At 69.7% G+C, this 57,671-nt stretch carries 39 protein-coding genes and 2 pseudogenes (2 of these 41 cut by a window edge); 28 read left to right on the forward strand and 13 right to left on the reverse strand.

From position 1 onward, the window contains the following. Positions 1-1,711, forward strand: partial view of a polynucleotide kinase-phosphatase gene (locus OG410_RS30890; protein ID WP_329302083.1) — the 3' portion only. 833 nt of this gene lie to the left of the window's left edge; 1,711 of the gene's 2,544 nt are visible here — the last part of the coding sequence; its start codon lies off the left edge, out of view; its stop codon occupies positions 1,709-1,711. A 418-nt stretch (positions 1,712-2,129) separates the two neighbouring features. Here the strand turns inward: OG410_RS30890 and OG410_RS30895 are convergent, their stop codons facing one another. Together OG410_RS30895 and OG410_RS30900 are read right to left on the reverse strand one after the other, a co-directional pair. Beyond that, positions 2,130-3,023, reverse strand: a complete 894-nt coding sequence (locus OG410_RS30895) for a hypothetical protein (RefSeq protein ID WP_329302084.1) — start codon at positions 3,021-3,023, stop codon at positions 2,130-2,132. Beyond that, complete coding sequence (locus OG410_RS30900) at positions 3,020-4,099, reverse strand: SPFH domain-containing protein (RefSeq protein WP_329302085.1); 1,080 nt, start codon at positions 4,097-4,099, stop codon at positions 3,020-3,022. The genes OG410_RS30895 and OG410_RS30900 overlap by 4 nt, the downstream gene beginning before the upstream one ends. Positions 4,100-4,263: 164 nt before the next feature. Between OG410_RS30900 and OG410_RS30905 the strand changes: the two genes are divergently transcribed. Beyond that, the gene (locus OG410_RS30905; protein WP_329302086.1) at positions 4,264-5,487 is read left to right on the forward strand and encodes an arginine deiminase; all 1,224 of its coding nucleotides are present in this window, start codon (positions 4,264-4,266) and stop codon (positions 5,485-5,487) included. Between the two features lie 143 nt (positions 5,488-5,630). Continuing rightward, positions 5,631-6,638, forward strand: a complete 1,008-nt coding sequence (gene argF / locus OG410_RS30910; RefSeq protein WP_329302087.1) for an ornithine carbamoyltransferase — start codon at positions 5,631-5,633, stop codon at positions 6,636-6,638. A gap of 108 nt (positions 6,639-6,746) precedes the next feature. On the opposite strand, the gene OG410_RS30915 is transcribed toward argF, so the two are convergent. Continuing rightward, positions 6,747-7,187 (reverse strand): ATP-binding protein, encoded by a 441-nt coding sequence (locus OG410_RS30915; RefSeq protein WP_329302088.1) that lies wholly within the window; start codon positions 7,185-7,187, stop codon positions 6,747-6,749. Positions 7,188-7,604: 417 nt separating this feature from the next. On the opposite strand from OG410_RS30915, the gene OG410_RS30920 reads away from it, so the two are divergent. Next, entirely contained in the window at positions 7,605-8,432 is an 828-nt protein-coding gene (locus tag OG410_RS30920) for an enoyl-CoA hydratase family protein (protein ID WP_326785004.1), read from the forward strand. Positions 8,433-8,439: 7 nt separating this feature from the next. Continuing rightward, positions 8,440-10,728: a bifunctional salicylyl-CoA 5-hydroxylase/oxidoreductase gene (locus OG410_RS30925; protein WP_329302089.1), complete on the forward strand. Its 2,289-nt coding sequence runs from the start codon at positions 8,440-8,442 to the stop codon at positions 10,726-10,728. On the opposite strand, the gene OG410_RS30930 is transcribed toward OG410_RS30925, so the two are convergent. After that, the gene (locus OG410_RS30930) at positions 10,712-11,566 is read right to left on the reverse strand and encodes a PaaX family transcriptional regulator (protein WP_329302090.1); all 855 of its coding nucleotides are present in this window, start codon (positions 11,564-11,566) and stop codon (positions 10,712-10,714) included. The genes OG410_RS30925 and OG410_RS30930 overlap by 17 nt on opposite strands. Positions 11,567-11,581: 15 nt before the next feature. After that, on the reverse strand, positions 11,582-13,354 hold the full coding sequence (locus OG410_RS30935; protein WP_329302091.1) for an AMP-binding protein: 1,773 nt from the start codon (positions 13,352-13,354) through the stop codon (positions 11,582-11,584). Between the two features lie 139 nt (positions 13,355-13,493). Between OG410_RS30935 and OG410_RS30940 the strand changes: the two genes are divergently transcribed. Both OG410_RS30940 and OG410_RS30945 read left to right on the forward strand, forming a co-directional pair. Next, positions 13,494-14,639: an acyl-CoA dehydrogenase family protein gene (locus OG410_RS30940; RefSeq protein WP_329302092.1), complete on the forward strand. Its 1,146-nt coding sequence runs from the start codon at positions 13,494-13,496 to the stop codon at positions 14,637-14,639. 28 nt (positions 14,640-14,667) lie between these two features. Next, on the forward strand, positions 14,668-15,066 hold the full coding sequence (locus OG410_RS30945; protein ID WP_326784999.1) for a RidA family protein: 399 nt from the start codon (positions 14,668-14,670) through the stop codon (positions 15,064-15,066). Between the two features lie 28 nt (positions 15,067-15,094). Here the strand turns inward: OG410_RS30945 and OG410_RS30950 are convergent, their stop codons facing one another. Continuing rightward, the gene (locus OG410_RS30950; protein WP_329302093.1) at positions 15,095-15,289 is read right to left on the reverse strand and encodes a DUF5999 family protein; all 195 of its coding nucleotides are present in this window, start codon (positions 15,287-15,289) and stop codon (positions 15,095-15,097) included. A 252-nt stretch (positions 15,290-15,541) separates the two neighbouring features. On the opposite strand from OG410_RS30950, the gene OG410_RS30955 reads away from it, so the two are divergent. Further along, the gene (locus tag OG410_RS30955) at positions 15,542-15,967 is read left to right on the forward strand and encodes a DUF6299 family protein (protein WP_329302094.1); all 426 of its coding nucleotides are present in this window, start codon (positions 15,542-15,544) and stop codon (positions 15,965-15,967) included. A gap of 86 nt (positions 15,968-16,053) precedes the next feature. Here the strand turns inward: OG410_RS30955 and OG410_RS42655 are convergent. Beyond that, positions 16,054-16,155, reverse strand: a pseudogene (locus OG410_RS42655) (RHS domain-containing protein); the annotation flags it as partial. Between the two features lie 97 nt (positions 16,156-16,252). Between OG410_RS42655 and OG410_RS30960 the strand changes: the two are divergent. From OG410_RS30960 to OG410_RS30990, 7 genes are all read left to right on the forward strand, one after another. After that, positions 16,253-17,443 carry a DUF6183 family protein gene (locus OG410_RS30960; protein ID WP_329302095.1) on the forward strand — a complete coding sequence of 397 codons (1,191 nt, stop codon included), beginning with the start codon at positions 16,253-16,255 and terminating at the stop codon, positions 17,441-17,443. Positions 17,444-17,611: 168 nt separating this feature from the next. Then, positions 17,612-18,193 carry a dihydrofolate reductase family protein gene (locus tag OG410_RS30965; protein WP_329302096.1) on the forward strand — a complete coding sequence of 194 codons (582 nt, stop codon included), beginning with the start codon at positions 17,612-17,614 and terminating at the stop codon, positions 18,191-18,193. Between the two features lie 151 nt (positions 18,194-18,344). Then, the gene (locus OG410_RS30970) at positions 18,345-18,842 is read left to right on the forward strand and encodes an NUDIX hydrolase (RefSeq protein ID WP_329302097.1); all 498 of its coding nucleotides are present in this window, start codon (positions 18,345-18,347) and stop codon (positions 18,840-18,842) included. 55 nt (positions 18,843-18,897) lie between these two features. Beyond that, positions 18,898-19,305 (forward strand): YunG family protein, encoded by a 408-nt coding sequence (locus OG410_RS30975; protein ID WP_329302098.1) that lies wholly within the window; start codon positions 18,898-18,900, stop codon positions 19,303-19,305. A 115-nt stretch (positions 19,306-19,420) separates the two neighbouring features. After that, positions 19,421-20,020, forward strand: coding sequence for a hypothetical protein (locus OG410_RS30980; RefSeq protein WP_329302099.1), 600 nt, complete (start codon positions 19,421-19,423; stop codon positions 20,018-20,020). A 571-nt stretch (positions 20,021-20,591) separates the two neighbouring features. Beyond that, complete coding sequence (locus OG410_RS30985) at positions 20,592-21,023, forward strand: hypothetical protein (RefSeq protein WP_329302100.1); 432 nt, start codon at positions 20,592-20,594, stop codon at positions 21,021-21,023. A gap of 38 nt (positions 21,024-21,061) precedes the next feature. Next, complete coding sequence (locus tag OG410_RS30990) at positions 21,062-26,737, forward strand: tetratricopeptide repeat protein (protein ID WP_329302101.1); 5,676 nt, start codon at positions 21,062-21,064, stop codon at positions 26,735-26,737. Positions 26,738-27,218: 481 nt separating this feature from the next. On the opposite strand, the pseudogene OG410_RS30995 reads toward OG410_RS30990, so the two are convergent. The 4 genes and pseudogenes from OG410_RS30995 to OG410_RS31010 form a co-directional block, all read right to left on the reverse strand. Then, positions 27,219-27,903 (reverse strand): annotated as a pseudogene (locus OG410_RS30995) (nucleotidyl transferase AbiEii/AbiGii toxin family protein). Between the two features lie 5 nt (positions 27,904-27,908). Then, positions 27,909-28,301: a hypothetical protein gene (locus OG410_RS31000; protein ID WP_329302102.1), complete on the reverse strand. Its 393-nt coding sequence runs from the start codon at positions 28,299-28,301 to the stop codon at positions 27,909-27,911. A gap of 644 nt (positions 28,302-28,945) precedes the next feature. Continuing rightward, on the reverse strand, positions 28,946-30,475 hold the full coding sequence (locus OG410_RS31005; protein ID WP_329302103.1) for a helix-turn-helix domain-containing protein: 1,530 nt from the start codon (positions 30,473-30,475) through the stop codon (positions 28,946-28,948). Between the two features lie 229 nt (positions 30,476-30,704). Then, positions 30,705-30,899, reverse strand: a complete 195-nt coding sequence (locus OG410_RS31010; RefSeq protein WP_266763518.1) for a DUF4236 domain-containing protein — start codon at positions 30,897-30,899, stop codon at positions 30,705-30,707. 523 nt (positions 30,900-31,422) lie between these two features. Here OG410_RS31010 and acnA point away from each other — a divergent pair. From acnA to OG410_RS31025, 3 genes are all read left to right on the forward strand, one after another. Next, positions 31,423-34,137 (forward strand): aconitate hydratase AcnA, encoded by a 2,715-nt coding sequence (gene acnA / locus OG410_RS31015; protein WP_329302104.1) that lies wholly within the window; start codon positions 31,423-31,425, stop codon positions 34,135-34,137. Positions 34,138-34,600: 463 nt separating this feature from the next. Continuing rightward, complete coding sequence (locus OG410_RS31020; RefSeq protein ID WP_329302105.1) at positions 34,601-35,761, forward strand: lytic polysaccharide monooxygenase auxiliary activity family 9 protein; 1,161 nt, start codon at positions 34,601-34,603, stop codon at positions 35,759-35,761. Between the two features lie 471 nt (positions 35,762-36,232). After that, entirely contained in the window at positions 36,233-39,511 is a 3,279-nt protein-coding gene (locus tag OG410_RS31025) for a GH92 family glycosyl hydrolase (RefSeq protein WP_329302106.1), read from the forward strand. An 87-nt stretch (positions 39,512-39,598) separates the two neighbouring features. Here the strand turns inward: OG410_RS31025 and OG410_RS31030 are convergent, their stop codons facing one another. Next, positions 39,599-43,423, reverse strand: a complete 3,825-nt coding sequence (locus OG410_RS31030) for a GH92 family glycosyl hydrolase (RefSeq protein ID WP_329302107.1) — start codon at positions 43,421-43,423, stop codon at positions 39,599-39,601. A gap of 487 nt (positions 43,424-43,910) precedes the next feature. Here OG410_RS31030 and ngcE point away from each other — a divergent pair, with 487 nt between their 5' ends. From ngcE to OG410_RS31075, 9 genes are all read left to right on the forward strand, one after another. Then, a complete protein-coding gene (ngcE, locus tag OG410_RS31035; RefSeq protein ID WP_329302108.1) occupies positions 43,911-45,362 on the forward strand; it encodes an N-acetylglucosamine/diacetylchitobiose ABC transporter substrate-binding protein in 1,452 nt (483 codons plus the stop codon). Positions 45,363-45,444: 82 nt separating this feature from the next. After that, positions 45,445-46,377, forward strand: coding sequence for a carbohydrate ABC transporter permease (locus OG410_RS31040; RefSeq protein WP_329302109.1), 933 nt, complete (start codon positions 45,445-45,447; stop codon positions 46,375-46,377). A 15-nt stretch (positions 46,378-46,392) separates the two neighbouring features. Beyond that, complete coding sequence (locus OG410_RS31045; protein WP_329302110.1) at positions 46,393-47,331, forward strand: carbohydrate ABC transporter permease; 939 nt, start codon at positions 46,393-46,395, stop codon at positions 47,329-47,331. A gap of 242 nt (positions 47,332-47,573) precedes the next feature. After that, on the forward strand, positions 47,574-48,773 hold the full coding sequence (locus OG410_RS31050) for an ROK family transcriptional regulator (RefSeq protein WP_329302111.1): 1,200 nt from the start codon (positions 47,574-47,576) through the stop codon (positions 48,771-48,773). Positions 48,774-48,893: 120 nt separating this feature from the next. After that, on the forward strand, positions 48,894-50,006 hold the full coding sequence (locus OG410_RS31055; protein WP_329302112.1) for a substrate-binding domain-containing protein: 1,113 nt from the start codon (positions 48,894-48,896) through the stop codon (positions 50,004-50,006). A 181-nt stretch (positions 50,007-50,187) separates the two neighbouring features. Then, entirely contained in the window at positions 50,188-50,976 is a 789-nt protein-coding gene (locus OG410_RS31060) for an ATP-binding cassette domain-containing protein (RefSeq protein WP_326784980.1), read from the forward strand. Continuing rightward, a complete protein-coding gene (locus OG410_RS31065) occupies positions 50,973-52,262 on the forward strand; it encodes a sugar ABC transporter permease (protein WP_326784979.1) in 1,290 nt (429 codons plus the stop codon). Before OG410_RS31060 ends, OG410_RS31065 begins: the two co-directional genes overlap by 4 nt. Positions 52,263-52,491: 229 nt before the next feature. Further along, a complete protein-coding gene (gene dxs, locus OG410_RS31070) occupies positions 52,492-54,423 on the forward strand; it encodes a 1-deoxy-D-xylulose-5-phosphate synthase (protein ID WP_329302113.1) in 1,932 nt (643 codons plus the stop codon). A 148-nt stretch (positions 54,424-54,571) separates the two neighbouring features. Continuing rightward, a complete protein-coding gene (locus OG410_RS31075) occupies positions 54,572-56,095 on the forward strand; it encodes an amino acid permease (RefSeq protein ID WP_329302114.1) in 1,524 nt (507 codons plus the stop codon). 149 nt (positions 56,096-56,244) lie between these two features. On the opposite strand, the gene OG410_RS31080 is transcribed toward OG410_RS31075, so the two are convergent. Beyond that, positions 56,245-56,628 carry an NTP pyrophosphohydrolase gene (locus tag OG410_RS31080; protein ID WP_329302115.1) on the reverse strand — a complete coding sequence of 128 codons (384 nt, stop codon included), beginning with the start codon at positions 56,626-56,628 and terminating at the stop codon, positions 56,245-56,247. A 196-nt stretch (positions 56,629-56,824) separates the two neighbouring features. Here OG410_RS31080 and OG410_RS31085 point away from each other — a divergent pair, with 196 nt between their 5' ends. Then, on the forward strand, positions 56,825-57,671 hold the 5' portion of the coding sequence (locus OG410_RS31085; RefSeq protein WP_329302116.1) for a hypothetical protein. Its footprint extends 170 nt past the window's final position; 847 of the gene's 1,017 nt are visible here — the first part of the coding sequence; its start codon is at positions 56,825-56,827; its stop codon lies off the right edge, out of view.

Below are 57,671 nucleotides of genomic sequence, written 5' to 3' on the forward strand. Positions count from 1 at the left end.
ACTCGCCGAGACCATCGAGCAGCTGGACGCGGAGAGCGAGGAATTCCGGGCCACGGTACGGGAGTTCGTCGACGGACTGGTCAGTCACTACGTCCTCGACGGCGGACGCCTCGTCGTCTGCCACGCGGGCCTGCCGGAGAAGTACCACGGCCGCACCTCGGGCCGGGTGCGCTCGCACGCGCTGTACGGCGACACGACCGGGGAGACCGACGAGTTCGGGCTGCCCGTGCGCTATCCGTGGGCGGAGGACTACCGGGGCCGCGCCGCGGTGGTGTACGGGCACACCCCGGTCCCCACGGCCACCTGGCTCAACAACACCATCTGCCTGGACACCGGTGCCGTGTTCGGCGGCAAGCTCAGCGCCCTGCGCTGGCCGGAGCGCGAGCTCGTCGACGTACCCGCCGAGCGGGTCTGGTACGAGCCGGCCAAGCCGCTGGCCACCGAGGCGCCGGGCGGTCACGAGGGCCGTCCGCTGGACCTCGCGGACGTGCACGGCCGCAGGGCCGTCGAGACCCGGCACGCCGGACGGGTGGCCGTCCGGGAGGAGAACGCGGCGGCCGCACTGGAGGTCATGAGCCGTTTCGCGGTGGACCCCCGGCTGCTCCCGTACCTCCCGCCGACCATGGCGCCGACCGCGACCTCGCACCTGGAGGGCTATCTGGAGCACCCCGCCGAGGCGTTCGCCCAGTACCGGGAGGACGGGGTCGAGCGGGTCGTGTGCGAGGAGAAGCACATGGGGTCGCGGGCGGTGGCCCTGGTCTGCCGGGACGCGGACGCGGCCCGCGAGCGGTTCGGCGTCGACGGCCCCACCGGGTCGCTGTACACCCGTACCGGACGGCCCTTCTTCGACGACGCCGCCGTCACCGAGGAGATCCTCGGCCGGGTGCGCGCCGCCGCGACCGAGGCCGGGCTGTGGGAGGAGCTGGGCACCGACTGGGTGCTGCTGGATGCCGAGTTGATGCCGTGGTCGCTGAAGGCGTCCGGGCTGCTGCGCAGTCAGTACGCCGCTGTCGGCGCCGCGTCCGGGGCGGTGTTCCCGGGAGTGCTGACCGCGCTCGAAGGGGCGGCGGCTCGGGGCGTCGACGTCACGGACCTGCTGGCGCGCCAGCGCGGACGGGCCGCGGACGCACAGGCGTTCACGGACGCGTACCGCCGCTACTGCTGGACCACGGACGGCCTCGAAGGCGTCCGCCTCGCACCGTTCCAGATCCTGGCCGTCCAGGGCCGGAGCCTCGCCGGGCTGCCGCACGACGAGCAACTCGCCCTGATCGACAGGCTCGTGGAGAACGACGGGAGCGGGCTGCTGCACACCACCCGGCGGCTCTTCGTCGACACCGGTGACCCGGAGTCGGTGCGGGCCGGTGTCGACTGGTGGCTGGAGATGACCGGCCGCGGCGGCGAGGGCATGGTCGTGAAGCCGGTCGGAGCCGTGGCGCGCACCGGTCAGGGACGCCTGGTACAGCCCGGCATCAAGTGCCGGGGCCGCGAGTACCTGCGGATCATCTACGGCCCGGAGTACACCCGCCCGGAGAACCTGGCCCGGCTGCGCGGCCGCTTCCTCAACCACAAGCGGTCCCTGGCCATCCGCGAGTACGCGCTGGGCCTCGAAGCGCTGGACCGCCTGGCCGAGGGCGAGCCCCTGTGGCGCGTCCACGAGGCGGTCTTCGGGGTCCTCTCCCTGGAATCCGAACCGGTGGACCCCCGCCTGTAGCGGGTCCACCCTCTTGACCCGGGCCGCCCGTAAGGGGCGCGGGGAACGGCGCGCCCGGCCCCCACCGGGGCCGCAGCCGAATCGTGTACCCACCGGGACCGGTAATCGCCGGCCCGGTGGGAGCCCCGTAAGGGGCGCGGGGAACTGCGCGGCCCGCCCCCACCGGGCCAGCAGCCGAACCCGCCCCACCGGGGCCGCAGTCGAATCGTGTACCCACCGGGACCGGTAATCGCCGGCCCGGTGGGAGCCCCGTAAGGGGCGCGGGGAACTGCGCGGCCCGCCCCCACCGGGCCAGCAGCCGAACCCGCCCCACCGGGGCACACACAACACACCCCGCCCGGGGGAGGGGAGCCCGGTCCGGGGCGGCGGGGCCCGGCGGGGCTCGGCGCAGCCGGTCGGCGAGGGAGCGGAGCGACCCTCAGCCGACCAGGCGGAGCCGAACCCCGGCCACCCCCACCTGCACGGTCTGGCCCCAGACCAGCTCCACCGCATCCCCCTCCATCCCGTCCCCGAACACGATGAGCCGGTCCGACTCCACCGTGAGGGACAGCCGCCCGGCCCCGGTGAGCTCGCCGCCCACGAGCGAGGTGCCCGTGGCCGGCGACGGCCAGGCCTCGCGGACGAACCAGAGCAGGCGCTCGTCCGTCGGCCCCGGCAGAGGAAGCCGCTCGCCCCGCTCCTGCCACACCGACCGGAGCCAGCCGGTGGCCCCGGTCCCGGTCCCCACCAGTACCCCGGAGGACGCCTGGGGCTCGACGGCACCCCCGTACTCGTCGAGCCCCAGCCGATAGCGGGCCGTCTGATGGCCCGCGGCTCCCAGATAGATCTCGTTGAGCGCGACCAGCCGCTGCGTGTCGTCCGCGACCGCCTCGACCATGGTCAGCTCGTCGGCGCTGCCCCCCTGTGCCGAGGCGAGCAGCGCGCCCGCGTCCCCCGGCCGGTGCCGCACCAGCACGCCCGGATTGCGCCCGGGGTCGGCGTCGATGCCCACCACCGGCTGCCCCTCCAGGTACTTGGCGACGTTCGCGACCAGCCCGTCCTGGCCGACCACGACCACCACGTCCTCCGGCGCGAACAGGAACCGGTCCAGGTCGGAACGCTCCACGCGTGCCTGACGCCAGGTCAGCGGAACGGCCGCCACGACCGCGGACAGTGCCTCGCGGGCCCGCCGGTGCCGTTCGGCGACCTCCGCGATGTCCCGGCCGCGCGAGGACAGGAAGAACGCCGCCTGCCCGTGCGTGCCGTGACGGGCCGTCAGCTCCTCGTACTCGGTGGTCCGGTGGACGAGGACGACCCGGGGCGCGAGACTCACGCCTGGTCCCCGGCGGCCCCGTTGCCCAGCTTGGCGAGCAGCCCGGTGAGGACGTCGGGCGAGACGGTGAGGTTCTCGATGCGGGGCAGGTTCTCCGCGAGCCGGGTCCCGGTCAGGGCGTGCAGCGTGGCGACATCCGCGTCGCCGTGGACCCGCAGCCAGGCCGCCTGGGCCTCGGCCCGCGCCGCGCCGACCTCGCGCGCCGCCTGCGCCTCCGCCCCCGCGAGCCGCACCTTGCGCGTGGCCTCCGCCTCGGCGAGCCGCAGCGACCGGGTGGCCTCCGCCTCGGCCAGCCGGACCGTGCGGGCCGCCTCCGCTCCGGCGCGCACCGCGTCCGCCGCCGCGTGTTCCTCCGCCTCACGGCGGGCGTTCGTGCCCTGCTGGTCGACCAACTGCTCCTCGCGTCGCGCGAGTTCGATCCGGCTGGCGAGTTCGTTCTCGGCGATGGCCCGCTCCCGCTCGACCGCGACGGCCCGGCGCTCGTACGTGGCCTTGTCCGCGTCCTGCTGGATCTGCTCGCGGGCGGGGGTGCGCAGCGCCCGTTCCACCTCGGGCTCCGGGCGCAGCGCGACGACCCGCACCGCGACCACCTCGATGCCGGTGGCAGGCAGCCGGGGCTCGGCGGCGAGGCCGTCCGCGATCCGCTCCCGCACCGCCGCGACGCCGTCGACCAGGGCGGACGCCAGCGACGTACGGGCGAGCACGTCGAGTGCGTGCTGCTGGGCCGTCTCGGTCAGCAGCGAGCCCAGCTGCTCCAGCGGGGTGCCGCGCCATGCGCCGGAGTCGGGGTCTATGGAGAAGTCGATACGAGAGGCGGCGACCGCGGGGTCACTGATCCGGTAGGTGACGGTCGCCTGCACCGCGACATCCTGGAAGTCGGACGTACGGGCATGGAAGGTCATCGCCAACTCGCGGTCGTCGACGGGGACTTCGGAGAGCGCCGCGGTCAGTGAGCGGTACCAGAAGCTGAGTCCGGGACCGTCGTGGACCAGCTGTCCCGACCGGTGGTGCCGGACATGGGCGGTGGGTGCCCCGCGCAGATGGCGCCAGCCCAGGCGTCGCGTGATGTCGGCCATGTGTACCCCCTCGACGCCGGGCTGTCCCGGCGGCTCCACGTCGTTCATTGTCGTCACCGAGACGATAACGAACGGGCAGGCTTATCGTCAAGGGGACGAAATGAATGCGGTGCGGCTCGGGCGATCCACGGGTGAACACGCGTCCGGATGGTCAGGATGGAGGCATGGGATTCCATGTCGACTCCGAGGCCGGGCGGCTGCGCCGCGTCATCCTGCACCGGCCCGATCTCGAGCTCAAAAGGCTCACCCCCAGCAACAAGGACGCGCTCCTCTTCGACGACGTGCTGTGGGTGCGCCGGGCGCGCGCGGAACACGACGGGTTCGCCGACGTGCTGCGCGACCGTGGGGTCACCGTCCACCTCTTCGGCGACCTGCTCACCGAGACCGTGGCCATCGGGGAGGCCAGGTCGCTCGTCCTGGACCGGGTCTTCGACGAGAAGGAGTACGGTCCGCTCGCCACCGACCATCTCCGGGCCGCCTTCGAGGCCATGCCCGCCCCGGAACTGGCGTCCGTGCTCGTCGGCGGCATGACCAAGCGCGAGTTCCTGGACGCGCACGCGGAACCCACCTCCGTGCGCTTCCATGTCATGGACCTCGACGACTTCCTCCTGCGGCCGCTGCCCAACCACCTCTTCACCCGTGACACCTCCGCCTGGATCTACGACGGGGTCTCCATCAACGCCATGCGCTGGCCGGCCCGGCAGCGCGAGACCGTGCACTTCGAGGCGATCTACCGGCATCACCCGCTCTTCCGCGGCGAGGACTTCAACCTCTGGTCGGAGGGGCAGGCGGACTACCCGTCCACCATCGAGGGCGGCGACGTCCTCGTCATCGGCAGCGGCGCGGTGCTCATCGGCATGAGCGAGCGGACGACGCCCCAGGCCGTCGAGATGCTCGCCCACAAGCTGTTCGCGGCCGGCTCGGCCCGCACCATCGTGGCGCTCGACATGCCCAAGCGGCGCGCGCTCATGCACCTCGACACGGTGATGACGATGGTCGACGGCGACATCTTCACGCAGTACGCCGGGCTCGGCATGCTCCGCTCGTACACCATCGAGCCGGGCGTGGGAGACAGGGAACTGAAGGTCACCGACCACCCCCCGGAGCACATGCACCGTGCCATCGCGGCGGCGCTCGGCCTCAACGAGATCCGGGTCCTGACCGCCACGCAGGACGTGCACGCGGCCGAACGGGAGCAGTGGGACGACGGCTGCAACGTCCTCGCCGTCGAGCCGGGCGTCGTGATCGCCTACGAGCGCAACTCCACCACCAACACCCATCTGCGCAAGCAGGGCATCGAGGTGATCGAGATCCCGGGCAGTGAGCTGGGCAGGGGGAGGGGCGGCCCCCGCTGCATGAGCTGTCCCGTCGTGCGGGACCCCGTGTAGGAGCCCGCGCGGGGCCGTTGGGCGGGGTCGTCGCGCGGAGTCGGCACGGAGTCGAACGATCGACCGTATATAAATGCTGAGGGTCGTATAGAATTTCAGGCGTCCGGTCCCGTCCTCGTCCCCGTCATCCCTGGAGCGCCCCCATGGCGACAGTCCCGACCGCCCTCGCCGGCCGTCACTTCCTCAAGGAGCTGGACTTCACGGAGGAGGAGTTCCTCGGCCTGGTCGAGCTGGCCGCCGGGCTCAAGGCGGCCAAGAGGGCCGGGGTGGAGACCCGGTATCTCCGGGGCAGGAACATCGCGCTGATCTTCGAGAAGACCTCGACGCGTACCCGCTGCGCCTTCGAGGTCGCGGCCGCGGACCAGGGTGCCTCGACGACGTATCTGGACCCGAACGGCTCGCAGATCGGTCACAAGGAGTCCGTGAAGGACACCGCCCGTGTGCTCGGCCGCATGTTCGACGCGATCGAGTACCGCGGCGACAGCCAGTCCGCGTTGGAGGAGCTGGCCGCCCACGCCGGAGTGCCGGTCTACAACGGCCTCACCGACGCATGGCACCCCACCCAGATGCTGGCCGACGTCCTCACCATGACCGAGCACTGCGCCAAGCCGGTCGATGAGATCACCTTCGCCTACATGGGTGACGCCCGTTTCAACATGGGCAACTCGTACGTGATCACCGGCGCGCTGCTCGGCATGGATGTGCGGATAGTGGCTCCCCAGGCCTACTGGCCGGCCGACGAGATCGTCGAGAAGGCCCGCGAACTCGCCGCGAAGAGCGGCGGCAGCGTCACCCTCACCGAGCAGGTGGGCGAAGGCGTGCGGGGTGCCGACTTCGTGGCCACCGACGTCTGGGTCTCCATGGGGGAGCCCAAGGAGGTGTGGGCCGAGCGCATCGGCGCCCTGGTCCCGTACGCCGTGACCATGGACGTACTGCGCGCCACCGGGAACCCGGACGTCAGGTTCCTGCACTGCCTGCCGGCCTTCCACGACCTCGGCACCCGGGTCGGCCGCGAGCTGTACGAGGTGTACGGACTCGACTCGCTGGAGGTCACCGACGAGGTCTTCGAGTCGGCGCATTCCGTCGTCTTCGACCAGGCCGAGAACCGGCTGCACACCATCAAGGCGATCATGGTCGCCACGCTGGCCTGATCATCCCGTGGGCGCCCAGGCCCGTAGACGTAGATCCCTGGGCCCGTAGCCCGCAGGCCCGTACATCCGTACGTGTCTGCGGGTGACGCGCGTGTCCCGTGTGGGCCGCTACAGCGCCGGCTGCCGCTGGGCGGGAATCACGGGCAGCCTGAACCAGACCGCCTTGCCCGAGTCGGTGGGGCGGTGCCCGCAGGCCGAGCTGAGGGCGCGGAGCAGCAGCAGGCCGCGCCCGTGCTCCTGCCAGGGGTCCGGCTCGCCGGGCGGGTGCGGCAGCGTCAGATCGAGGGGCGGCTCCGGGTCCGGGTCGTGCACTTCGACCCGGCAGCCGGTCGGCATCAGTTCCACGACCAGCTCTATCGGTCCGTCGCCCGCGGTGTGCTCGACCGCGTTGGCGACCAGCTCCGCGGTGAGCAGCTCGGCGGTGTCGCTGTCGGCCGCGTGTTCCCGTTCCGCGAGTGCCGTGCGGACCAGGGCGCGGGCGACCGGCACGGCCGCGACGGTGTGCGGCAGCGCGATGCGCCAGGAGGCGGGTACTGGGGTGTCGTGCAAGGCGGGTCCGTTCGTGGAGCAGGCTGTCCTGCTTACAACCTAAGGAATGGTACGGCGCCATCGGGTGAACGCGCTCGGCGGACTGTTCAGGGACATCGGCCGATGCGTTCCGGAGGGGACAAGGCCTCCTTTCGGGACGTTCGGTCCGATACGGACTGTGTACCCGGACAAACGGCCCTCCTCCCGCCTCCGGCCCCGTCGTTACACGGCTATCGACAATCCGTGACGCGGTGACGGACCACGGTCCCCTCGCGCCCCCGTTCACGACCTGCGACCGTTTCGTCACGGACCGCGCCCCGTCCTTCGCGTCTCGTGGTCCATCCGCTCTATCGCGCACTCATGACGACAGTCACGAATGAGTGATAACTTGGTGGGACAGCCGTATCGCGTCGCCCCCGCCCTAGGAGGCCGCCCGCCATGAGTCCCTTCACCGGCTCCGCCGGCCGCACCGCCGACTGGCAGCATCTGAGGTACGAGCTCACCGACGGCGTCGCCACGGTCACCCTGGCCCGCCCCGAGAAACTCAACGCGCTCACCTTCGGTGCCTACGCAGACCTGCGCGACCTGCTCGCCGAGCTGTCCCGCGAGCGGTCCGTGCGCGCACTGGTGCTCGCCGGCGAGGGCCGCGGATTCTGCTCCGGCGGCGACGTCGACGAGATCATCGGCGCGACCCTCTCCATGGACACCGCCCAGCTCCTCGACTTCAACCGGATGACCGGGCAGGTCGTCAGGGCCGTACGGGAATGCCCGTTCCCGGTGATCGCCGCGGTGCACGGCGTGGCGGCGGGCGCCGGAGCCGTGCTGGCGCTGGCCGCGGATTTCCGGGTGGCCGACCCGAGCGCCCGCTTCGCCTTCCTCTTCACCCGGGTCGGTCTGTCCGGCGGCGACATGGGCGCGGCCTATCTGCTGCCCCGTGTGGTCGGGCTCGGACACGCGACCCGGCTGCTGATGCTCGGCGAACCGGTGCGCGCGCCCGAGGCCGAACGCATCGGGCTGATCAGCGAACTCACCGACGAGGGGCACGCCGACGAGGGTGCCCAGGCACTGGCCCGCCGTCTCGCCGACGGTCCGGCCCTGGCGTACGCCCAGACGAAGGCGCTGCTCACCGCCGAGCTGGACATGCCGCTCGCGGCCGCCGTCGAACTGGACGCCGCGACCCAGGCCCTGCTGATGAACGGCGAGGACTACACCGAGTTCCACGCCGCCTTCACCGAGAAGCGGGCCCCGAAGTGGCAGGGGAGGTGAGCCCGGGATGCGCGTGAAGGCCGGCGTGAGGCGGGTCGCGGTGATCGGCGGTGGCCCTGGCGGACTCTACGCCGCGGCCCTCCTCAAACGCCTGGACCCGGCCCGCGAGATCACCGTCTGGGAACGCAACGCGCCCGACGACACCTTCGGCTTCGGCGTCGTCCTGTCCGACGAGACCCTCGGCGGCATCGAGCACGCCGACCCGGTCGTGTACGCGGCGCTCCAGGCCGAGTTCGTCCGCTGGGACGACATCGACATCGTGCACCGCGGAGTGCGGCACACCTCCGGCGGTCACGGCTTCGCGGCGCTCGGACGGCGCCGGCTCCTGGAGATCCTGCACGAACGCTGCCGCTCGCTCGGCGTCGACCTGCGCTTCTCGGCCGAAGCCCCGCCCGTGGACGAACTCATGGCGGCCTACGACCTCGTCGTCGCCGCCGACGGTGTGCACAGCCTCACGCGCGCGGCCCACGCGGAGTGGTTCCGCCCGTCCGTCGAGGAACACCGCTGCCGCTACGTCTGGCTCGCCGCCGACTTCGCCTTCGACGCCTTCCGCTTCGAGATCGCCGAGACCGAACACGGCGTGATGCAGCTCCACGGCTACCCGTACTCGGCCGGCGCCTCCACCGTCATCGTCGAGATGCGCGAAGAGGTGTGGCGTGCCTCGGGGTTCGCGGACCTCGACGAGCAGGAGTCCATCGAGCGGTGCGGCAAGATCTTCGCGGACGCGCTCGGCGGACGCCCGCTGCGTGCCAACAAATCGACGTGGACGACCTTCCGCACGATCGTCAACGACCGCTGGTCGCACGGCAATCTGGTCCTGCTCGGCGACGCGGCGCACACCGCGCACTTCTCCATCGGCTCCGGTACGAAGCTCGCCGTCGAGGACGCGCTCGCGCTGACCGCCTGTCTGGAGGAACAGCCCTCGCCGGCAGAGGCGTTGGCGGCCTACGAGGAGGAGCGGCGACCGGTCGTCGCCTCCACCCAACGGGCCGCCCGCGCCAGCCTCGACTGGTTCGAGAACCTCGGCCGCTATCTCGGCCAGCCCACCCGGCAGTTCGCGTTCAACCTCCTCACCCGCAGCCGCCGCGTCACGCACGACAACCTGCGGCTGCGTGATCCGCGCTTCGTGGCCGCGGTCGAGCGTGAGTTCCGCTGTCCGCCCGGCACCCCGCCGATGTTCACCCCGTTCCGGCTGCGCGGTCTGACCCTGCGCAACCGGGTCGTCGTCTCACCGATGGACATGTACTCGGCCGTGGACGGCGTCCCCGGCGACTTCCATCTCGTCCACCTCGGCGCGCGGGCCCTGGGCGGCGCGGGACTGGTCATGACGGAGATGGTGTGCGTCAGCGCGGAGGGCCGCATCACGCCCGGCTGCGCGGGCATCTACACCGCCCGGCAGGCCGACTCATGGCGGCGGATCGTGGATTTCACGCACCGTCAGGCACCGGGCACGGCGATCGGCCTCCAGCTCGGCCACGCGGGCCGCAAGGGCTCCACGCGGCTGATGTGGGAGGGCATCGACGAACCCCTGCCGGACGGCAACTGGCCCCTCGTGGCCGCCTCCCCGCTCCCGTACAGGCCGGACAGCCAGACCCCGCGCCAGCTGTCGCGCGCCCAGCTCACCGATCTGCGCGAGCAGTTCACCGAGGCCGCCTGCCGCGCGGCGCGCTGCGGCTTCGACCTCCTCGAACTGCACTGCGCCCACGGCTACCTGCTCTCCGGCTTTCTCTCCCCGCTGACCAACCTACGGACCGACGCGTACGGCGGATCGCTGGAGAAGCGGCTGCGCTTCCCGCTCGAAGTGTTCGACGCGGTGCGGGCGGTGTGGCCCGCGGAACGGCCGATGACCGTACGCATCTCCGCCACGGACTGGGCCGAGGGCGGCACCACCGGGGACGACGCGGTGGCGATCGCGCGGGCCTTCGCCGCGCACGGCGCCGACGCGGTGGACGTGTCGACCGGCCAGGTGGTGACGGACGAGCGCCCCGAGTACGGCCGCTCCTACCAGACGCCGTACGCGGACCGGATCCGTCACGAGACGGGGATCCCGGTCATCGCCGTCGGCGCGATCTCGTCCTGGGACGACGTCAACTCCCTGATCCTGGCCGGGCGTACCGACCTGTGCGCGCTCGCCAGGCCACACCTGTACGACCCGAACTGGACGCTGCACGCGGCGGCCGAGCAAGGCTACGAAGGGCCGGGCGCCGACTGGCCGACGCCCTACCGTGCGGGCAGCCGCCGCCCCCAGACCGGCCGTACCGACGCCCCCAAACCCCGGCTCACCCTGGGTACGTGAGAGTGTCGGGGTGCCCCGGCCACGGAGGCACCCCGGCGAACTCCGCGCCCGCGTCCCGCAGTCGCTCGTGGAGTGCCCGGAAGACGGTGGCCGAGCGGGCGCCGGGCCAGTCCTCGGGGAGCAGGGCCGCGGGCAACCCCGGGTCGGTGTAGGGGAGATGGCGCCAGGAGTCGAGCGCGAGCAGGTAGTCGCGGTACGCCTCCTCGGGCGGGGTGTCCGTCCGCTCCTCCCAGGTGTGCAGCACCCGCGCGTGCCGGCCGAGGAACGCCTCGTGCTCCTTGGCGATCGCGGTCAGGTCCCACCAGCGCGCCACTGCGTCGGCCGTCGCGGCGAACCCCAGATGCTCGCCCCGGAACAGCTCCACGTACCCGTCGAGCCGCAGCCGTTCCAGGGTGTGCCGGGTCTCCTCGTACAGCCGCGCCGGGGCGATCCAGACACCGGGGGCGGCCGTGCCGAAGCCGAGACCGGCCAGCCGCGAGCGCAGGACGTGCCGTTTCTGCCGCTCCGACTCGGGCACGGAGAACACGGCGAGCACCCAGCCGCCGTCCTCGGGAGGTGTCGTCGCGTACACCCTGCGGTCACCGTCGTCGAGCAACTGCCGTGCGTCCGGCGACAACGCGTACCCGGCCGCGCCCGCCGCGGTGCGCGCCGGCTCCAGCAGCCCGCGGCGCTTGAGCCGGGAGACCGACGAGCGCACCGAGGGCGCGTCCACGCCGACCGCGGCGAGGAGCCGGATCAACTCGGCCACCGGCACCGGGCCGGGCGTGAAACGGCCGTAGGCGCCGTAGAAAGTGACGATGAGGGACCGGGGGGCGTGGTGCTCTGACACGTTGATCACTCTAGTGCGCGAAGATCACTTGGGATCGCCGTCCGCGGACAAGTCGTCCCCGGCAGCGGACGCCGACGCCCCGGGCACGGAGGCCGGCTCCCCGGGCAGGGAGTCCGAGGGGATGCCGGTGGCGCCGTCGGAACGGCCTTCCTCCCGCAGCCTGAACCGCTGGAGCTTGCCCGTGGCGGTCCGTGGCAGGGCGTCCAGGAAGACGATCTCGCGGGGGCATTTGTACGGAGCCAGCTCGGACTTGAGGAAGGTGCGCAGCGTTTCGGCGTCCCGGAGGGCGCCCTCCTTGAGTACGGCGTAGGCCACCACGATCTGCCCGCGCGCCTCGTCGGACTGACCGACGACGGCCGTCTCCAGGACGTCCGGGTGCCGCAGCAGCGCGTCCTCGACCTCGGGGCCCGCGATGTTGTACCCCGCCGAGATGATCATGTCGTCGGCGCGGGCCACATAGCGGAAGTAGCCGTCGGGGTCGCGGACATAGGTGTCACCGGTGATGTTCCAGCCGCCGCGTACGTACTCCCGCTGCCGGGGGTCCGCGAGATACCGGCAGCCGACCGGGCCGCGTACGGCGAGCAGACCGGGCTCGCCGTCCGGCACGGGCGTCCCACCGGCGTTTACCACGCGCGCGTGCCAGCCCGGCACGGGTACGCCCGTCGTGCCGGGGCGGATGTCGCCGTCGGCGGCGGAGATGAAGATGTGCAGCAGCTCGGTGGCGCCGATGCCGTTGATGATGCCGAGCCCGGTGCGCTCCTGCCAGCCCCGCCAGGTCGCGGCGGGAAGGTTCTCGCCGGCGGACACACAGCGCCGCAGCGACCCGATGTCGTGCCCGTCCGCTTCCGCCTCCGACGGTTCCGCCAGCTCCGCCAGCATCGCCCGGTAGGCGGTCGGCGCGGTGAACAGCACGGAGACCCGGTGCTCGGCGATCGCGGGCAACAGCTGTCGGGGGCCCGCCTGTTCGAGCAGCAGGGAGCAGGCGCCGGCGCGCAGCGGGAAGACCACGAGACCGCCGAGCCCGAACGTGAAGCCCAGGGGAGGACTGCCCGCGAAGACATCGTCCTCGCGCGGCCGCAGCACATGCTTCGAGAACGTGTCCGCGATCGCCAGCACATCACGGTGGAAGTGCATACAGCCCTTGGGCCGGCCGGTGGTGCCCGAGGTGAACGCGATCAGCGCCACGTCGTCGGCGGCCGTGTCCACCGCGTCGAAGGGCTCGCCCGGGGCGCCGGTGATCCGCAGCAGCAGATCGCCGGGCGCGTCACCGCCGTACGTGGTGACCCGCAGTCCGGGAACCTCCGCCTTGACCAGGTCGTCGACCGAGCGGACGTCGCACAGGGCATGGGTCACCCGGGCGATCGAGCACATCGTGCTCAGTTCGTGCGGCCGCTGCTGCGCGAGCACCGTGACGGCGACCGCGCCCGCCTTCAGCACCGCCAGCCAGCACGCCGCCAGCCACGGTGTGGTCGGGCCGCGCAGCAGCACCCGGTTGCCCGGCACCACACCCAGCTCGCCGGTCAGCACATGGGCGATCCGGTCGACACGGGCGCGGAGCTGTCCGTAGGTCCACGGTGCGCCGGACGGCGTACGGAACACCGGGCGTCCGGGATCGGTGTCCGCGAGGAGCTCGACGGCGCAGTTGAGCCGGTCGGGATAGCGCAGCTCGGGCAGGTCGAAGCGGAGTTCCGGCCACTGCCCGGGGGGCGGGAGGTGGTCGCGCGCGAAGGTGTCGACGTGGGCCGAACGTGCCGGCCCCGGAGTGTCTGCGGGATCCAGGGGATCCACAAGGTCCATGGCGTCTCGCCCCCTTGCCTTGACGGGCTGCCTCGGTGGGCGTCGTGGTGGGCTCGCACAAGGAGCGTATCGTGTTGGTGACGACAGTCAACGGTTCGCGATAACGTGGGTGGCGTCCGATGGGGAGAGGGGACGGGCAATGACCGCATTCTCGCTCGATCCGGGGCAGACCGCCTGGTGTGCCGAGCTGCGCGCGCTGGCCGCGGAGCAACTGCGCCCCCTGGCCGACAAGGGGGAACCGGGCCACGTCAACCGGCCGCTCGTCGCCGAACTGGGCCGGCTCGGCCTGCTCTCCCGCCTGTTCACCTCAGGCGCCCTCGACCTCTGCCTCATGCGCGAGTCCCTGGCCCAGCTCTGCACCGAGGCCGAGACCGCACTGGCCCTCCAAGGACTCGGCGCCCATCCCGTCCACGCGTACGGCACCGCGGCCCAGCGCGGACACTGGCTGCCCCGGGTCACCGACGGCTCCGCCGTGGCGGCCTTCGCCCTGAGCGAGCCCGGCGCGGGTTCGGACGCGGCCGCGCTGGCACTCCGGGCGGACGAGGACGGCACCGGCGGCTGGCGGCTCACCGGCGAGAAATGCTGGATCTCCAACGCCCCCGAGGCCGACCTCTACACCGTCTTCGCGCGGACCGCGCCCGACGCCGGAGCCCGCGGTGTCACCGCCTTCCTCGTCCCCGCCGACCGCCCCGGCCTCAGCGGCACCCCGCTCGACATGCTCTCGCCGCACCCCATCGGCGCCCTCGCCTTCGACGCCGTACCCGTCACGGCCGACGACGTCCTCGGCGAGCCCGGCCACGGGTTCCGCGTCGCCATGAACACCCTCAACCTCTTCCGGCCGAGCGTGGGCGCCTTCGCCGTCGGCATGGCGCAGGCCGCGCTGGACGCGGCCCTCGCGCACACGGCGCGGCGCGAGGCGTTCGGCGGCCCGCTGAAGGACCTCCAGACCGTGGCCCACCAGGTCGCCGAGATGGCGCTGCGCACCGAGGCCGCCCGCCTGATGGTGTACGCGGCCGCGGCGGCGTACGACGAGGGGGCCACGGACGTGCCCCGGCGGGCGGCGATGGCGAAACTGCTCGCGACCGAGACGGCCCAGTACGTCGTCGACGCGGCCGTCCAGCTGCACGGCGCCCGTGCCCTGCGCCGAGGGCATCTCCTCGAACACCTCTACCGCGAGGTGCGCGCGCCGCGCATCTACGAGGGCGCCAGCGAGGTCCAACGGGCCATCATCGCCAAGGAGCTGTACCGAACGGCCGAGCGTGCCGAAGGAAAGGTGTCCAGGTGAACGGGCGCCCGGAACGAAAGGTGTCCAGGTGACCGCCGAGCGCGTGAATCCGCCCGAGCTCTCCCCGGCGGCCGGGTTCTCCCACGCCGTGGTCGCCACCGGCTCCCGGGTCGTCTTCCTGGCCGGACAGACCGCGCTGGACGTGGACGGCAAGGTGGTGGGGGAGACCCTGCCCCAGCAGTTCGAGAGGGCGCTGGCCAATCTGCTGACCGCGCTGCGCGCGGCGGGCGGCGCTCCCGCGGACCTCGCCCGGGTCACGGTCTACGCGACGGACGTCGCCGACTACCGTGCCCACGCCGCCGAACTGGGCCGTGTCTGGCGCCGGCTGGCGGGCCGCGACTACCCCGCGATGGCCGTCGTCGGCGCGGTGCGCCTGTGGGACGAACAGGCGCTGGTCGAACTCGACGGGTTCGCCGTACTGGCGTAGGACCGCGGGGCGAGGCGGCGAGCGGGGATCAGGCCGCGACGGCCAGTTGGCCGGCGAACACCCGGTGCGGAGCGATCACGCTGCCGTCGGGGAGCAGTTCGCCGCTGTCGTCGAAGACGATCGCGCCGTTGCACAGCAGCTTCCAGCCCTGCTCGGGACGGGCGGAGACGATGTGCGGGCCGGCGGCGTCCGCGGACGGGCACGAAGACCGGTGTGAACACATGGTGCACCTCCACGTGGGATGCGAAGAGTGTCGGCGGCGCTGTCGTCGCCCTCGCATGTACAGACCATGCTCGCGCGGCGAACCGATCGGAACACCCGGACGAGAAGCGTGACAACACGAGGACAACTCTCGGACGTCCCCAGGACGGACGGTGCCAACTCGCCACCAAAGGGGTGATGATCACCGCCCTCGGCGTCTCGGACCGGTACCTGTTGAGCGCCCTGTCCAGGTCCCCGCTCCAGGAGGTATTCCATGATGTTCCGCCAGGCCGTCGGCGCGGCCGCCGGTGCCGCGCTGCTCCTGCTTCTCGCCCCGTCCGCCATCGCCGTGTCCGCCCCCTCCGACGAGGTGACCGTCGATCCGACCGCCACGGTCGAGGCCGACGGCACCATCACCCTCTCCGGCACCTACCGCTGCACGAGCGCCGCCGGGCCCGTGTTCGTGTCCTCTACGGTGTCCCAGGGCGATCCCCGGGTCAGCCGCCCCATCGGCGGCTCCTCGGCGGTCTGCGACGGCGCGGAGCACCGCTGGAGCAACTCGGAGAAGAGAGCGCCCAGATTCCTCGTCCCGGGACCGGCGCGCGTCGAGGCCACGGTGTTCGACCTCAGCGCCACCGGCCTTCCCCTGCCCTCGGTCCACGCGACCCGGGAGCAGGGCATCACCGTCGCGCAGGGCTGAGCAGGCGCGAGGAGGGGCCGCCGACCGTACGAACCGGCGGCCCCTCGGTGGCTCACACGGGATAAGCCGTGTGGATGTCGCCGTCGCGTGGTTCGGGCCCTCCAGGCGACCCTGCCCTTCTCGTCGACCGGTTCGGTGGGGGTACCGACGAGATCGGTGACGATGGCGTAGAAGCGCCGGTCGACCTCGTCCTCGTCGATCTGGAGCAGTGCGCGGTCGATGCCGGGAGCCCAACGCACTTACGCCTCAGTAAAGTTACGTGATGCCCGCTCATAGACTTCGGGTGTGAACGACGACCAGGCAACGCCCGGTGACGACGCTTCCCGTCGCCCCCTCGGGGACCTGTCCGGCATGGCGGAGCTCAAGCTTCGGGCCGGGTCGCGCCCCGAGGAGCTGTACGAGGCGGCGGAGCGGCTGTGCCGTGAGGCGTCCGATGACGGCTCCGCAGCATCCGCCGCATCCGCCGCGGCCGTGCGGACCATCGGACGCGTCGCCGACGTTCTCGCCGAGACGCGGTCCCGGGACTGCGCGAGGTTCGCCGTGGACCTGGTGGGCCGACTGCTGCCGACCGGCCCCGCGGGCCGGCGGGAAGGAGACCAGCTGCGGCGATCGGTGGCCGCGAAGCTGGCCGAGGCCCAGCAACTGCGCGACCTGGCACTCCTGTTCGAGGAGCTGCCGGACGACGCCGAGGACCCTTCGGCGGACGTGCGCGCCTGCCTCCTCGGGGAGCCGGCCCTGATCGGCGCCGGACGTGGCCGACCCGTCCTCGACGCGTACGCGGAGCGACTGCAAGAGCTGGGGCACCCGTTGGCCGTGCTGCCCAGGACGCGGCTCGACGTCGAACACCGTTTCACCGTCCGCGTCCGGGGCCTCGGCTCCGTCAAGACCCCTGACCAGCTCCGGTCGCGATTCCCGGAGATTTCCCCGACCGACGGCGGTGCGGCGGCGGGACACACGGCCGGGCAGACACCCGACGGCACGCGGGCGCGGGCCGCAGCGGAGCCGTTCACCGCCGGCGGATGGGCCCGTGAACCGGAGGTGCGCTTCTTCACGCTGCCGCGCCCGCTGGACCCGGACGACTTCAACATCTCCTTCGTCAAGGAACTGCCGCTGGACTGCATGGTGGGCGAGGGCGCGCACCGGGGCGGAGCCGTGGCCTGCCGGACGACGCCCGACGATGTGCTCAACACACTGTTCGCGGCAGCGTACGACGGTGGGGTGAACGGCAGGCCGCAAGGTGGCGCGTACGCCCGCCTGTACGCCTGGAAAAGTCTGTACGCGCTGCTGGGTCTGCCCGCCGACGTTCCGTTCCCGGAAGCGGTGGGGCAAGCCCTCGACCACCGTTGGCTGCGCTTCATGGCGTTCACGGACTGGTTCCACCACGACACGGCGGACGAGGCTTTCGCGGTACTGGATCCCACCCGTACACGGGTGACGGTGCTGGCCGCGACGGACACCGACACCGACGGCCAGTAGTGCTTCGTTGGGTTCTGGGCTGTCTGCGGCTGCTCCGAGGGCTGGGCAGGGGGCGTCCACAGATGGTGCAGGTACCGGTCCAGCCCGATCGGCGGCCGACTCTCCGACCGAATCCACTCCGCCGCCGACACGCTAATTTGAGGGCATCCCGAAGCAGAGGAGAGCGCCGTGGGCAAGGTGGTCATGTACAGCTCGGTGTCGGTGGACGGCTTCGTCGCGGACGAGAATGACCAGCCCGGACCGCTGTTCGACTGGTTGTCCAGCGGTGACGTCCCGTTGGACGAGAGCGGCGAGGTGAAGGTGTCGCAGACGTCCTACGACTACACCCGGCCGTACTGGGACCAGATCGGGGCGACACTCGTCGGCCGCCACGTCTTCGACATGACGGACGGCTGGGACGGGAAGCCTCCGGGCGGGATCGACCACGTGGTCGTCGTGACGCACCGGCCGGAGCCCGAGGGCTGGGACCCCGAGGCGCCGTTTCACTTCGTCGACGGCGTAGAGGCGGCCGTGGCCAAGGCGCAGGAGCTTGCGGGTGACCGCATGGTCGAGGTCGCCGCCGGCGACGTCGGTGGCCAGGTGCTTGCCGCGGGCCTGGTCGACGAGGTGCGCATGGACGTCGTACCCGTGGTGTTCGGGTCCGGCAAGCGCTACTTCGGGTCGGTCGACGCGCAGCACCTGTTGGAGGATCCCGAGGTGGTGATTCAGGGCAACCGGGTGCTTCACCTGCGCTATCGGGTGCGCCGTTGACCGATCTGAGCGGGTACGCGAAGAAGTCCACTGCGGACGACGACACAAGATCGGGCCTCCGGCTGCGTTTGCGCATCGCTGTCCCCGGTCGGGCAGCCGACGCCGATCCGCGTGGGACCGTGTTGTCAGTGGGGGCTGAGATCGTGCCTCCGTGATCGAACTGGTTGAGCATGTCGATGAGCATGACCACGTGTTGGGTGTCGTCGAGCGAGACGAGGCGGTGCGCGAGAACTGGCCGCATCGCATTGCGACGACGATCTGCCGTGACCGCCAAGGGCGGATCTTGGTGCTGCGAAGGGCCGAGACGCTGTCCCGGTTCCCGGGCCACTACGACGTGATGGTCGGCGGTGCCGTGGGCGTGGGCGAGTCGTATGAGGAAGCCGCGGCCCGGGAACTGTCCGAAGAGCTGGGCGTTCGTATGCCCGTGCGTTTCATGTTCAAGTTCCTTTGCCAGGAGGGGATCAGCCCCGTGTGGTTTGGGGTGCATGAGGCTGTCGTGACAGAGCCCCTGGCCCCGGATCCGGGTGAGATCGCCTGGCAGGGCTGGCTGACTGAGGCCGAATTGTGCGAGGTCGTCGATCAACGGCTCTTCGTTCCGGGAGGACGGGAAGCTCTGCGCCGATATCTGCAGTCCGGGTCCGGCAGCTGACGAGGCGTCTCCCCGGCGGTCTGCCTATGTCAGTGGCGGCTGTGATGCTGGCGGGATGATCCCTTGGAACCTGCTGGACATCGACAAAGGTCTGCGCGCCAGTTGGGCCGCCGACACCTGTTCTCCGGACGACCTCGCTCGCTGCAGCTGGCAGCCCGGCAACCCGGCGTGGGGCCACTGTGACATCACGGCTCTGATCGTGAACGACATCTTCGGTGGCGACCTCATGGTCGGGGAGGTCCACTGCGGCGGGGAACAGCAAGGCTTTCACTGGTGGAATCGGCTGCCCGGCGGTGTGGAGCTCGACCTGACGCGCGAACAGTTCCAGGATGGCCAGACTGTCACCGCAGCCCGTGTCGTCGAGCGCCCGCCGGGGCCTCTGCCTCGGCGCTGGGAGGAGTACCTCCTCCTGCGTGAGCGCGTCATCAAGCACCTCGGTCACCTCCCCGAGCCTGCCGTCTGACCGAGCGGGGATCGTCCTTCAACTGCAGGTTCCGATCACCGTGGTCCGCGGTGAAGGGAGACGACTCACCCGGCTGGTTCCCAGCAGCGGCCTCACGGAGGCGGACGATCTCCTCGTGCTGGGCGGCAAGCCGGGCCAGGGCCTGGGTGCGGAAGTCAGTGAGCTCGTCGATCGTCTGCTTCGGTCGGTCCAGCCGCTCCCTGAGCTTGGCGTTCTCCGTCTTGAGGCGGGTGATCTGGGCTTCGCGGGGGTCGGGAAGGTCGCCGGCCTGCTGCAGGGCCTGAAGGCGTCGCTCGAACTCGACGCGCGGGTAAGAGTAGGGGCGGGTGCCGTAGAACGCGGTGCGGTCGACTGCAGCCTCGACGGCGAGGGTCTTGATGTCGCACTTTCCGCCGGGCGGGATCTCGCCGCGAAGGAGCCGGTCCATGCGGCCCGGATACGGTTCTCGTTCTCGGTCCGCTGGGCTGCGGAGGCGTGCGACGCAGCTCCTCAGATCGACCTGTCCATCGGGGACGGGCGCGAGCCCGAGGCGGTGCCCCGACGGGGCGTTGACCCAGTTGCGGAACCACTTGCAGCGGACGGAGAAGGTGAACCGTCCGAAGCGTACGGCGCTGTCCTGATGGTCGGCGTGCAGATCTTCGGCGAGTTCGGCGGCGCGATGGACAGGCTCGATGACGACGTCTTCCGCGCCACGCCCCTGCCGCCCCGGCCATGACCAGCCCGCGGCCCGCAGCCCGCCGCGGGCCGGAAGTCCCAGAGAAGTCCAGATATGCCACCGACCCCGTCTGACCGGCTAAACAACGGGTCGGACGGGGTGCGGCAGCACCGTCACATCAGATGTCCCGGAAGAGACCAGCGGACGCGATGACCTGCCGCAATGGGCGGTCGAGGGTCGCTGACCTGTGGGAATGGCCTTTCGGCTGTTTCGCGCTCGTACCCGTTGATGCAGCCGGAAGTCCCAGAAAAGTCCCAGGGGGATCCCAGGGCTGATGGCCTCTCCCGGTTTCGTGGAAGCACCGAGTGATGGCCAAGATTCCGCGGTCGCGTACCCGAGATGTGATGTGCACGCAACAGTGCGGTCGGCCCGCCGCTTCGGCGTTCACCCGAGCCGAGCAGCGTACTACCTAGCAGGTCCTGCGCGACCGGATTCCACCGTGGAGACACCCGGCAGAGGCGTTTCGGGCACTGCGGGTAATCGAATGAACCCAACCTGCCACCGTGCCTGCTGGGCTCTCGCTACCGTCGTCTGGCGAACGCATCGACACGAACATCAAGGGGGGCATGGGATGTTGGCGGCAACTCTGGCAAGCCTGGTTTCGGCCGGGGCCTTTGCGGTCATACAGGCGGCGGGCACCGACGCGTGGGGCGGCATCAGCAGCAGGCTGGCGAGGCTCGTCGGTCGTGGCTCCGCCGAGCAGGCGAGCGCGGAGCTGGAGCGGCTGGATGAGAGCGCGCGCGTGTTGGCCGAGACGCCCGAATCGGAACGGGAGCAGGCCAGAGCGGTAGCTGTGGCCAGTGTGCGGAACCGTGTGACGGAGGCGCTTGAGGGTCTGAGCGACGACGAGCGCGAGCGCGCCGCCGATGAACTCCGCGCGATTGCCGAGGAGGTACAGGCTCGGACCTCCGTCGCAGGGAGCACGTTGATCACCAACAACATCAGCGGTGACAAGAACATCATCCACACCGGCACGGGCACCCAGAACGTCACCGTCCAATGAGCAGCCAGACCACGGACACTGCCCCACCGGGTGGCTCCGTGAGAGTCGACATCCACGGCAGCAGGAACGCGATCCACGCGGGTCCGGGCACCCAGAATGTTCAGTTCGTCTATCAGTGGAAGCCCGCGTACCGCATTGAGGATCTCCCCACCGCGCAGCTGCCGCTCGGTGGCCGTGCGCTGGGGCAGCCCTCCCGGTTGCTGCGCGCCGCGCACCAAGTGGTGCCCTTCACCGGCCGTCACGCGGACCTCGTCCAGCTGGCCAACTGGCGTGACACGGATCGGAAGGGTGCGGTCCGGCTTGTGAGTGGCCCCGGCGGTCAGGGCAAGACCCGACTCGCGACACACTTCGCCGACCTGACCCGTACGGAGGGCTGGACGGTCTGGCAGGCGGTCACCAACGCGTCCGGCTCCACCGGCGAGGTCAACGGCGCCGCCACGATCGGCACCGGTCTGCTGCTCGTGGTCGACTACGCCGAGCGCTGGCCCAAGTCGCACCTGGAAGAACTCCTCACCGAGGTACTCACCCGGCCCGACGACGTGCCCGTGCGAGTCCTGCTGCTCTCCCGTCCGGTCGGCGTCTGGTGGGAGAGCCTGGAGACCTGGATCACTGACAGGCTGGACGACCGGACCGAATCGCCGACCGCCGTCGACGCGCGGGGGCTGCCACCCCTCGCCGAGGTCCCGGACGAGCGGGAGGCGTTGTTCGGGCAGGCCCGTGACTGCTTCGCCCGGCACCTCGGACTGGCCGATGAGGAGGCCGCGCTGGTCGAGGCGCCGGTGAACATCGCGGCCGACGACGACTATGCCCAGATCCTCACCATTCATATGACCGCGCTGGCCTCGGTCGCGGCCCGGCAGCGCGGTGACCGGGCGCCGGCCAACCCCGCGGAGGCGAGCGCGTTCCTGCTCAAGCGCGAACGAGCCCAGTGGGTCGAGCTGCGCAGGAGCCCCGAAGCACTGGTGTCCTCTACCCCCGAGGTGATGGGCCGCGCAGTGTTGGTCGCGACGCTGACGCACCATCAGGTACGTGATCCGCACGGGTGGGACGCCCTGCACCGGGCCAGGCTGGCGGACCGGGACGGCGACGCGAACACCATCCTGGACGACCACCTCAAGTGCTATCCGTCGCTTGTCGGCCAGGTACTGGAACCGCTGTACCCCGACCGCCTCGCCGAGGACTTCCTCGGGCTCACCACGCCGGCGAGCCACGACAGTTCCCACCCCGTACCCGGTGCCGTGGTCGACGACTGGGCCCACCTCGCGGTCCGGCGTCTCATCCTCGGCCGCAGCGGAACGGACACTCCCGCGCCGTGGACACGGCACACCCTGACCGTCCTCACGGAGACCGCGCGCCGATGGCCCCACGTGGCCACCGGCCAGTTGTACCCCCTGCTCAGGGAGCATCCCGAGCTGGCTCTGCACGCGACGAGCGCCACACTGGTGACCCTCTCGGAGCTGGAAACGCTCGACCTCGCGGTACTTGAGTGCATCGAGCCACGGCTTCCCGACCGGGACACCAACCTCGACCTCGGTATCGCCGCCATCGTCGAACGCCTGGCCTGCCATCGACTGGCCACGACCGACGACCCGCTCGTCCACGCCCGCGACTACCACCACCAGGCGCGGCGCTTCTACAACGCCGGCCTGCTGGGCAAGGCCGTCGCGGCCGGCCGGAAGTCCCTGGAAGCCTGGCGTGACCTCGCCGCCGGCGATCCGGTGTACGAACCCGAGTACGCTCGCGCCCTCGACAACCTCGGCAACCACCTCTCGGCGGCGGGGGAGCGAGACCATGCACGTGAGTCCTCCGAGCAGGCAGTCTCCCTCTACCGCCGCCTGGCCGAGGAGAGTGCGCCGGACCATGAGTCCAACCTCGCCACCGCCCTGTCGAACCTCGCGTCCCATCTGTCGGACATGGGCGAGCGCGAGGAGGCCGCCGCCCGTGTCGCGGAGGCACTCGCGATCCGCCGCCGCCTCGCGGAAGACAACCCCGAGGTCCCTGACCCCGGTCTGGCACTCTGCCTCGTCAACCACGGCAACTTCCTGTCCGACCTCGGCCGACGGGACGAAGCCCTCGCCGCCACGGACGAGGCGGTACGCATCCACCGCCGGCTGGCGGAGGCGAATCCCGCCGCCTACGACCCCGATCTGGCCGCTTCGCTCAACAACCTCGGCAACCGCCTGTCCGACGCGGGACGCCTGCATGACGCTCTGGCGAGAGCGGAGGAGGCCGTCACGGTCAAGCGCAGGCTGGTCAAGGCGAACGCGGACATGTACCGGCCCGACCTCGCGCGGTCCCTGTCCAACCTCGGCAACCACCTGTCGGACATCGGCCGGCTTGCAGACGCCCTGGAGGCGGAGCGGGAGGCGACGAGCATCCGTGAGCTGCTGGCGAGGGACAACCCGACCGCCTTCGGCGCCGAACTCGCGGACTCCCAGTCCAACCTCGGGCTCCGGCTGTCCGACATGGGCCAACGACGTGCGGCGGTGGCCGTGACCAAGAGCGCGGTCACCGCCTACCGCGAGCTGCGCACGAACTACCGGGCCACCTTCGAGCCCGACCTCGCGCGGGCACTGGCCAACTACGGATGCCAGCTGTTGGACGTGGGGCGGCCGGAGGAGGCACTGGCGGCCGGAGAGGAGTCGGTTGCCCTCTATCGTCAGCTGGCGGCGGCCAACGAGGCCGCCTACGAGCTCGAACTTGCGAACGCACTCACCAACCTCAGTATCCACCTCTCCGAGCTGAGCCGGCTTGAGGACGCCCTGTCCGCAACCGAGGAGGCGGTGCGTATCCTCCGGCGGCTGGCAGCAGCCGATGAGACCGCCCACGGGTCGGGCCTCGCCCGTGCCCTGAACAACCTCGGCCTCCGCCTCCTGGCCCTCGGGCGCCGCGACGACGCCCTGTCCGCCGCCGAGGAGACCGTCCGGATCCACCGTCGGCTGGCGGACTCAGACCCCGCCGCTCATGAGCAGGACCTCGCCGCCTCACTGACCAACCTCGGCAACAACCTCTCGGCGCTGGGCCGGCACGAGGACGCCCTGGCCGCAGGGCGGCAGGCGGTGGGGATCCGACGTCGGCTGGCAGCGCAAAACCCCGATGCACACACCGTCGCCCTGGCTCTCACACTGAACAACCTCGGTGCCCTGCTGTCAGAGACGGGGCGGTGGGAGGAGGCCCTCACCGCCACCGAGGAGGCCGTGGACATCAGGCGCTGTCTGGCAGAGGAGGACGCTGCCGCTCACGGACCTGACCTCGCCACCTCACTCACCAACCTCGGCAACCGGCTGTCCAGGCTGGGCCGGTGGGAGGAGGCCCTCACCGCCGCCAGGGACGCCGTGGACATTCGGCGCCGTCTGGCTAAGCCCGGTTCCGCCGTCGGCCCGGCCGACCTGGCCCTCATGCTGAACAACCTCGGTGTCATGCTGGCAGAGATGGGACGGTGGGAGGAGGCCCTCACCGCCACCGAGGAGGCCGTGGATATCAGGCGCCTGCTCGCCGCGAAGCACCCCGCAGTCTATGAGCCGGAGTTCGCCACGTCGCTGCTCAACCTCGGTGGCCAGTTGTCCGGGGTGGGGCGCAACGGCGACGCGCTTGCCGTGACGGAAGAGGCGGCCGGCATCTGCCGCCGCTGGGCTGCCGAACTCCCGGATGCCCACGGTCCCCTGCTCGCAAGGGTGCTCACCAACCTTGGCAAGTTCCACGTGGACGCAGACCACCGCGAGGAGGCCGTCGCCGTCTCCCAGGAGGCGGTGACCGTGCAGCGCCGGCTCGCACGAGGCAATCCCACGGCCCACGAGCCCGAACTCGTTCTGGTCCTGATGAATCTCGGTGCCTCTCTGTCGGGTGTGGGGCGCGTCGGCGACGCGCTTGCCGTGACGGAGGAGGCGGCCGGTATCTGCCGCCGCCTGGCCTCGGAGTTATCGGATGCCCATGCGCCCGCTCTCGCGCGCGTGCTGGCCAACCTCGGCAAGCTCCACTCGGACCTGGGCCAGCGGGAGGAGGCGATCACCGTCTCCCAGGAGGCAGTGGACCTGCGGCGCCGACTCGCGCGGGGCAATCCCGAAGCCCACGAGCCCAGCCTCATCATGGCCCTGACGAACCTCGGTGTCGCGCTTGCGGGGATGGGCCGCCGCGACGAGGCGCTTGCCGTGGCGGACGAGACCGTCACCATCTCCCGCCGCCTCGCGTCCCGCAGTCCCGCCGCCTTCAGCCACCTGCACGCGTTCTGCCTGAACAACCTGGGTGCCCATCGCTCAGCGTCGGGACGATGGGATGAAGCGCTCTCTGCGACCGAGGAGGCCGTCGCCCTCTACCGGAAGGCGTCCCAGGACGACCCCGTCACCCACGAGCCCGCCCTCGCAGGCGCGCTCACCAATCTCGGCCTGTACCTGACGCTGATGGGCCGGCTGGAGGAGGCGGTCACCGTCGCTGAGGACGCGGTGGACACCCGCCGTCGGCTGGCGGTCGCCCTTCCCGCCGCCCACGAGCCCGATCTCGCCGCCTCGTTGTCCACGCTCGGCCTGCTGCTGGCCGACGCTGGACGGCCTGTGGACGCGCTGGCGGTCGAGGAAGACGCACTGGAGATCCGCCGCCGCCTCGCCGACGCGAGTCCCGCCGCCTTCGAGCACCTTCTCGCCTCCTCGCTGGCGAACCTCGGCCGCCATCTGGCCGCCGTCGGCAGATGGGAAGACGCGCGGGCCCGTACCGAGGACGCCCTGTCCATCCAGCGACGGCTGGCGAAGGCCAACCCTGCGGCCTTCGAGTTCGACCTCGGGCAATCCCTGTCCACACTCGGCGTCCAGCTCGCCAACGCCGGACGCTGGAACGACGCGCTCGTGGTTGCCGAGGAGGCGACGGTCATCATGCGCCGCCTGGCGGACGGCGGGCCGGTCACGTTCCGTGCGGTGCTCGGCCATGCGCTCACCAGCCTGGGCAACCGTCATGCGGAACACGGGCACTGGGACAGCGCCCTGGCCGCCACCCGGGAGGCCGTGGAGATCCAGGGTCGGCTCGCAGCGGACAACCCGGCCACGCATGACCCCGACCACGCTCGGGTGCTGTCGAACCTTGGCAGTCGGCTCGCAGCCACGGGCGACCGCACACAGGCCCTGGTGGCAGCAGAGAGCGCCGTCACGGTTCTCCGGCGGGTTGCGGCGGGATGCCCGGCTGCGTACGAGGCGAGTCTTGGTGTTGCGTTGTCGAATCTGGGCATGTGGCTTGTGGCGGCGGGACGGCTGGATGAGGCCCTTGCTGTCACGGAGGAGGCTGTCGGCGTTCTCCGGCGGGTCGCGGCGGGGTGCCCGGCTGCGTACGAGGCGAGTCTTGGTGTTGCGTTGTCGAATCTGGGCATGTGGCTTGTGGCGGCGGGACGGCTGGATGAGGCCCTTGCTGTCACGGAGGAGGCTGTCGGCGTTCTCCGGCGGGTCGCGACGGAGTGCCCGGCCGCGTACGAGGCAAACCTCGCCACGGCACTGGCTGCCATGAGCTGGACCCGGCACCAGGCCCAGCAGCATCTCCCGCAAGCCCAGCACGCCGCCACCGAGGCAGTCCAGCTGTTCCGCACGCTGGCGGAGGAGCGCCCCGAGCGCTTCGCTGGCGTGGTGGGGCCGGTGTCGAGGCTTCGGAACGCCCTGGCCCGTGAGGACAAGCCGGACGGCGACACTGCGGACTTCTGGGAATGGGTCGTGGTCAATGCCGAGGACCTGGAGGCGTAGACCAGGCCTTGAAGGGGAGTCCAGCCACCGCCACCCTCACCACGCTGCCCAGACAACTGCGTCCGACCCTGATCTGGGACCGAGACACGTTACCGGCCCCGTACCGCTCCAGAATGCATGCGCAGCTGTTGACCTGGGCTTTCTCTGAACCGTTCCGGGTTCGATGCAGCGCCGACAGGCACACTGAGCGAAGGACGCTCCCGGAAGCGGTTGCGGCCCCGTTCGGACAGGCCATCTGCCTGTTCAGGGACCAGCACGTATGGCTTTCGGCTGCCCTGGCGGTTGGTGCCGAAGTGTCCGCGCAGGGCATTACGGACTTCGGAGTGGCGGCATTACGGTGTTCCTCCGAACCTCTGGCTGATCTTCCCAGGGTCTGCCCGGCGTACTCGGCATGGGACAAGCTCGTACTTCCAGGGTTCCACCTACTCACTTCTCGGCTCTTGCTCTGATCGCTTGCAGATGAAATCTCATCCGGATGTGATCAGTCGATGTGCGGATCATCGGCCTCTTCGAGGAGGCGGGCCGCGAGGTCGTCGGCCCACTCCACGGCCCAGGAGCGCAGAGCGGTGATGGTGGCGTCATCGAGCCCATAGGCGGCGAAGGTTTCGTCGTCGGTCCACTCGGCGCCCGTGAGGTTCGACTGCAGATCCTCGCGCTCGAAGCGGCCGCGGGCGTGGCGGCGGCCGAACTCCTCGAGCTCGGCGTTGGTCCAGCGGCGGGAGGCTGCGAACACGTCGATCAGGTCGCGGGGCGCTCCGCGGTCGGCGAGGGCGCGGACCTTGGTCCCGATCACGTCCTCCTCCGCGAGGACGGGCCCGTACGGGCTCTGGGCGACCGGCCGCCAGAAGATCTCCTTGAGGATGTCAACTTCGCACTCCTGCCCGGTGGCTGGGCCGGTCACGGTGAAGCGGGCGGACAGCGGGGCGGTCTCCAGCGCGTGCATCTTCCAGCCGCGGGCTTCCAGGCCGGCGCGGAGTGTGGTGGCGATGTCGGCCATGGGCGCCGGGCTCTCGGCGGCGACATCAAGGTCCTGGCTGGGGCGGTTCACGAGGCGGTGCGCCCGCACGGCATACCCGCCGGTGAGGACCAGGGGATATGAGGACCAGGGGATATGGGGAGCCGAGCGCGATCACATCCGCCAGGAGCCGTGTGTGAAGCTCCGGCATGTCCGTCACGCGGCTGCCCGGGTGGGGGAAGCGAGTTGAGGGAAGGCGTCTTCCCAGACGGTGCGTACGGTGCGGCCGACGAGGGTGCGCAGTACCGGCCACAGCTGGGGGAGCAGGTCGTGGTTGAGGTAGCGGGGCAGGTCTTCGTGCAGGCCCTCGTGCAGGACGGTGCGGTACAGGCCCATGCGCTGGCGCGGTTTGCCCAGGTCGTATGAGGTCATCCCGGACCAGGCCATGTGTAGCGGCAGATCCACGACACCGTGGGTCGGCCCGTGCAGCTCGTCCAGCGACTCCGGCAGCCGGCGGCGGAACTTCTCCCGGTACAGCGCGAGGTCCTCGGCGACCGCGCCCGAGAGGTCGCTCGGCGTGGGTGCAGCGTGCTGCGAGCTGGAGGGCATGACTTCATTATGGCGGCTGGAGACGTTGCGAGGGGCATGATGCGCGAGCCGGCGTTCGGGGCTGGCGGGGGAGGATCCCAGGGTGAGCTGGTTGCCACAGTCTGCTCAGCCCTGAGCAGGACGGACTCTCGGCCTTGACGCTCTGCGCGTTCACACGAAGGAGGATGAGCAGAGAAACCGGCTCTGAGAGGTCGTTTTCATCGGCAGAGTCTGTTTGATCCCAACATGCCGCTGTAACGAAACTCGGCTCTTGAGGCGCTGGTGTTCCTTGCGGTCGGTGCGGCGGAGTGGACGACCGTATCGCCTGTCTCATCCCGGCAAGCCTGTCTCATTCCAAAGAATAGCTATATCAGCGGTTCCCCTCGTCGTGCCGCATGCGGAACCGACACGTAAGAGGCGCGAGTGCAGTTCCGAGGTGCATGTGGTGGCGCAAATTAGATGAAAACGACCTCTGAACAGGGATTTCCTGAGGTCCGTTGCGGCTGACATCTTTCCGATGCCGTATCACGTGGAGTGTGTGGCGACCGAAATCCTTTGGGTTCGGACAAAAATCCCAGAAAAGTCCCAGAAGTGCCGCCACATCCCCTCCCGCCTCGGGGCAGTCCAGGTCAGGAGGGGTGTAGCGGCGTTGTTTCTGAAGACCTTCAGATGTCCCGGAAGATCTCGATCTGCGCGCCGATCGAGTTCAGACGCTCGGCGAGGTCCTCGTAACCGCGGTTGATGACGTACACGTTCCGCAGCACCGAGGTGCCGTCGGCCGCCATCATCGCGAGCAGGACGACCACGGCGGGCCGCAGCGCGGGCGGGCACATCATCTCGGCGGCGCGCCAGCGGGTCGGGCCCTCGACGAGCACCCGGTGCGGGTCGAGCAACTGGAGCCGGCCGCCGAGGCGGTTGAGGTCGGTCAGATAGATCGCCCGGTTGTCGTAGACCCAGTCGTGGATCAGCGTCTGTCCCTGCGCGGTGGCCGCGATGGCCGCGAAGAACGGGACGTTGTCGATGTTCAGGCCCGGGAACGGCATCGGGTGGATCTTGTCGATGGGCGCCTCCAGCTTGGAGGGCCGCACGGTCAGGTCGATCAGCCGCGTACGGCCGTTGTCCGCGAAGTACTCGGGCGTGCGGTCGTGGTCGAGGCCCATCTCCTCCAGGACCGCGAGCTCGATCTCCAGGAACTCGATCGGCACCCGGCACACCGTCAGCTCGGACTCGGTGACCACGGCGGCGGCGAGCAGGCTCATCGCCTCGACCGGGTCCTCGGAGGGCGAGTAGTCCACGTCGACGTCGATGTTCGGCACACCGTGCACGGTGAGCGTCGTGGTGCCGATGCCCTCCACCCGTACGCCCAGCGCCTCCAGGAAGAAGCACAGGTCCTGGACCATGTAGTTGGAGGAGGCGTTGCGGATGACCGTGACACCGTCGTGCCGGGCGGCGGCGAGCAGCGCGTTCTCGGTGACCGTGTCCCCGCGCTCGGTCAGCACGATCGGCCGACCGGGCGTCACGGACCGGTCGACGCGGGCGTGGTAGAGCCCCTCGGTCGCGGCGATGTCCAGACCGAACCGGCGCAGCGCGATCATGTGCGGCTCGATGGTGCGGGTGCCGAGGTCGCAACCGCCCGCGTACGGCAGCTTGAAGGCCTCCAGACGGTGCAGCAGCGGGCCGAGGAACATGATGATGGACCGCGTGCGAATGGCGGCCTCGGCGTCGATCGACTCCATGTCGAGCTTGCTCGGCGGCACGATCTCCAGATCGACCCCGCCGTTGATCCACCGGGTGCGGACGCCGATCGAGTTGAGGACCTCCAGCAGGCGGTAGACCTCTTCGATCCGGGCCACCCGGCGCAGCACCGTGCGCCCCTTGTTCAGGAGCGTCGCGCACAGCAGGGCGACACAGGCGTTCTTGCTGGTCTTGACGTCGATGGAGCCGGACAGACGGCGGCCGCCGACGACCCGCAGATGCATCGGACCCGCATATCCGAGCGAGACGATCTCACTGTCCAGGGCCTCGCCGATCCGGGCGATCATCTCAAGGCTGATGTTCTGGTTGCCGCGCTCGATGCGATTGACGGCGCTCTGACTCGTGCCGAGTGCCTCGGCGAGCTGCGACTGTGTCCAGCCCCGGTGTTGCCGGGCGTCACGGATGAGCTTGCCGATACGTACGAGGTAGTCGTCTGCCATGGCGCGACCGTATATCGGATGTGAGATAAACGAAAGTGGAGCGCCGCCTTCCGTGTGGTGGGGGTCACCAGGTGGTGTTCGAGGGGCAGTTCGGGTGTCCCGCACCGGCGTGGCGACGGTGCCCGCGGGGTGCCGGCCGGCCCCGCGAGCCCATGTCGCCGCCGTCGGATGCCGTGCAGGAGCGCTTCCGTGATGGTTCGTCGGACTTGGAGTTTTTGTCGCTCTTGAGTCACTTTGCCTTGCGTGTGGTCTTGCGCCATCCGAACGGCCCCGGCAGGTCCATCGACGTCGTCCGGCGTCCGGTGCTGCTGTGTGTGCGCTTCGGTCCGTTCTTTCCGCCCGAGGTGATGGACCACGACTTGCGGTTGATGTTGAGCCGCAGTCCGGGAAGGATGCGGAAGCTCTTGCGGAAGGTGAGCGGCATGGTGCCCCCTGTGTCGGTCACGCCGGGACGCTCCCGGCGCACACCGGGTACCCCGAAACGGCCCCGATGTGCCTGCCCTCGGCTTCGGTGCGTCAGCTTCCCTCGCGAGGGGCCGCGTTGCTGCCTTCTCCGGGTCCTCGGATTCCGTCGCGTCTCCGGCCGCCCCCTTGACTGCCGTGCAGTGCTTGCGTGTGGCGTCCAGGGGTGCGGCCGGGCCGGGAGGGCCGCAGGCCCGGGATGTCACGCCCGGCCGATGCCGGGTGATGCCGGAGGATGCGGGCATTCTTCCCGTGGCGGGACATGCGGAACGGCCCGGACATGCGGGCGTGCGGACATGACCTGTCCGCCCCCATGCACTAGAGTTATCTCGACATCGAGATATCTGCCGAGGCGTACCGCAGCAGCACGCCGTCAGCGATCCAACGGTAAGGGCTACCTAACTTAGCCTTACCTTAGCGGATCGGCCATGACGTCGTGGCGGCAGGATGCGGTGGGAACGCGCACATCAATGAAGGAGACTGTCGTGTCGGCGAACAGCTTCGACGCCCGCAGCACGCTGCAGGTGGGCGACGAGTCGTACGAGATCTTCCGGCTGGACAAGGTGGAAGGCTCGGCTCGCCTTCCGTACAGCTTGAAGGTGCTGCTGGAGAACCTGCTCCGCACGGAGGACGGCGCGAACATCACCGCCGACCACATCCGGTCCATCGGCAACTGGGACTCGCAGGCCCAGCCCAGCCAGGAGATCCAGTTCACGCCCGCCCGCGTGATCATGCAGGACTTCACCGGCGTGCCCTGCGTCGTCGACCTCGCCACCATGCGTGAGGCCGTCAAGGAGCTCGGCGGCGACCCGGCCAAGGTCAACCCGCTCTCCCCGGCCGAGCTGGTCATCGACCACTCCGTCATCGCCGACAAGTTCGGCACGAAGGAAGCCTTCGGCCAGAACGTCGAGCTGGAGTACGGCCGCAACAAGGAGCGCTACCAGTTCCTGCGCTGGGGCCAGACCGCCTTCGACGACTTCAAGGTCGTCCCGCCGGGCACCGGCATCGTCCACCAGGTGAACATCGAGCACCTCGCGCGCACCGTCATGGTCCGCAACGGGCAGGCCTACCCCGACACTCTGGTCGGTACGGACTCGCACACCACCATGGTCAACGGCCTGGGCGTGCTCGGCTGGGGCGTCGGCGGCATCGAGGCCGAGGCCGCGATGCTCGGTCAGCCGGTCTCCATGCTCATCCCGCGTGTCGTCGGCTTCAAGCTGACCGGTGAGCTCACCCCGGGCACGACCGCCACCGACCTCGTGCTGACCATCACCGAGATGCTGCGCAAGCACGGTGTCGTCGGCAAGTTCGTCGAGTTCTACGGCGAGGGTGTGGCCGCCACGTCGCTGGCCAACCGCGCCACCATCGGCAACATGTCGCCGGAGTTCGGCTCCACCGCCGCGATCTTCCCGATCGACGGCGAGACCATCAAGTACCTCAAGCTCACCGGCCGCTCCGAGCAGCAGCTCGCGCTCGTCGAGGCGTACGCCAAGGAGCAGGGCCTCTGGCTCGACCCGGCCGCCGAGCCCGACTTCTCCGAGAAGCTGGAGCTCGACCTCTCCACGGTCGTCCCCTCGATCGCCGGCCCGAAGCGCCCGCAGGACCGCATCGTCCTCGCGAACGCCGCCGAGCAGTTCAAGAGCGACGTGCGCAACTACGTCGCCGACGACGACGAGGCGGGCAAGGAGTCCTTCCCGGCCTCCGACTCCCCGGCCGCCAGCAACGGCGTGCCCTCCAACCCGGTCACGGTCACGGCCCCCGACGGCTCGACCTACGAGATCGACCACGGTGCGGTGACGGTCGCGGCCATCACCTCCTGCACCAACACCTCGAACCCGTACGTCATGGTCGCCGCCGCGCTCGTCGCGAAGAAGGCCGTGGAGAAGGGCCTGACCCGCAAGCCGTGGGTCAAGACCACCCTCGCCCCGGGCTCCAAGGTCGTCACCGACTACTTCGACAAGGCGGGGCTCACCCCCTACCTCGACAAGGTCGGCTTCAACCTCGTCGGCTACGGCTGCACCACCTGCATCGGCAACTCCGGCCCGCTGCCGGACGAGGTCTCCAAGGCCGTCAACGACCACGACCTCGCGGTCACCTCGGTCCTCTCCGGCAACCGGAACTTCGAGGGCCGTATCAACCCCGACGTCAAGATGAACTACCTGGCCTCCCCGCCGCTGGTGGTCGCCTACGCCATCGCGGGCTCCATGAAGGTGGACATCACCCGCGACGCGCTCGGCACCGACACCGAGGGCAAGCCGGTCTACCTGGCCGACCTCTGGCCCTCCGAGGCCGAGGTCAACGACGTCGTGGCGAACGCCATCGGCGAGGACATGTTCAACAAGTCCTACCAGGACGTCTTCGCGGGCGACGCCCAGTGGCAGGCGCTGCCGATCCCCGAGGGCAACACCTTCGAGTGGGACCCGCAGTCGACGTACGTCCGGAAGCCCCCTTACTTCGAGGGCATGACGATGGAGACCACCCCGGTCTCCGACATCGCCGGCGCGCGCGTCCTCGCCAAGCTCGGCGACTCGGTCACCACCGACCACATCTCCCCGGCCGGTGCGATCAAGGCCGACACCCCCGGAGGCAAGTACCTCACGGAGCACGGTGTCGAGCGTCGTGACTTCAACAGCTACGGCTCGCGCCGCGGCAACCACGAGGTCATGATCCGCGGCACGTTCGCCAACATCCGCCTGCGCAACCAGATCGCGCCGGGCACCGAGGGCGGCTACACCCGCGACTTCACGCAGGACGGCGCCCCCGTCTCCTTCATCTACGACGCCTCGCGCAACTACATCGACCAGGGCATCCCGCTGGTCATCCTGGCGGGCAAGGAGTACGGCTCCGGCTCGTCCCGCGACTGGGCCGCCAAGGGCACCGCGCTCCTCGGCGTCAAGGCCGTCATCGCCGAGTCGTACGAGCGCATCCACCGCTCGAACCTCATCGGCATGGGTGTCCTGCCGCTCCAGTTCCCGGAGGGCGCGACGGCCGAGTCCCTCGGTCTGACCGGCGAGGAGACCTTCTCCTTCACCGGTGTCGAGGAGCTCAACAACGGCACCACCCCGCGCACGGTGAAGGTCACCACCGACACCGGCGTCGAGTTCGACGCGGTCGTCCGCATCGACACCCCCGGCGAGGCGGACTACTACCGCAACGGCGGCATCATGCAGTACGTGCTGCGCAACCTGATCCGCAACTGAGCGGTCCGGTAAGGCAGTTGTAAGGCTGCCTGCAGACAGTCGAGGGCCGTATCCCCGGTTGACGGGGGTGCGGCCCTTCGCCGTCGCCCCGAAAGTCCCTTCCGGGACAGGGGTGGTGCCCGGACGGAACAAGGGATTGCGTTCGGGCGTCGCGCCGCGACCGCCCCAAGTGCGGTGCGTCTGGGGGGCCTTGCCGGCCACGTCCGTGACCGTTCCGTCTCGGTCGCCGTGTTCCGGTGGCCTGCGACGGGCCGGTGCCGTCCGCGTCCCCTGAGCCCGACCGTGGAAACGGGACACCGGCCCCGGCGGGTGTGCGCGATGCGCCAGGCGTTTACAGGGGTTCCTGTGCGCGCTACTTTCCGAGTGAGGTGGGAGCGCTCCCATGGGACGGACCGGAACCCGCCCCTCGGGCCGCTCCCACCTCGCCCCGATCCCGCACGGTCTCACGAAGGGATGGATTGTCATGCACTTAACAAGTTCGCGCCTGGCGAGGCTGCGTTCACCCGGCCCGCGTTCTGCCGACCCCCGTTCGCCCGGCCCCCGTTCGGCCGGAACGCGACGGCCGCTCTCCCGGTCGCTGCTCCCCGCCCGTCGCCCGTCCCCCTTCCTGGTCCTCCTCGCCCTGCTGGCCGTGCTTCCGGCCCTCGCCCTGATCGTCATGACCGGCGGCCGGGCGGAGGCGCACGGCACCCCCATGAAGCCCGGCAGCCGCACCTTCCTGTGCTGGCAGGACGGGCTGACCGACACCGGTGAGATCAAGCCCGTGAACCCGGCCTGCAAGGCGGCGCAACAGGTCAGCGGGACCACGCCGTTCTACAACTGGTTCTCGGTGCTGCGCTCGGACGGGGCGGGACGCACCCGCGGCTTCGTCCCCGACGGCTCGCTGTGCAGCGGCGGCAACCCCAACTTCTCGGGCTTCGATCTGCCGCGCTCCGACTGGCCGTTGACCCACCTGACCGCGGGCGCGACCGTCGACTTCGCGTACAACGCCTGGGCCGCGCACCCCGGCTGGTTCTACGTCTACATCACCAAGGACGGCTTCGACCCGACCGCGACCCTCACCTGGGACGCCATGGAGGACCAGCCGTTCCTCACCGTCGACCACCCGCCGCTCAACGGCACCCCGGGCACGGTCGAGGCCAACTACTCCTGGAGCGGCAAGCTGCCGGCGGGCAAGACCGGCCGCCACATCGTCTACATGGTCTGGCAGCGCTCGGACAGCGCGGAGACGTTCTACTCCTGCTCCGACGTCGTCTTCGACGGCGGCAACGGCGAGGTCACCGGCATCCACGATCCGGGCAACCCGACCGAACCCCCGCCCGGCACCTGCTCGGCGACCCGGCGCACCACGGGCAGCTGGCCCGGCGGCTACCAGTCCGAGGTGACGGTCACCAACACCGGCACGGTCCCGATGCTCGGCTGGATGGTCGACTGGACGCTGCCGGGCGGGCAGTCGGTCGCCAGTCTGTGGAACGGCAACGCGACCTACGGCGGTCAGGACGTGATGGTGCACAACGCCGACTGGAACGGTTCGCTCAGTCCGGGCGGCAGCACCACGTTCGGCTATGTCGTCCAGGGCTCGGGTGGTGATCCGGCAACGGCGCTTCCCTGTCAGGTCGGCTGAACGGGCGACGCTCGGGGCGGACCGGGTGGGTGGGTTCGGGCCCACCCGGTCCGCGAGCCCGGACGCGGCGGGGGAGGCCCTGCCCGGGATGGTGCGGCTTGTGGCGACCGGAGTGCACGACAACGTTGTCGAACGGTCTGCTCACGACTCTATCGCCTCAACGGACAACGATGTCAAGCACGTTGACGGCCCACCTCGGCGCGTTCGCGTCCCTCGGAGGCGGGCGCCGGACGCGTCCACGGCCGGGGACGGGCGGCAGGCGGAGTACCGCTCACCGGCCCGTGCAGGTCACCGGTGGCCCCGGAAGGCGCGACCCGTCCGGCGCGCTGTCCGTGACGCCATCGGAGGACGTGCCGGGCGCGTCCCCGGCGGGGCAGGCGGTCTTCCGTGGTACCCGTGGCGCACGTTACTGTCCCTGCGGCTTGTGCGACCTGTGGTGCGCGACCCGTCCGAAGGAGGAGGGGCCGCGTCATGCGTTTCCGCCCGTCATCGTTACTGCTGGCCGTCGCCCTGACGGTCGCCGGCGCCACCCCGGCGCTCGCCGCGCCTCCGTCGGGGCCGCCGGAACTCGTCCAGGACCCCACCGTCTACGTCGACCCGCTCATCGGCACCAGGAACGGCGGCAACGTCTTCCCCGGCGCCGTCACGCCCTTCGGCATGCTCTCCTGGAGCCCGGAGAACACCCGCGGGGACGCCACCCGCACCGCCGCGCCCGGCGGCTACCAGTACGACGCCACGCGTGTCCGGGGCTTCAGCCTCACCCACATGTCCGGAACGGGATGCGCGGGCGGCAGCGGGGACATCCCGTTCTTCCCGTACGCCGGTGAGGTCACCTCGTCCCCGGCGGCCGACACGAAGGACGCCGTCTACGCCGCGGGGTTCGCGCACTCCGACGAACTGGCCGAGCCCGGCCATTACAAGGTGGGGCTCGCCTCCGGAGTGACCGCCGACCTCGCGGCGACCGCGCGCACCGGCTCGGGCCGGTTCACCTTCCCCGCCGACAAGCCCGCCTCGATGCTGATCCGCACCGCCAACTCCGAGGTCGGGTCGACGGATTCGACGGTGCGGATCGACCCGGCGACCAGGACCGTCACCGGCTCCGTCACCTCCGGCAACTTCTGCGGCTACCTCGACCCCGAGGGCCAACGCTCCTACTACACCCTGTACTTCACCGCTCGCTTCGACCGCGCCTTCAAGGCCACCGGCACCTGGCAGGACGACCGGCTGAGCCCGGGGGCCACCGAGGCGAGCGGTGGCACCGGAGGCTTCGCACAGGGCGGCCGGCCCCTCGCGGGCAAGGGGGCGGGCGGCTATGTGGAGTTCGAGCCCGGCACCGACCCGGTGAACGTCAAGGTCGGTATCTCCTACGTCAGTCAGGAGGGCGCCACCGCCAACCTGGAGGACGAGAACCCGCCGTCCCGCTCCTTCGCCTCCGTCCAGCGTGCCGCCCACCGCGCCTGGCGCGACCGGCTCGGCGCGATCGCGGTCGGTGGCGGCACCGACACCGACCGCACCACCTTCTACACCGCGCTCTACCACTCCCTCCTCCACCCGAACGTCATCAGTGACGCCGACCGCAGATACCGCGGCTCCGACGGCAAGGTGCACACCGTGGGCCGGGGCCACGAGGCGCAGTACGGCACCTTCTCCGGCTGGGACGTCTACCGCTCCCAGGTCCAGCTGCTGACCCTGCTCGACCCGGACACCGGCTCCGACATCGCGCAGTCGCTCCTCGAACTCGCCCGGCAGAACGGGGGAGTCTGGGACCGCTGGCTGCACGGCGCGAGCGGCACACACGTCATGAACGGCGATCCGTCGGCGCCCGCCCTCGCGGGCATCCGCGCCTTCGGCGGCACGGACTTCGACCTGCGCGGCGCGCTCGCCTCTCTGGTGAAGGCGGCGACCGTTCCGACCGAAGGGGACCTCTCACCGGCGGGCAAGCCCGTGCTCTCCGCCGGCCAGCGCCCCTCGCTCGACAAGTACCTCGAACGCCACTACATGCCGTCCGTGTCCAACGCCTGGGGCGGCGCCGCCGAGACCCTGGAGATGTCCGGCGCGGACTTCGCGATCTCCCAACTGGCCAGGGCGGCGGGGGAGAAGAAGACCGCGGCCGACTTCGCCGAGCGCTCCCAGTGGTGGCAGAACAACTTCAACATCGCGGCCGACCCCGGCGGCGGCTACATCGCCAACCGCAAGGCCGACGGGAGTTGGGTCACCGGCTTCACCCCGGCGACCGGCAACGGTTTCGTGGAGGGGACCGCGGCCCAGTACACCTGGATGGTCCAGCACGACCCGGCGGGCCTCTTCGCCGCCATGGGCGGGCGCGCCGAGGTCCTCGACCGTCTCGACACGTTCTTCCACAACGCGGACGGGAGCTGGGCGTTCAGCGGCAGCGGCGGTGCGAAGTCCGAGCTGGACAACGAGCCGTCGGTCAACGTGCCCTACCTGTACGACTACGCGGGCGCGCCCTACAAGACGCAGGAGACCGTCCGCGCGGCGATGGCCCGGCTGTGGTCGACACAGCCCGGCGGCATTCCCGGCAACGACGACCTCGGTGAAATGTCGTCCTGGTACGTCTTCTCCGCGCTCGGCATGTACCCCCAGGTGCCCTCCCGCGCCGAACTCACCCTGGCCTCACCGCTGTTCCCGAGGATCGAGATCGAGCGTCCGGGCGGCGCCGACATCGAGATCCGGGCCCGGGGCGCGGCCGCCGACGCCCCGTACGTCCGGTCGCTGCGCGTCGACGGCCGCGGCAGCGACCGCCCCTGGCTGCCGGCCTCGTTCGTCCGTGAGGGCGGCACGCTCGACTACACGCTGTCCGCGACACCCGACAAGAGCTGGGGAAGCGCGGAGGCGGCCGCGCCGCCCTCCTTCCGCACGGGTGAGCAGCCGTACCAGATCGGTGTGGGGCCGACCGCGGCGACGCTCGCGCCCGGCGGCAGCACCGCGCTCGACATCCGCGCCCTGGCTCTCGGCGGCGGCGCCGGGCCCGAGGTCCGCTTCCACGTGGACGTGCCCCCGGGAGTGACGGCGACCCCGGCCGAGGGCACGGTGAGCGACGGTGCCCAGCGGATCGCCCTCACCGCCGCCGACGACGCCGAGCAGGGGTTCTACGACGTCAAGGTGACCGTGACCTCCGCCGACACGTCGTACGCGCAGCCGGTGGCGCTCACCGTCGCGGCCCCGGGATCCCTCCTCGCCGCCTACGACAACACCGGTGTCTCGGACGACACCGGCGATCACGCCGAGGCCGACTACGACGGCGGCGGCTGGAGCTACTCCCGGCAGGCCCTCGCCGACGCGGGGCTGAGCCCGGGCGGTCAGGGCACGGTGGACGGTCTCGCCTTCACCTGGCCGAAGTCCCCGTCCGGCCGTCCCGACAACGCCTCGGCCACCTCGCAGACCATCGAACTGAGCGCCCCGGCAAACCGGTTGTCCTTCGTCGGCAGCGCCGTGAACGGCAACCAGCGGACCACGGCGACCGTCACCTACACCGACGGCGGCACCGACTCCGTGGACCTGTCCTTCACCGACTGGACCGTCGGCGGCGGGGGCGGAACCGTCCAGTACGGCAACGAGACCGTCGCGAGGACGGCCTACCGCAACGTCGCCGGAGCCGGCAAGGACCCGGTGTCCACCTACGTCTTCGCCACCAAGCCGTTCACGGCACCGGAGGGGAAGACGATCAAGAGCGTCAGACTCCCGGACAACGCGGACCTGCACGTCTTCACCCTCGCGGTGAGCCGGTGAGTCAGTGAGTCGGTGAGCTGACCCGTACAGGAACGCGGGGCGGGCCCGGAGTCTTCTCCGGGCCCGCCCCTTTCCGTCGGGTGTGGCTCAGGCCAGCAGTTCCACCTCCGCGAGGGTCGACTCGCCGTCGAGGACGAGACGGTAGTGGGCGTACGAGCCCGGGGCCGCGACCGTGAACGCCCGGGTCTGTCTGTCCCAGGGGAAGGACTCACCGGAGCGCTTGTCGAGGTCCGTCCATGCCGTCCCGTCCGAGGAACCCTGGAGCGTCCACCCGCTCGGCGCCTTGGTGTGGTCCGCGGAGGTCAGCGTGTACTGGACTCCCTCGGTGCCGGAGCCGGCCGGCAGGTCCACCGAGGTGACGGCGGCGTCCGTCGCCGAGGTGTTGTCGAACAGGGCGCCGTCCCCCTTGAGCGTGTCCGCGCGCGGCGACGGCACCTTGTCGTCCTCGGTGACCGACACCGGTGCCGCGTTCTTGCCGGTGCCCCACGAGGACGGCTCGGAGCCCATGTCGAACTCCAGCACTCCGCCCCGGCTGATCAGCGAGTGGGGGAGCGAAGTCGAGTTCCACCGCTTGCCGTTGAACCGGACGCCCTGCACGTACACGTTCTTCGTGCTGTTGCGCGGAGCCTTGATGACCAGGTCGTGGCCGTTCTCCAGGTGGACCGTCGCCTTGGTGAACAGCGGGGAGCCGATGGCGTACTCGCCGCTGCCCATCACCAGCGGGTAGAAGCCGAGCGAGGAGAAGAGGAACCAGGCCGACTGCTCGCCGTTGTCCTCGTCGCCGTGGTAGCCCTGTCCGATCTCGCTTCCGGTGTAGAGACGCGAGAGGACCTCGCGGATGTTCTTCTGCGCCTTCCAGGGCTGCCCGGCCGCGTCGTACATGTAGTTCACGTGGTGGGCCACCTGGTTGGAGTGCCCGTACTGGCCCATGCGCACGTCCCGGGCCTCGGTCATCTCATGGATGACACCGCCGTAGGAGCCCACGATGTCCGACGAGGCCGTCTCGGGCGTGGAGAAGTACGTGTCGAGCTTGTCCCCGAGCGCGCCGCGGCCGCCGTACAGGTTGGCGAGACCGCGTGAGTCCTGCGGCGCGGTGAACGCGTATCCCCAGCCGTCGGTCTCCGTGTAGTCGTAGCCCCACACGCGCGGATCGTACTTCGCGGAGTCGACCCGCCAGTCGCCCTTGGCGCTCCGGCCCTGGAAGAAGCCGGCCTTGGAGTCGAAGAGGTTCACGTAGTCCCGGGAGCGGTTGAGGAAGTAGTCGGACTCCTCCTTGTAGCGCTTCTCGCCGGTCTTCCTGTAGAGCGCCTTGCCCATCTCGGCGATGCCGTAGTCGTTGACATAGCCCTCCATGGCCCACGACAGGCCCTCGCCCGTGGAGGTGCTCGTGTAGCCGAGGAAGGGTGAGGTGGCCATGCCCTTGCGGCCCACTCCGGACGTCGGCGGGACGACCGTCGCGTTCTTCAGGGCCGCCTCGTACGCAGCCTTGGCGTCGAAGCCGACGCCCTTGACGTACGCGTCCGCGAACGCCACGTCCGACGAGGTGCCGGTCATCAGGTCCGCGTAGCCGGGCGAGGACCAGCGCGAGGTCCAGCCGCCGTCCTTGTACTGCTGCACGAACCCGTCGACCATCTCACCGGCCTGACCGGGCGTCAGGAGCGAGTACGCGGGCCAGGTCGTCCGGTAGGTGTCCCAGAAGCCGTTGTTGACGTACACCTTGCCGTCGACGATCTTCGCCCCGGTGTGGGTCGGGGTGTCCGGGCCCGGCATCGGGGAGAACGGCGAGGCGTACTGGTACTTCGTACCCACCTTCTCGAAGCCGGAGTTCGGGTACAGGTAGAGCCGGTACATGCTGGAGTACAGCGTGGTCAGCTGGTCCGGTGTGGCACCCTGCACCTCGATCCTGCCCAGGAGCCGGTCCCACTGCTTGCGGGCCCCCTTCTTGACCGCGTCGAACGACGTGCCGTCCGGGATCTCCTGGCTCAGGTTGTCCTTGGCCTGGTCGAGGCTGATGAGCGAGGTGGCCAGCCGCAGGGTGACGGTGCGGTCGGAGCCGGGCTTGAACTTCAGATAGCCCTTGACGCCGCTGGAGGAGCCCTCGGTCACGGGCGCGTCGAAGACCCCGTACACGAAGAGCCGGGTGGCGCCGGTCGACAGCCCGGACTTCACGTCCGAGTAGCCGGTGACCACGCCGGCCGACGTGTCCAGTGTCAGGCCCGCCTGCTCGGTGACGTTGTCGAAGATCACGCTCGCGTCGTCGCCCGGATAGGTGAAGCGCAGGGCGGCGGCGTGATCGGTCGGGGCGAGCTCCGCCTTGAGACCGTTCTCGAAGGTGACGCCGTAGTAGTACGGCCGCGCGGTCTCGTTCTCGTGCTTGAAGGCCAGTTCACGGGCGGTGCGGCCGGTGTCCGGGGTGCCGGAGGAGGCCGACGGCATCACCTGGAAGGTCTGCCGGTCGCCCATCCAGGGGCTCGGCTCGTGGCTCGCGCTGAACGCCTGGATGGTGGGCAGGTTGTCCGCGTTGTTTGCACGGGCGTAGTCGTACAGCCAGCTCAAGGAGCCCGCGTTGGTCACCGGCGTCCAGAAGTTGAAGCCGTGCGGTACGGCGGTCGCCGGGAAGTTGTTCCCGCGTGAGAATCCGCCGCTGGAGTTGGTGCCGCGGGTCGTGAGCGCGTAGTCGGCCAGATGGGCCGCGGGCTTCCGCGGAGCGGCCGTCCTCAGTGCGACGTCGTCCAGCCAGCCGCGGAACTTCGCGGGACCCTTGGGGGAGTCGTACGCGAGGACGATCCGGTCGACGGTCTTCCCGTTCGCGACGGAACCGATCCGCGAGGTCACGTTGTTCCACTGGTTGACGTAGAGCACCTTGGCGGCGCCCTGGCCCTGCGGCGTCAGCGTGAATTCGTGCTGGTCCACGGCGTCGAGAGCGCTCAGCGAGGTGCCGTCGGTGAAGACCAGGTCCACGGCCGCGTTCGTGGCGTCGTAGTCCCGGTCGCCGTCCGCCATGGAGGGGAAGATCCGGTACGACAGCTCGGTGTCACGCCCGACGGCGACGTTCACGTCGAACACCTTGTTGTACGAGTACGCCCGGCCGTCGCCCTTGTGGGTGCCGGCGTAGCGCAGGGCCCGCTTGCCCGTGAAGCCCGCGCCCGCCTTCGCGGTCGGCGAGCCGCTCGGCCCCCGGTCCACGAGCGAGAGCATGTCCTTGGGCGTCGGGTCGTCGCTCCGGCCCGTCGAGAACTGGACGTCGGCGATCTGGAGGATGTCGCCGCCGTTGTTCTTCGTGACGTCGAGCCGGAAGTGCCGGTACTCGGCGGGGCTCTCGATGTCGTACGACTTCGTCTGGAACCGCTCGCCGAAGGATTCGCCGGAGCGGGTGTCGAGGGTCTTCCAGTCCTTGCCGTCGGCGGAGCCCTGGAGGGTCCAGTCCCGCGGGTCGCGTTCGTCGTGGTCGTTTGCGGATGTGAGCGCGTACGTGACCGTCTTGACCGGCGCGTCCAGGTCGAACTCCGCCCAGCCGGTGGGCTCGAAGGTCAGCCACTTGCTGCTCGGCTCACCGTCGGCGAGGTTCTCCTTGACCTCGCCCGCGCCGGTGTTCTCGCCGCTGGCCCGCACGTCGGTGACGTGGTCGGTCACATTGCCGGGGATGCCGGTGCTGTAGCCGCCGTCGACCCCCGAGGACCGCTTCGTCCCGTCGGGAGCGGTGTCCACCGTGTTGAGCCAGTCCGGGGCCGGATCACCCGATTCGAACGAGGAGCTGAACTCCCTGTCGGGCTTGGCCGCTTGGGCGGGCAGGGCGACCGCGACGCCCTGGGAGGCCGCTAACAGGGCCAGGGCCGTCACCCCCAGCGCCGCCGGGGAACGCCATCCGGTCCGCCGCGTGGAACTCTGTCTGTACCGAGCGCTGTGCTGCATGCGCGAGCACCCTCCCTGCACCTGGACAACGTTGTCAAATTCGATGCGCAAGGACCATTTGGGCGTCAAGTTGACAGTGATGTCAAGGGTGTTGGGTGCGGCATCCGGGGTGAATGTGTTGTGACGAACCGTGCATTGCGTTCAATGCGGGAGGCCGGTGTCCTGTGGATCTTCGCCGGGGTGGTCCTGGGGTGCCCCATATTTCCGGGAGGTCTCAACTCGGAAAAGACCGACGGCCAAACCTGCATTCGATCTTGCTCCGCTGGCGGGAAGTGGACTATACCTGTCGCGTCCGGCCAGTCGATCGACTGGCTCTGGACAGGCAGGACCCAGGGGGGAATTTCGCGGGACGGTGGAGCGTGGTCCATACACGCAATGCCGGTTCGTCCCGGTGAATCCCCCATGCACGACCCCAGCTTGACCTAACCGCGGTGCCGGGGAGGATCCGGTTCACCGCCTGAGTCCTGGAGAAGGCGAGGACTTGAGCATGGGATCCACTTCCGCCGAGAACAACAGCCCCGAGGGTGTCGGCCGCCGTGACCTCATCAAGAGGTCGGCCGCACTCGGTCTGATCACCGTCCCGACGATGAGCTTCCTGTCCGCGTGTGCGAGCGGCGGGGGCGACGAGGACAAGTCGGGCGACAAGGGCGCCGGCAAGACCAGCAAGGACAACCCCTTCGGCGTGAAGAAGGGCGGCGGCAAGCTCGACGTCGTCGTCTTCAAGGGCGGCTACGGGGACGAGTACGCCAAGGCGTGGGAAGCGGCCTTCGACAAGAAGTGGGGCAGCAAGAGCGCCCACACCGGTACCCAGGAGATCACCGGCAAGCTCCAGCCGCGCTTCAACGGCGGCAACCCGCCGGACATCGTCGACGACTCGGGCGCCCAGCAGATCAAGCTGGACGTGCTCTACAAGAGCGGCCAACTCCTCGACCTGGCGGCGGTCCTCGACGCCCCGTCCATCGACGACCCGACCAAGAAGGTCCGCGACACCCTGATCCCCGGCACGCTCGACCCGGGCCTGCAGGGCGGCAAGGTCGTGTCCCTCAACTACATCTACACGGTGTGGGGGTTGTGGTACTCCGGCAAGCTCTTCAAGGAGAAGGGCTGGGAGGTGCCCAAGACCTGGGACGACTTCCTCGCCATCTGCAAGGACGCCAAGTCGCAGGGCATCGGCGGCCTCGCCCACCAGGGCAAGTACCCGTACTACATCAACGTCGCCATCATGGACCTGATCGCCAAGAAGGGCGGTCTGGACGCCATGAAGGCGATCGACAACCTCGACCCCAAGGCGTTCGTCGGGTCCGACGCCGCCCAGGCGGCCGTCGAGGCGATCTACGAGATCGTGGAGAAGGGCTACTTGCTGCCCGGCACCAACGGCCTCACCCACACCGAGTCGCAGACCCGGTGGAACCAGTACAAGGCCGCCTTCATCACCTGTGGCTCCTGGCTGGAGAACGAGCAGCTCAAGCAGACCCCGGCCGACTTCGACATGAAGTTCATGCCGATGCCCCTGCTGCCCGACAGCAAGCTGCCGTTCGAGGCGATCCGGGCCGGCTCGGGCGAGCCGTTCATCATCCCGGCGAAGGCCGCGAACCTGCCCGAGGCCAAGGAGTTCATGCGCTCCATGCTCTCCAAGGAGTGGTCGACGCTCTTCGCGCAGAAGGCCAACTCGCTCACCATCCTCAAGGACGGTGTGTCCGACGGCGTGGAGCTGCGTCCCGGTACGCAGTCCACCGTCGACGCGTCGAAGGCGGCGGGCGACAATACCTTCAACTACCTGTACCCCAACTGGTACAGCGAGATGGGTACCGCCATCGAGACGGCGTCCAACGAGCTGATGTCCAAGCGCATTCAGCCGAAGGAATGGCTGAAGCGGGCCCAGGCGGCGGTCGACAAGGCGGCCAAGGACCCGGAGTCCAAGAAGAACCACCGCGACTGATCACGTAAAACCCGGAACATCGGGGTCACGCACACCCGGAACACCCGGGTCACGCACATCCGGAACACCAGGGCAGGATGCCATGCGAAAAGGGCAGTACCGGTTCGTCGCGGGGTTTCTCCTCGCACCTTTGGCGCTGTATCTGATCTTCGTGATCTGGCCTTACATACAGACCATCGGCTACTCCTTCACCGACTGGAGCGGCCAGTCGCAGACGTTCGGTTTCGTCGGCCTGGACAATTACAAGGCGTTGTTCCAGGACGACGTATTCCTCCAGGCGATCTGGCACAACATCCTGTTCCTGGTGTTCATCCCGGTGATCACCATCCTGCTCGCCCTCTTCTTCGCCTTCATGGTGAACGCGGGCGGGCGGGGCGGCGCCGGTGGCGTACAGGGCGTCGCCGGCTCCGGCTTCTACAAGATCGTGTACTTCTTCCCGCAGGTGCTGTCGCTCGCGATCGTCGCGGTGCTCTTCGGGGCCCTCTACCGCAGCGACAGCGGCGGCCTGCTCAACGGCCTGCTGATCAAGCTCGGCCTCGTCGACGCGAACAGCCCCGTCGAGTGGATGAACGAGCCCAACCTGGTGCTCTGGTGCCTGATGGCGGTCGTCGTCTGGCACGGCGTCGGCTTCTACCTGGTGCTGTTCTCCGCCGCCATGCAGTCCATCCCGCGGGACATCTACGAGGCCGCGCTGCTGGACGGCGCGAGCCGCACCCACACCTTCTTCCGGGTCACCCTGCCCCTGCTGTGGGACACGGTGCAGACCGCCTGGGTCTATCTCGGCATCATCGCGATGGACATGTTCGTGCTCGTCTCGACCACGACCCAGGGCACCGGCTACGGCGGCGGGCCCGACCACCACAGCGAGGTCATGGCGAACGTCATGATGCGCAACTTCCTCTACTTCGGAAAGAGCGGCTACGCCTGTGCCATGGGCGTCGTCATGCTCCTTCTCACCCTGATCCTGTCCGTGGTCACGCTGCGCGCCACCCGCCGCGAGCGCATCGAGTTCTGAGCGGGAGACACGACTATGAGCGCACCCATCACGGAGCCGACGAAGGTCGACGGCGCCGGAGTACCCCCGCAGCGAACCGCCAGGAAGGCCCCGCCACGGCCGGGTGACAAGCGGACCGAGGGCATGGCCCTCAACGTCTTCTCGCACGGGTTCCTGGCCCTGTGGGCGATCCTGATCATCCTGCCGCTGCTCTGGCTGGTCCTCAGCTCCTTCAAGACCGACGCGCAGATCGGCGGTTCGGCCCTCGGCTGGCCCTCGAACTGGCAGCTCGACGTCTTCGGCCGGGCCTGGAACAAGGGCATCGGCGACTATTTCGCCAACACTCTGATCGTCCTGGTGTTCTCGGTCCCGCTGACCATGCTGCTCGGCGCGATGGCGGCCTACGTACTGGCCCGCTACGAGTTCCCGGGCAACCGGCTCGTGTACTACTTCTTCGTCGGCGGGGCCATGTTCCCCGTCTTCCTGGCCCTGGTGCCGCTGTTCTTCATGGTCAAGCGTCTCGACATGCTGAACACCTACCAAGGCCTGGTCCTGGTGTACGTGGCCTACTCGCTGCCGTTCACGGTGTTCTTCATGCACGCCTTCTTCAGGACGCTGCCCACGGCGGTCTTCGAGGCGGCGGTGCTCGACGGCGCCTCGCACACCCGGGCGTTCTTCCAGGTCATGCTGCCCATGGCCAAGCCCGGACTGCTCAGCGTCGGCATCTTCAACGTCCTCGGCCAGTGGAACCAGTACATCCTGCCCTCGGTGCTGATGCAGCCGCAGACCAGTTCGGACCCGGAGCGCTACGTCCTGACCCAGGGCCTCATCCAGCTCCAGCAGCAGCAGGGGTACGCCACCGATCTGCCCGTGCTGTTCGCCGGCGTGACGATCGCCATGGTCCCCATGCTGATCGTCTACCTGTCCTTCCAGCGTCAGGTCCAGGCAGGTCTCACTTCGGCGACTCTCAAGTAACGAATCGTCCCTTCCGTCACATGCGCCACCTCCGTCCCGGGGGTGGCGCATGTGTGTCCGGGTGAGGTCAGGAGTCGAACATGACTGGGCGACCCTGATTTTCGTCAAGGACTTGACTGCGGTAACCCGTTCAGCGGAGCTTGGAGTTCACAACTTGTAAGTGACCGGGGTCCCGTTGACGTGACCCAGATCACATGGGCGGCATCGGGGCCGCCCGGCTGAGGGCAGGAGTGGATGAGTCGATGGAGACTCCGGGGTCGCAGTCGTCGCTGCACCGAGCCAATCTGGAGCGCGTCGTGCGAGCGGTGCGCCTGGCCGGCTCGCTCACGCAGGCGGAGATCGCGAGGGCGACGGGCCTGTCGGCCGCGACCGTTTCCAATATCGTTCGTGAACTCAAGGACGGCGGGACGGTCGAGGTCACACCCACTTCGGCGGGCGGTCGCAGAGCGCGCAGCGTGTCCTTGAGCGGGGACGCCGGGATCGTGATCGGTGTCGACTTCGGGCACACCCATTTGCGCGTCGCTGTCGGAAATCTGGCCCATCAGGTGCTGGCCGAGGAGTCCGAGCCGCTGGATGTGGACGCCTCCGCCGCGCAGGGCTTCGACCGGGCCGAGGAACTGGTCAGCCGCCTGATTGCAGCAACGGGCGTCGACCGATCCAAAATCGCGGGCGTGGGCCTCGGTGTGCCGGGCCCCATCGACGTGGAATCGGGCACTCTGGGGTCCACCTCGATCCTGCCCGGCTGGACCGGCGCGAGGCCCGCCGAGGAGCTGCGGGGGCGGCTCGGCGTGCCCGTCTACGTGGACAACGACGCCAATCTGGGCGCGCTCGGCGAGATGGTCTGGGGCAGTGGTCGTGGGGTCCGGGATCTCGCGTACATCAAGGTCGCCAGCGGCGTCGGCGCGGGGCTGGTCATAGAGGGCAAGATCTACCGCGGCCCGGGTGGCACAGCGGGAGAAATCGGGCATATTACACTTGATGAATCCGGCCCCGTCTGCCGTTGCGGCAACCGCGGCTGTCTGGAGACCTTCGCGGCGGCGCGCTATGTGCTGCCGCTCCTCCAGTCCAGCCATGGTACCGATCTGACCATGGAGGGCGTGGTCAGGCTGGCGCGGGACGGAGATCCGGGCTGCCGTCGGGTGATCGCCGACGTCGGTCGTCACATCGGCAGTGGAGTCGCGAATCTCTGCAATTTGCTGAACCCGAGTCGGGTGGTCCTGGGCGGCGATCTCGCCGAGGCCGGCGAGCTCGTTCTCGGGCCCATCAGGGAGTCTGTCGGCCGCTACGCGATCCCCAGCGCCGCACGTCAACTCTCGGTGTTGCCAGGGGCGCTTGGGGGCCGTGCGGAGGTGCTCGGCGCGCTCGCTCTCGCGCTCAGCGAGATGGGCGATTCGACCCTTTTGGACGGTTCTCTGTCCGCCGGTACTCCTGCCTTCACTTAGAGAACGCATGGCACCGTTGCCATCTCGTTAAGTATTTACTTCTTGACGTCGCACGTGTGGCCGAGTTGACTCCAGTCCACCTCGGCCGCAACGACGCGGCCTCGTCAGGGAGGTTTAGGAATGAACACGCAGATGCGTCGTGCCGCCGTTGCCGTTGCCGCTGGTGCAATGGCCGTTTCTCTCGCCGCTTGTGGCAGCGCCAAGGAGTCGAATGGCGACAGCGACAGCTCCGCCAGCTCCGCGAAGAAGGGCGACGCGATCAAGGTCGGTCTGCTCCTTCCGGAGAACCAGACGGCTCGCTACGAGAAGTTCGACAAGCCGCTGATCGAGAAGAAGGTCCAGGAGCTCACGAACGGCAAGGGCGAGGTCGTCTACGCCAACGCCAAGCAGGACGCGAGCACCCAGAACCAGCAGGTCGACACGATGATCACCAACAAGGTGGACGTGCTGATCGTTGACGCTGTGGACGCCGCCGCGATCAAGAGCTCGGTCCAGAAGGCCAAGGACGCCGGCATCCCGGTCGTGGCCTACGACCGCCTCGCGCAGGGCCCGATCTCGGCCTACACCTCGTTCGACAACAAGACCGTCGGCAAGACGCAGGGTGAGGCGCTCCTCGGCGCCCTTGGCTCGAAGGCCAAGGACGGCAAGATCGTCATGATGAACGGTTCGGTCACCGACCCGAACGCCGCTCAGTTCAAGGCCGGCGCCCACGAGGTGCTCGACGGCAAGGTGAACGTCGGCAAGGAGTACGACACCAAGGAGTGGAAGCCGGAGAACGCCAACGCCAACATGGAGGCGGCGATCTCGGCTCTCGGCAAGAAGAACATCATCGGTGTCTACTCCGCGAACGACGGCATGGCTGGCGGTATCATCACCGCGCTGAAGGCCGCCGGCATCAAGGTTCCGGTCACGGGCCAGGACGCCGAGCTCGCGGGTGTGCAGCGCATCCTCGCGGGTGAGCAGTTCATGAGCGTCTACAAGCCGTACGCCCCGGAGGCCGACGCGGCCGCCGAGCTGGCCGTCGCGCTCGCCCAGGGCAAGTCGCTCGACACCGTCGCCAAGGACAAGGTCGACAGCCCGACCGACAAGCAGATCCCGTCCCTGCTGGTCCCGGTCACCTCGCTGACCGCGGAGAACATCAAGGACACCGTCGTCAAGGACGGCCTGTACACGGTCAACGACATCTGCACCCCGGCGTACGCCGCGGCCTGCAAGAAGGCCGGCCTGCAGTAAACAACCGCGAGTAGCCAAACGCGTACGGGAATTCGATACTGAGTTCCCGTACGTGGCTCGTGTGATCCGAAGCTCCTCCGGTGCCCCGCATCCAACAGCCCCGCAAGCTAAGCGGGGCGCCGGACGGAAACTCCACCGCATACTTCTGCACAACCTCCCGCCGGGTCAGGCGGCGAAGGAGATGGTTAACGTGTCCGCTACGCCTGTTCTGGCGTTGCGCGGGGTCTCCAAGCGATTCGGTGCCGTCCAGGCGCTCACCGATGTAGAGCTTGAGGTCCACGCCGGTGAAGTGGTCGCCCTGGTGGGCGACAACGGCGCCGGAAAGTCCACGCTGGTGAAGACGATCGCCGGCGTGCACCCCATCGATGAGGGCTCCATCGAATGGGACGGCAAGGCCGTTCAGATCAACCGTCCGCACGACGCCCAGAACCTGGGCATCGCGACGGTCTACCAGGACCTCGCGCTCTGCGACAACATCGACGTCGTGGGAAACCTCTACCTGGGACGCGAGCTCAAGAAGCGCGGTGTCCTGGACGAGGTCGAGATGGAGCGCCGCTCCCGCGAGCTGCTGAACACGCTGTCGATCCGCATCCCCAGCGTCCGCATCCCGATCGCCTCGCTCTCCGGCGGTCAGCGCCAGACCGTGGCGATCGCCCGTTCGATGCTCGGTGAGCCCAAGCTCGTCATCCTCGACGAGCCCACCGCGGCCCTCGGTGTCGAGCAGACCGCCCAGGTTCTCGACCTGGTCGAGCGTCTGCGCGAGCGGGGCCACGCCGTGATCCTCATCAGCCACAACATGGCTGACGTGAAGGCCGTGGCCGACAAGGTCGCCGTCCTGCGTCTGGGACGCAACAACGGCATCTTCGAGGTCAAGTCGACCTCCCAGGAAGAGATCATTTCCGCTATTACGGGTGCCACGGAGAACGCCGTGACCCGTCGTGCGGCGCGCAGCGGGGAGGCTCAGAAGTGAGCATCGACAAGACTTCTGAGACCGGGGACCACATCGTGGAGAACCCCGAGGCGGCCGCCCACGCGGTCACCGCCGTAGACCCGCGCCTGCTCGTCCGCGAGCAGGGCTTCGCCGGTTACGTCGGCGAGTTCAAGCGCAAGATGAAGTCGGGCGACCTGGGTTCCATCCCGGTCGTCATCGGCCTGATCGTCATCTGGGCGATCTTCGCGAGCCTGAACTCGAACTTCCTCACCGCGGGCAACATCTCCGACATCTCCGTCGCCATGGTCGGCACGGGCATGATCGCGGTCGGCATCGTCTTCGTGCTGCTGCTCGGTGAGATCGACCTGTCGGTCGGTTCGCTCTCCGGTCTGGCCGGCGCCACGTTCGCCGTGCTCAGCGTCACGCACGGCATGAACGAGTGGCTGGCGTTCGTCCTGGCCATCCTCACCGGCACGGTCGCCGGCGCGATCCAGGGCTTCGTCTTCGCGCGCATCGGTGTGCCGGCCTTCGCCGTCACCCTGGCGGGTCTGCTGTTCTGGAACGGCTTGATGCTCCAGATCCTCGGCAGCAACGGCACCATCAACCTGGACAGTGAGGGCGTCGTCGCCAAGCTGACCAGCTACTACTTCACCGATGTGGCCGCCGCCTACGTGCTCGCGGTCGTCGTGACCGCCGGGTTCTTCGTCAGCTCGTTCCTCGGCAACAAGCGCCGCGAGGCGGCCGGTGTGCCGTCCCGCCCGCTGGGCGAGACCATCGCGCGCACGGTGCTGCTGGGTATCCTCAGCTTCGGCGTGGCGATCATGTACAACCAGTACAAGGGTCTGCCGCTCGCCGTGGTGATCTTCCTCGCGGTCCTGCTGGTCACGGACTTCGTGCTGCGCCGTACCACCTTCGGCCGGAAGATCTTCGCGCTCGGCGGCAGCGTCGAGGCCTCCCGTCGTGCCGGTATCAACGTCGAGCTGATCCGCATCTCGGTCTTCTCGATCTCCGGCACCTTCGCCGCCATCGGCGGTCTGTTCATCGCCTCGAAGATCGCCTCCGCCAACCAGGGCGCGGGCGCCGGTGACCTCCTGATGAACGCCATCGCGGCGGCCGTCATCGGTGGCACCAGCCTCTTCGGTGGTCGTGGCCGCACCTGGAACGCCCTGCTGGGTGTTCTGGTGATCGTCTCGATCCAGTACGGTCTGGCCCTGCAGGGCATCGCCTCGCCGGTCCAGTACATGATCACCGGTGGCGTTCTGCTCGCCACGGTCGTCATCGACGCCGTCACCCGCAAGACCCAGAAGACCGCGGGTCGCGCGTAGGGTTCCCACCCACCCAGGCCTGTGCCCGGCACCAATGGCGGTGCCGGGCACAGTCACGTCCGGCGCCCGTCGAGGCGCCGGGCGCAGCCACGTCCGGACGGGAACGCGCGTTCCCGTCCGGTTGGGCCGTTCGTGTGGCGTAGATCGCCAGACCCGGCCCGCGCCCGAAAAGGCGGAACATTAGACTCGACGAACCCGGCAACAGCTCGATCACTGCAAGGAGGCACGGGTGGCGCTGCTGACCCGCATCACGGGACCGCGCGATCTGGACCGGCTGACCCTGGAGCAGCTCGACCAGCTGGCCGAGGAGATCCGGACCTTCCTCGTCGACGCGGTCTCCAAGACCGGCGGCCACCTCGGCCCCAATCTCGGTGTCGTGGAGCTGACCATCGCCCTGCACCGCGTCTTCGAGTCACCGAAGGACAGAGTGTTGTGGGACACGGGACACCAGTCCTACGTCCACAAGCTGCTCACCGGCCGCCAGGACTTCTCCCGGCTGAAGATGAAGGGCGGTCTGTCCGGCTACCCCGCGCAGGCCGAGTCCGAGCACGACGTCATCGAGAACTCGCACGCCTCCACGGTCCTCGGCTGGGCCGACGGACTCGCGAAGGCGAACGAGGTTCTCGGCAGGAACGACCACGTGGTCGCCGTCATCGGTGACGGCGCGCTCACCGGCGGTATGGCCTGGGAGGCGCTGAACAACATCGCCGACGCCAAGGACCGCCCGCTGATCATCGTCGTCAACGACAACGAGCGCTCGTACGCGCCGACCATCGGCGGCCTCGCGAACCATCTGGCGACCCTGCGCACCACGGACGGCTACGAGCGCTTCCTGGCCCGCGGCAAGGACCTCCTGGAGCGCACGCCGGTCGTCGGCAAGCCGCTCTACGAGACCCTGCACGGCGCGAAGAAGGGCCTGAAGGACTTCATCGCCCCGCAGGGCATGTTCGAGGACCTCGGCCTGAAGTACGTCGGCCCGATCGACGGCCACGACATCGAAGCCCTGGAGTCGGCGCTCGCCCGCGCCAAGCGCTTCGGCGGCCCGGTCATCGTGCACTGCCTCACCGAGAAGGGCCGCGGCTACCAGCCAGCCCTCCAGGACGAGGCCGACCGCTTCCACGCCGTCGGCAAGATCCACCCGGACACGGGCCTGCCGATCGCCTCCTCAGGCGCCGACTGGACCTCCGTCTTCGGCGAGGAGATGGTGGCGCTCGGCAAGGAGCGCGAGGACATCGTCGCGATCACCGCCGCGATGCTCCAGCCGGTCGGCCTGGACCGGTTCGCCAAGGCGTTCCCCAAGCGGGTCTACGACGTCGGTATCGCCGAGCAGCACGCCGCCGTGTCCGCGGCCGGCCTCGCCACCGGCGGACTGCACCCCGTCTTCGCCGTCTACGCGACCTTCCTGAACCGCGCCTTCGACCAGGTCCTGATGGACGTGGCCCTGCACAAGTGCGGTGTCACCTTCGTCCTGGACCGCGCCGGTGTCACCGGCACCGACGGCGCCTCGCACAACGGCATGTGGGACATGTCCATCCTCCAGGTCGTCCCGGGCCTCAGGCTCGCGGCGCCGCGCGACGCCGACCAGGTGCGTGCCCAGCTGCGGGAGGCCGTCGAGGTGAAGGACGCGCCCACCGTGGTGCGCTTCTCCAAGGGCGCGGTCGGCCCGGCCGTCCCCGCCGTGGGCCGGATCGGCGGCATGGACGTCCTGCGGGAGCCCGGCACCGACGCCCCCGACGTGCTGCTGGTCTCCGTCGGCGCGCTCGCCCCGATGTGCCTGGAGATCGCCACTCTGCTGGACCGCCAGGGCATCTCCACCACCGTCGTGGACCCGCGCTGGGTCAAGCCGGTGGACGAGGCCATGGCGCCGCTCGCCGAGCAGCACCGCGTGGTCGTCACCGTCGAGGACAACTCCCGGGTCGGCGGTGTCGGCTCGGCGATCGCGCAGGCCCTGCGCGACGCGGGCGTCGACATCCCGCTGCGCGACTTCGGCATCCCGCCGCGCTTCCTCGACCACGCCTCCCGCGCCGAGGTCATGGCCGAGATCGGGCTGACCGCGCCGGACATCGCCCGGCAGGTCACCGGCCTCGTCGCCAAGCTCGACGGGCGCTTCGAGAGCAGCGCCGCGCAGGCCGTGGACGCGGTACAGCCCGCGCGCGACTGACGCCTCCGGGACACGGCCGATGGGCCGGTTTCAGCACCCTGTACGGGTGGTGAAACCGGCCCATCTGCGTGATCCGCGCCGCGTCGGGGCATACGTGCTACCTGCCCTCTCGATCATGTCGAGGACGACAAGCGTGGGAGGTACGTCCGTGAGCAACACCCTCTTCAGGACGAAAAGGGTCGAACAATCGATTCTGGACACCGAGGAACCGGAGCACGCGCTCAAGAAGTCGCTGTCCGCTCTGGACCTCACCGTCTTCGGTGTCGGTGTCATCATCGGCACCGGCATCTTCGTCCTCACCGGCAAGGTGGCCAAGGAGAACGCGGGGCCTGGCGTCTCGCTGGCCTTCGTCGCCGCGGGTGTCGCGTGCGCGCTGGCCGCCCTCTGCTACGCGGAGTTCGCGTCCACGGTCCCGGTCGCCGGGTCCGCGTACACGTTCGCCTACGCGTCCCTCGGTGAGCTGCCCGCCTGGATCATCGGCTGGGACCTGGTCCTGGAGTTCGCGCTCGGCACGGCGGTGGTGGCCGTCGGCTGGTCGGGCTACGTGCGCTCGCTGATGGACAACGCGGGCTGGCACATGCCCGAGTCGCTCAGCGGGCGCGAGGGGGCCACCGGGTTCGGTTTCGACATCCTCGCCTCAGCACTGGTGCTGGTGCTCACCGCCATTCTCGTCATCGGCGTGAAGCTCTCCGCCCGGATCACCACGCTGGTCGTCGCGATCAAGGTCACCGTCGTCCTGGTCGTGATCATCGCGGGCGCCTTCTTCATCGAGGGCAAGAACTACTCGCCCTTCATCCCCAAGGCACAGGCCGTGGAGGCGGGCAGCGGCATCAAGTCACCGCTGATCCAGCTGATGTTCGGCTGGGCGCCGACCAACTTCGGCGTGATGGGCATCTTCACCGCGGCCTCCGTCGTGTTCTTCGCCTTCATCGGCTTCGACGTGGTCGCCACGGCCGCCGAGGAGACGAAGAACCCGCAGCGGGACATGCCGCGCGGCATCCTCGGCTCGCTCATCATCTGCACCACGCTCTACGTCCTCGTGTCGATCGTGGTCACGGGCATGCAGCACTACAGCGAGCTGTCCATCGACGCCCCGCTCGCCGACGCGTTCAAGGCCACCGGGCACCCCTGGTACGCGGGCTTCATCAGCTTCGGCGCCGCCGTCGGGCTGACCACGGTCTGCATGATCCTGCTGCTCGGCCAGACCCGTGTCTTCTTCGCGATGAGCCGTGACGGACTGCTGCCGCGCTTCTTCTCCCGCGTGCACCCGAAGTTCCGCACCCCGCACCGGCCGACCATCCTGCTCGGTGTGATCATCGCGATCCTCGCGGGCTTCACCAGCCTCAGCGAGCTGGCCGAACTGGTCAACATCGGCACGCTCTTCGCCTTCATCGTGGTCGCCGTCGGCGTCGTCGTGCTCCGCCACACCCGCCCCGACCTGCCCCGCTCCTTCCGCACCCCGTGGGTGCCGTGGGTGCCGATCCTGTCGGTGCTCGCGACGCTGTGGCTGATGCTGAACCTGCCCGCGGAGACCTGGCTGCGGTTCGCGATCTGGATGGTGGTCGGCATCGTCGTCTACTTCCTCTACGGGCGCAGGCACAGCCTCATGGAGCGCCGCCCGAAGACGGGTACGGACGGCACCCGGACCCCGCCCGGCGGCACGGCCGGGTAAGCACCCGGCGATGTCCGTACGGGCCCCGTGCCTCCCGCGTCCCGGCGGGCGGGCACGGGGCCCCGTACGTTCCCGAGCCCACCCGAACGCGCGAGGCCTGGTACGTGGCGGTCCGGGCTCGCGGCGGTGTGGGGCCCGGCGCGAGCCGGTCAGTCCTCGGGCCCCCGGCGCACGGTCCGGGGCCCCGTGACCTTCGCGCCCAGTTCGCCCACCCGCCGCCGCAGTTCGCGGTCGGCCGTGACGACCAGGCGGGGGCGGCCGGGTGCCGCGGCCACGAGCTCCACGATCCGGTCGTCACCGTTGCCCGGGGCCTCGTCCACCCGGACGCCGGGGATCGGGGCCACCCCCCGGGCGACGCCCTCCACGACGAGGACGATGTCCAGCGGACCGGGATGACCGGGCACCCCGGCCTCCGCGAGACCGGCCAGCCGGTCCCGGAGCCGCACGGCCGCCGCGCGCCGGTCGCGCCACCAGCCGTCGGGCACGGATCCGACCACATTGGCACCGTCCACGATGAGCAGAGTCGTCGTCATGGCTTCACCCTGCCAGAGGCGGCCACCGGCCCGGCCGCGCGTCATGACGGACACGGCCTCGGCCACGAACGGCTTCCGCGCCGGACCGCCGCGCGGCGCCACATGCCGGCGGGCGGCTGACGGGTGCGGGGCGTCGGACCCGGTGAGAGGCATCCCCCGGATCACCGGGCGGGCCGCCCCCGATTAAGGTGATCCGGTGAACGTCGACTGGCTCATACGCGGTCGCGACGGCAGGCTCAGTGTGTACCTGCTGTCGGAGGCCACCGTCCGCTGCCGGGCGGAGCACGGACCCGGCGGCCCCTGGGGTTCCGCCCGCACCGTGGGGGGCGAACAGCGCCTGCACTCCGTACTGGCCCTGGGGCAGGGACCCGACCGCTACACCCATCTGGTCTCCTGGCGCCCCACGGTCAAGGGTGAGTCGGGTCTCGTGCACTCGACCCACTTCCGGCCGGACCTCGCCGCCCTCGACTGGAACCCGATCGGTCACCCCGACCGCACCGGGGACCGGACGGGCAACCCCGCCGTAGCGGTCGACGCTCAGGGGCGCGCCCATGCCTTCGTGCGCAACAAGGGCGGCGGGGTCAGCATGATCGCCCAGAAGGAGAAGGGCGGCTGGGGGCCCTGGCGCGACCTCAAGGGGCATGACGTACGGGGCGACCTGGCGGCCGTGACCGGGATGTCCGGCCGGGTCGAGCTGTACGCGGCCGTGGCGGGCGGCCTTCTGCACTGGAGCCAGGAGGAGCCGGGCGCGGTACCCGCCCTGGACGAGGCGCTGGAGGCACCGGTCCGCCCGGACACCCTTCAGGCGCTCGCCACCTCCGCCGGCTCCACCACGCTCTTCTTCACCGACGACTCGGGCGATGTGTGTGTCTGGCGTCCCGGCACCAGGCCGGTGCCCCTGCTGGCCTCGGCCGGCCCGGGTCCCGTCCGTGTCATCCGCTGCGAACTCGACGGCCACGACTGCACGTTGCTCGCCCAGCGCGCGGCGAGCGGCCGGGTGGCCTTCGCCGCCTATCCGACCGAGGACGAGTCGGCGGGCGCGT

The organism is Streptomyces sp. NBC_00659 (genome assembly GCF_036226925.1).
In the GTDB taxonomy this organism is placed as follows: domain Bacteria; phylum Actinomycetota; class Actinomycetes; order Streptomycetales; family Streptomycetaceae; genus Streptomyces.

Coding starts and splice junctions, on each gene's coding strand:
- OG410_RS30900 (WP_329302085.1), bottom strand. CDS start 4,099: ATGGCCGACATCACGCGACGCCTGGGCTGGCGCCATCTGCGCGGGGCA.
- OG410_RS30905 (WP_329302086.1), top strand. CDS start 4,264: ATGGGATTCCATGTCGACTCCGAGGCCGGGCGGCTGCGCCGCGTCATC.
- argF (WP_329302087.1), top strand. CDS start 5,631: ATGGCGACAGTCCCGACCGCCCTCGCCGGCCGTCACTTCCTCAAGGAG.
- OG410_RS30920 (WP_326785004.1), top strand. CDS start 7,605: ATGAGTCCCTTCACCGGCTCCGCCGGCCGCACCGCCGACTGGCAGCAT.
- OG410_RS30925 (WP_329302089.1), top strand. CDS start 8,440: ATGCGCGTGAAGGCCGGCGTGAGGCGGGTCGCGGTGATCGGCGGTGGC.
- OG410_RS30935 (WP_329302091.1), bottom strand. CDS start 13,354: ATGGACCTTGTGGATCCCCTGGATCCCGCAGACACTCCGGGGCCGGCA.
- OG410_RS30940 (WP_329302092.1), top strand. CDS start 13,494: ATGACCGCATTCTCGCTCGATCCGGGGCAGACCGCCTGGTGTGCCGAG.
- OG410_RS30950 (WP_329302093.1), bottom strand. CDS start 15,289: ATGTGTTCACACCGGTCTTCGTGCCCGTCCGCGGACGCCGCCGGCCCG.
- OG410_RS30955 (WP_329302094.1), top strand. CDS start 15,542: ATGATGTTCCGCCAGGCCGTCGGCGCGGCCGCCGGTGCCGCGCTGCTC.
- OG410_RS30975 (WP_329302098.1), top strand. CDS start 18,898: ATGATCCCTTGGAACCTGCTGGACATCGACAAAGGTCTGCGCGCCAGT.
- OG410_RS30985 (WP_329302100.1), top strand. CDS start 20,592: ATGTTGGCGGCAACTCTGGCAAGCCTGGTTTCGGCCGGGGCCTTTGCG.
- OG410_RS31000 (WP_329302102.1), bottom strand. CDS start 28,301: ATGCCCTCCAGCTCGCAGCACGCTGCACCCACGCCGAGCGACCTCTCG.
- OG410_RS31005 (WP_329302103.1), bottom strand. CDS start 30,475: ATGGCAGACGACTACCTCGTACGTATCGGCAAGCTCATCCGTGACGCC.
- OG410_RS31010 (WP_266763518.1), bottom strand. CDS start 30,899: ATGCCGCTCACCTTCCGCAAGAGCTTCCGCATCCTTCCCGGACTGCGG.
- OG410_RS31020 (WP_329302105.1), top strand. CDS start 34,601: ATGCACTTAACAAGTTCGCGCCTGGCGAGGCTGCGTTCACCCGGCCCG.
- OG410_RS31025 (WP_329302106.1), top strand. CDS start 36,233: ATGCGTTTCCGCCCGTCATCGTTACTGCTGGCCGTCGCCCTGACGGTC.
- OG410_RS31030 (WP_329302107.1), bottom strand. CDS start 43,423: ATGCAGCACAGCGCTCGGTACAGACAGAGTTCCACGCGGCGGACCGGA.
- ngcE (WP_329302108.1), top strand. CDS start 43,911: ATGGGATCCACTTCCGCCGAGAACAACAGCCCCGAGGGTGTCGGCCGC.
- OG410_RS31040 (WP_329302109.1), top strand. CDS start 45,445: ATGCGAAAAGGGCAGTACCGGTTCGTCGCGGGGTTTCTCCTCGCACCT.
- OG410_RS31045 (WP_329302110.1), top strand. CDS start 46,393: ATGAGCGCACCCATCACGGAGCCGACGAAGGTCGACGGCGCCGGAGTA.
- OG410_RS31050 (WP_329302111.1), top strand. CDS start 47,574: ATGGAGACTCCGGGGTCGCAGTCGTCGCTGCACCGAGCCAATCTGGAG.
- OG410_RS31055 (WP_329302112.1), top strand. CDS start 48,894: ATGAACACGCAGATGCGTCGTGCCGCCGTTGCCGTTGCCGCTGGTGCA.
- OG410_RS31060 (WP_326784980.1), top strand. CDS start 50,188: ATGGTTAACGTGTCCGCTACGCCTGTTCTGGCGTTGCGCGGGGTCTCC.
- OG410_RS31080 (WP_329302115.1), bottom strand. CDS start 56,628: ATGACGACGACTCTGCTCATCGTGGACGGTGCCAATGTGGTCGGATCC.